Source organism: Pseudomonas fluorescens (assembly GCF_002022275.1).
In the GTDB taxonomy this organism is placed as follows: Bacteria; Pseudomonadota; Gammaproteobacteria; order Pseudomonadales; family Pseudomonadaceae; genus Aquipseudomonas; species Aquipseudomonas fluorescens_AJ.
Genome location: NZ_MSDF01000009.1, coordinates 55,728 through 111,259 on the forward strand (window position 1 = coordinate 55,728; position 55,532 = coordinate 111,259).

The following is a 55,532-nucleotide window of genomic DNA, read 5'->3' on the forward strand; positions in this document are numbered from 1 at the left end:
CTCACCGACAGGTCGTGGTTCTTGCGCACCACATCCACAATTTCCACCGTCGCCTGGCTGGTGCGTGCTGCAAGGCTGCGCACTTCATCCGCCACCACCGCGAACCCGCGCCCGTGTTCTCCGGCCCGCGCCGCTTCGATCGCCGCATTGAGCGCCAGCATGTTGGTTTGCTCGGCAATGCTGCGGATGGTCTGCACGATGGCGCCGATGATGTCCGACTGTTTGCTCACCGCGTCGATGCTCTGCGCCGCCTGGTTCAGGTCGTGAGAAATTTCTTCGATGATCTGCACGGTTTGCTGCACCACTTCCGAGCCCTTGCGCGCGCAGGCGTCGTTTTGGACCGACGTGGCGTGGGCCGAGTCGGCGGCTGTACGCAAGGTGGTGACCTGGTCGGTGATGTCACTGGCAAATTTCACGACTTTGTACAGGCGCCCGCTGGCGTCGAAAATCGGGTTGTAAGACGCTTCCAGAAACAGGGTTTTGCCGTATTTATTCTTGCGTTCAAACCGGTGCGAGTGATATTCGCCGCGATTCAGCGAGGCCCAGAACGCCTTGTACGCCGGCGATTCAACCTCGGCGCGATGGCAGAACATGCTGTGGTGCTGGCCGATGATTTCTTCACGCGAGTACTGCACGGTGCGCAGGAAATTGTCGTTGGCGTTAAGGATCTGGCCTTGAGGCGTGAACTCGATCACCGCCATCGAGCGGCTGATGGCGTCGATCAGGCTCTGGTTTTCGTGTTCGTGGTGGACCCGTGCGGAAATATCCGATGCCACTTTGATCACGCTCTGTACCTGATTGTCGCTGCCTAGCACCGGCATGTAGCTGGCCTCGAGCCACACTTCCTCGCCGCGCTTGTTCAGGCGCATAAACGTACCGCTCAAGGCTTCGCCCCGCGCCAGGTCACGCCACAACTTGGCGTAGGCCTCAGTGTGGCTGTAGGCCTCTTCGCAAAAAATCCGGTGATGTTTGCCGCGAATCTCCTCGACGCTGTACCCCATGGTTTTACAGAAGTTTTCATTGGCATCAAGGATCACACCATTGCGGTCGAACTCAATCATTGCCATGGAACGGCTGATGGCGGCGATTTTGGCGTTGGCTTCGGTGAGGGCACAGGAGAAACGTTCGATTTCTTGCAGGTCGGATTTGTGCTGGCGGTTAAACATGGTCAGATCACCCTTGATTCCCGGCGCCCGAAAGGCGCATTCCATTCATTTTTTGGATAGTGCTGGCAAACCTTCATGGGGAAATAACCATCCGAAACGCTTTATATGCTAAACGTCATCAACGGTTCTGGGTGAGCATAGACAGGGCTTGGCGCTATGCAAGGCCACTAGTCAGCCAGCATTTTTAACAATGCACTGACGGCAGCGGAAGGCGGCCGGGACGGTGAGCCGACCAAGGCAAATTCGCGGTGCAGCGGCTCGGTTAACGGCATCACACGCAGGCCGTTGCGCTGGGCCGGCAGGGCCATTTCGGGGACCAATGTGACGCCGACGCCTTCGCGCACCAGGCTGTAGGCACTGTTCCATTCGCGCACTTCCACACGAATATCACGCAGGGTCAGCCCCGCTGCCGTGCCAAGGCTGCGCGCGTTGGCGGTGCAGCCGCCCGTGGCCAGGACGAAAGGTTGTTCCAACAGTTCAGCCAGCGTCACCGTCGCCTCAAACGGGCGCTGGGCGATGGGGTGGCTGGTGGGCAGCACCGCCATCCAGAAGTCACGGCCCAACACCGTGGCATTGAGCTCGGGCTTGGGGTTGAGCACCACGCCCAAGTCGATCAGGTCGGCGTTGAGCAAGGTGTGCACCTCGCTGTCGGTGACGTCCAGGGTGGTGACGTCGATCCCCGGGTTCAATTGCCGGAAACGCTGCAACAACGGTGTCAGAAACGCCGCCAGCACCATGGGGAAGCTGGCGATGCGAATGCTCCCACGCAACAGGGGCCGCGCTTCGTCCACGGTGGTGCGAATGGTCTGCAGCGCCGTCATCATCACCCGTGCCTGCTCGATCACGCTCAACCCCAGCGCAGTGGGCAATGTCTTGCGCGGCTCGCGGGTAAACAGTTGCGCGCCCAGTGTGGTTTCCATGGACGCCATGGCCTGGCTGGCGGCGGACTGGGTCATGCCCACCTGCTCGGCGGCGGCGGTGATGCTGCCGTGATCGGCCACGGCTACCAGCAGGCGCCAGTGCATCAGGTTCATCATGGCAGTAGCTGTCCTTATGGGTGGGGTCTGAAGGTTTAATTTTACGCACGGTGCCACGCCCGCGAGACTGGCGCAAACCCTACCGAGTAGCCCTAGATGAAACTGTATTTCTTCCCACACGCCTGTTCACTCGCCCCGCATATCGTGCTGCGGGAATTGGCGCTGCCGTTTGAACTGGTGCAAGTCGATAACCAAGCGAAAACCACTGCCCATGGCGAGAATTTCCTGCAGATCAACCCCAAGGGTTACGTAGCGGCGCTGCAACTGGAGGATGGCCAGGTGCTGACCGAGGCGAGTGCAATTCTGCAATACCTGGCCGATTTGAAGCCCGATGCCGGTTTGGCGCCGGTAAATGGCAGTTGGGAGCGGGTGCGCTTGCAGGAATGGTTGAATTTTATCGCCAGTGAGATTCATGGCGGGTTGGCGATTTTCTTTAACAGTGCGATTCAGGGTGACGTGCGGGAAATGTTTAAAGCCAAGTTATTCAAGCGCTTTACGATTCTGGTGCAAACGCTGGAGAGGCAGGATTATTTGTTGGGTGAGCAGTATTCGGTGGCGGATGCGTATTTGTTCGTGGTGTTGAGTTGGGCGGCCTTCCACGCTATCGACTTGGCTGAATGGCCGGCGCTCGCGGCGTTTCAACAGCGAGTGGGGGAACGGGCAGCGGTAGTGGCCGCTTTGGCCGCCGAAGCTGCCTGACCTGAAATGCAATCAACTTGTGGGAGCTGGCTTGCCTGCGATGGCGGTATATCAGATAGACCGCTATCGCAGGCAAGCCAGCTCCCACAGTTGATCTCCATTGATTTAGAGAGAGGGGTTCAGGCGGCCATTGGTGATGATGGCGCTTAATGCCAACACATCCACCGAACCCGAACGGTCCTGATCAAGATGCGCCACCTGGCTACGCACGGCCGCATGAATCCGCCGAGTACCCTGCCCCAGTTGCAGCCCGCCACGCAGGTCCACCGCTTGCGCAGCAACAATCAATTCGATACTCACCAACCACAACACCCGCTCGGTCAATCGGCGGGTCTTGTCGACCACGGCCAAGGCTTGCCCGGCATAGTCTTCCACCCGATCCGCGACTGGCACGCTGATCGCCGGTAACGGGTTCGCCAAATGCCCAATCTCCGCAACCAGCGCCGAACTGGTGCGTTGCAACGCCGCCATCCCGACATGCCCCGGCCGGTTGATCAGAAAGCGCGGCAAATCGCTGGACGCGGGCGACAGCAGCTTGGCAATGCGCTCGGCGCTGCACGCGGCGACCCGGTTCAATGCCAGCCCCAACCCTTCAGCCGCCAGCGCCAGATGCGTGCTGTCGAAATTCGCCGTCGCCAACACCAGCGATTCTTCCGTGATCAACGCCGGGTTATCCGCGCCGCTGCGCAGTTCCAGTTCGATCAATTCACGTAATTGCTGCAACGCCTGTTGCGCCGCACCCTGAACCACTGTGGCGCAGCGAAAACTCAATGGGTCTTGCAGACGGCGTGGGCTGTCCGCCAACTCGCCACCGTCAAGCAACGCCAACAACGCTGCCGACTGCCCGGTTTGCCCTGGCGCCGGTCGCAAACGCGACGCCCACGGCTGAAAGGGGCTGAGGTTGGCCCGGTAGCCTTCGCAAGACAAGGCCAGCGCAGAGAGCAAGGCATCCAGCACCTGTTGCGCTTCGGCCACCAGCAAGGCGCCGAGGCCGACACTGGCCGCGTTGGCCGAGACCAGCGCGAGGCCGTCTTTGCCGGTCAACGGCACGGTCAACGCCAGGCTCAGATGCGCCAACGGGGCCAAGTCACTTTCGCCGAGCGAGCCGAGTAGCGGCACCTCGGGCTCGGCGCCGGAGTTGAGTAAAGCCAGCAGCGCATCCGCAGCCCTCAGCGATATACCTGAACGCCCCTGGGCCAACCCGGCCAAACGTGCGGCGGTAATGGCGCGTAATTCCTCTCGATTGGCCAGGCGCCCCACCCCCACCGCACGCCCCAGCGGAATACTCGCCTGTACAGGCGCCACCGCGGTATCCACCGCTGCACCGAGACCTGTGGTCACGCCATAAATCGGCATGCCGGCGGCGGCGAGTTTCAGCAGTAATTGGTGGCCGTCGTCAATGCGCTGGCGCGCCTGCGCGGTGAAATCTGCGGGCGTGTCTCGCCGGGCAATTGCCAGCAAATCCGCCAGCTTCAGGCCTTCAGGGTCAAGGTGAATCATGCCCAGCGCAGCCGCTGGCCAATCCCCAGGCGCTTGGCTTTTTCCAGCAACGCATGGCCCAGAGCGATGTCGCTGAGGCTCAGGCCACGGTGCCAGAACAGGATGGTTTCTGCGGGGTTTTCCCGGCCGCTTTTCAAGCCGGCCACGATCTGCCCAAGCTCGGCGTGCAAGGTTTCTGCGCTGAGTTTTCCTGCGTCGACGTGGGCGCGCAATGCGCCAAACATCCCGCCTTTGCACTGGCCCCAATCGTCCACCACGAGTTTGCTCATGATGTCGGTGAGTGAGAGCTCCACCGCGCTCATGGTGCCGTAGGGCACTACGAAGGCACCGGGCTTGATCCAGTCGGTGCGCAACAACGGCTCGGGCTGATCCAGGCGCGAGGCCTCAACCACGATGTCGGCACCGCGCACGGTGCTTTCCCAATCGTCGGTGACGATCACCGGTTTGCCCAAGTCGCGGCGCAGGCGTTCGGCGAAGGCTTCGCGGCTTTCGCTGCGGCGCGAGTGCACGCGGATTTCCTCGAAGTCGAACAGGTGGTCGAGCAGGCGCACGTTCCAGTACGCGGTGCCGCGCGCGCCGATGTGTGCAAGTACTTTGCTGTCGGGGTTGGCCAGGTATTTGGCGCCGATGGCGGTGACCGCGCCGGTGCGCATATCGGTGATCGCCGAGGCGTCGAGGATGGCTTTGGGAATGCCGGTGGCCGGGTCGAGCAGGTTGAGAATCGCCAGCTCGGAAGGCAAACCCTTGCGGTAGTTGTCGACGAAATCTCCGACCACCTTGACCCCGGCGTAGCCGATGTCGCCGCCCAGCACGCCGCGCAAGACGTTGAAGTGGCCGTTGATGTCGCCGCCGGGAATCAGGTGGGTACGCGGCTCGATCACTGCCTCGCCCCGACCCTGGATGGCGAGGCTGGCTTCGATGGCGTTGAGGATTTCGTCGTCTGTCAGGCCCAGCTCGTCGATGTCGAGGCCGTTGAGAAAGTCGATGTAGATCGGTTGCATGGTCTGCTCACTGATTGAAGGTTTTAGCGCTTTTTGTGGCGAGCCCGCTTCGTGTGGCGAGCGGGCTTGCTGTGGCGAGCGGGCTTGCCCCGCGTTGGGCTGCGAAGCGGCCCCAGAACTACCACCACGTTCCGTCTGATACTGCACGGCAGCCTTGGGGGGCTGCTGCGCAGCCCAACGCGGGGCAAGCCCGCTCGCCACAGAAGCCCGCTCGCCACAACAAGCCCGTTCGCCACAGAAGTGCAGTGTCACGGGGCCTTGAACACGGCCTGCTGCACATCGACCTTTTTCGGGATCAGGCCGTTGGCGAAGAACAGGTCGGCGGTGCGTTGCTGGTTGGCGATATCCACGGCTTCCAGCGGGCGGATCGGCGCGGGTGAGCGGTGTTCGAAGTAGCTTTTAACCACCGCCGGTTGCAGGCCGAGGGTCTTGGCCATCAAGGCGATGCTTTCTTCCGGCTGGTCGAGGGACAAACGCTGCGCCTTGGCCAAGACGTTGATAATCGTGGCGATGGCCTGCGGATGCTGTTTGGCAAACGGGCTGCTGACCACGAAGAAGCTGCCTGCCGGATTCAGGCCCTGGCCGTCGCCCAGCACGCGGGCGGAACCATCGACCACGGCGGCCGAGTAGTAAGGGTCCCACACCACCCACGCGTCGACCTTGCCTTGCTCAAACGCGGCACGGCCATCCGACGGCGACAGGTACACCACGTTCACATCCTTCCACTGCAAACCGGCGCGCAGCAGACTTTTGAGGAACAGGTTGTGGGCACTGGAGCCCTTGAGCAGCGCTACGCGTTTGCCCTTGAGTTCGGCCACGCTCTGAATCGTGCTGGCTTTAGGCACCAATACCGCCTCGGTTTTACCCTCGTTGGGCTCGACGGCGAAGTACTGCAAATCGATGCCGGCGGCCTGGGCGAAGATCGGCGGGATGTCGCCGATATTGCCGATGTCCAGGCTGCCGCCGTTCAGCGCCTCGATCAGCGGCGGGCCGCCGAGGAATTCGATCCACTGCACTTGGGTGCCGGGCAGCGCCGCTTCGAAGAGTTTGTGCTCACGGGCGAGCACCATGCTCACCGAGCTTTTCTGGTAGCCGATGCGCAAGGTGATGGGCTCGGCCGCTGATGCCACCCCGCTGAACACCAGTGAAGCCAGAATCGTGCTTAAAAACTTAACCATTTCTACCACCTCCGATCGTTCCCACGCTCTGCGTGGGAACGCATCCTGTGACGCTCCGCGTCACGTTGTTAAAGCGGGACGCAGAGCGTCCCTGGCGGCATTCCCACGCGGAGCGAGGGAACGATCGGTTACAAGCCTGCCTTGACCTTGGCCGCTACATCCGCCGGCACCCATTGCTGCCAGACTTGCGGTTGTTCTTTGAGGAACGCCAGCGCGACCTGACGCGGCTGCTCACGTTTCTCGGCCATTTGCGCGAGGGTGGTATTGAGCAGGTCGATCGGCAGGTCGACTTTTTCAAAGAAGCTCACCAGTTGCGGGTACTGCGCCTTGAACGGCGCCGACACGCCAATCGCCAGGTGCGCCGCCAGCGAACGAGTGCCGATGGGGTGCGGGTTGTTGGCATCGGCCAGGGTTTTCCAGGCGTCGGCGTTGAACGGCGGCTCTTCCAGCTTGACCAGTTTGAAGCGACCGAGCAGCGGGGTTGGCGACCAGTAGTAGAACAGCACCGGTTTGCCGCGTCGGATCGACGACGCCACTTCGGCGTCCAGCGCCGCGCCGGAGCCGGTGCGGAAGTTGACGAAGGTGTCGGTCAGGCCATAGGCCTTGAGTTTCTGGCTGTTGACGATTTCCGAGGTCCAGCCGGTAGGGCTGTTGAGGAAGCGGCCTTTGCTTGGGTCTTCAGGGTCGCGGAACACATCTTTGTAGCGCGCCAGATCAGCCACCGATTTCAGCTCCGGCGCCAACGGTTTGATGCCGCGCTCGGCATCGCCCTTGATCACGTATTCCGGCACCCACCAGCCTTCGGTCGCGCCTTTGACGGTGTCGCCCAAGCCGAAGACCTTGCCTTCGCTTTCGGCCTTGACCCACGCCGGACTGCGCCCGGCCCACTCCTCGCCGATGACCTGGATGTCGTCTTTGGCCAGGGCGGCTTCCAGGCTCACGGTGCTGCCGGGCAAGGTGTCGGTGGGCAGGCCGTAGCCTTTCTCGACGATCAGGCGCAGCACTTCAGTGATCAGGCTGCCGCTTTCCCAGGTGATGTCGCCGAAGTGGATCGGTTTGACCGCTTCGGCAGCATGGGTTTGTTGGGTCAGGGCGGCGAGTGCCAGCAGCGAACCACCGAGCAGGTTTTTTAGTGTTCTCATGAGTAGCCTCTTGGAGATTCGATTCACAACACATTCAAAGTGGGCACGGTCAATGTGGGAGCTGGCTTGCCTGCGATGGCGGCGGTGGCTTCAACATCGCTATCGCAGGCAAGCCAGCTCCCACACTGGATCGGTGTGCTCTTCAGGTTTTGTTAAAAGTCATAACTGAGCCGCGTGTAGTAGAACGCCCCTTCCGGCGCGGTCGGTGACAGGTAGCTGTATTGCTGCCCCGGCGTCTGGCGCAGGCGGCTGTTGAAGTCGTCGGGCTTGCTGTCGAACAGGTTGTTCACGCCCACCGACACGCGCAGTTGCTTGGTGAACGCGTAGTTCACGTCCAGGTCGGTGGTCCATTGCGCGCTGAAGGTCTGGTCGTACTCGGCGTTGGACTCGGCGGCCGCGTATTTGCGGTACTTGCCGTAGCGGGTTTCGTTGAGGGCGATGGTCCATTGGTTGAGCTTGTGCACCGCGCCGAACACCAGTTTGTCCTCGGGGTAGCCGTGTTCGATAAAGCCACGAGCTTCGCGGGTCAGCACTTCAAAACCGTTAGGGTTTTCGTGGATTTTCTCAATGGTGGTGCGCGCCTTGGTGTAGCCGGCCGACAGCGCCAGGTCACCGAACTGTGCGAGGTCCAGGTTGTACTTGCCGACGATGTCGACGCCACGGGTACGGGTGTCGGCGGCGTTGGTCATGAACTGCGCCCAGGAGTACTGCCCGTAGCCCGCGTTAGTGAGGATCTGTTCAGCCAAGGGCCCGGAAATACCACCGCTGAACAGCAGCCGATCGCGGATCGAGATCTGGTAGGCGTCGATGGTCAGCGAGGCGTTTTCAACCGGGCGCAGCACCAGGCCCAGCGAGTAGTTGGTGGATTTTTCCGGCTTGAGCGGTTGCGCGCCGAGGGCACGGGCCGCCGGGTTGTCGGCGGGCAGCATGCGCGTCAGCACCGGGTTGCCGTTGGCGTCGAGGTTGGTGGTGGTAGTCCACGAGGTGCCGATCTGGCCCAGGCTTGGGGCGTGGTAGGCGTTGTTGATGGTGCCGCGCAGGCCCACTTGTGGCGTGAAGTCATAACGCGCCGAGAGCTTGCCGGTGGTGGCCGAGCCGAAGTCCGAATAGTGCTCGGTGCGCCCGGCGACGCCGACTTGCAGTTTGTCGGTGACCTGGTTTTCCAGACCGAAGTACACGCCGCCCACGTCCCGCTTGAAGGTGCCGGCATCCTCCGGGGTCAGGCCGGAAGCCTGCACCGCACCGACTTGCACGCCATCGATCCCGCCGAAGGAATACGAGTCATAGTCGCCCGCTTCCAGGCGGTATTGCTCATGCCGGTAAGCCACGCCACCCGACACGGTCAGCGGGTGGCTGGACCAGTTCACGTCCAGGTCCTTGGCGTAATCGAGGGTGATGTTGGTCTGGTCGTTGACCAGCGTGGCGACGTTGAATTTGGTCGGGCTGTTGGCGCCGTAGCTCGGGTTGACGGTGTTGAAGGCCAACTCGTCGTGCTCGTCGCGGCCATAGGTGGCGCTGAGGTCGAAGCGGCCGATGGACTCGTCTTCATAGCGGGTGCCCACGGTGACGGCGCCGTCTTCGTAGCGGTAGCGGTATTTCGGAATGGTGCCGCCGGGGTAGATCGAGGCGACGTTGTTCGGGCTGCTCGCCAGCAACGGCGGCGTGTTGTTGACCGAGGTGTCTTGGCCAAACGTGGCGAAACTGTACAGGCGCCACTTGTCGTTGAGGCCGATCTCGGCGTTGGCGGCCAGGTTGTATTTGTCACGCCCGGCACCGCCCCAGCGCGGGTCTTGCACCTGGCCGTCGGCGACGTATTTGTCGCCAATGTCGTCAGGCTTGTTGTTCAGCGTGTTGAAGCTCAGGGTCAGGAAGCCATCGCCCGGCAGGCCGATGCCGTACCAGCCATCGGTGGTTTTGCTGAACCCATCGCCCTGGGCGTATTTGCCCAGTTGGGTGTTGATGCCGCCGCCGCTGTCACGCTCCTTGAGCACGATATTGACCACCCCGGCCACCGCGTCGGAACCGTACTGCGCCGAAGCACCGTCGCGCAGCACTTCGACGTGGTCGATGGCGCTGATGGGGATCATGTCCAGGTCCACCGGCTGGGCGCCAATGAACGGCACGCCACCGGAGATATTCACCACTGCGGAGGTGTGACGGCGCTTGCCGTTGATCAGCACCAGGGTCTGGTCAGGCGACAGTCCACGCAGCGACGCGCCTTTCGGGTCCTGGCCGCGGGTGGCGCTGTTGTTCTGCGGAAAGTTGAACGACGGCAGCAGCTGGAATAACGCCTGGTTGAGGCTCGTCGCGCCGGTTTGCTTGAGTTCGTCGGCGTTGATCACGTCCACCGGCGCGCTGCTGGTCAGGGCGGTGGCGTTGCTGCGACGGGTGCCGATGGCGACCACACGGTCAAGGGTCGGCGCCTGGGCGGCGCTGGTTTGAGCTTTTACGTCGCTGGTCGCGGTTTTGCTCGCGCCCTCCTTGATGATGAACGCGCCGTCCGGGCTCACCTGCACTTGCAGGCCGGTGCCCTTGAGCGCGGCGTCCACGGCCTGGTGCGCCGACAGCGAGCCATCCACCGTGGCCGACGAGTAATTGCCCAGTTGCGGCGTGAAGGAAATCACCTGGCCGCTCTGACGGCTGATGTTCAGCAGCACTTCATCCAGCGGGCCCGGTGCGATGTGATAGACCTGACGCGCGTCTTCGGCGCTGGCGGCAAACGAGAAAAACAGGCTGGCCAACGGCACCAGAGCAAAGGTTCGAAGCGGCACACGGTTGAACTGACTCACATTGGCTCCCCCCAAGGAAACGCCTGAACGCTGCTCCCCGCAGCGCTTACGGGAGTGATGTGGGATGGCCGGGGGAAAACTTGCAGAACGTTTGGTTATGTCCTTAGAACCCACGCTTGGACTGCTAGCCCAATCCCTGTGGGAGCTGGCTTGCCTGCGATGGCATCCCCGCGGTGTACCTGTTGCACCGAGTTGTCTGCATCGCAGGCAAGCCAGCTCCCACAGGGGCCAAGTCATCAGGTCAGGCGGCACTGACGGTCACCCACAGGCCGGTACGGCGCGTAATGTGGATCGGCAAGGTGCGCGCCAGGGTGTCGAGGATTTGTTCGGGGTTGTCGAGGCGGTACAGGCCACTGACACGCAGCCCGGCGACGCCCGGCTCCAGGCGCAGCACGCCATTGTGATAGGGCCGCAGCGCCTCGATGACTTCGGCCAGCGGGCGGTCGCGTACCTGCAGGAAACCGTCGATCCACGCGGTGGCACCGGAGGAGCTGGCCTCCACCTGGCCAAAGCCCGAGCGGTCGTAATGCACTTCGTGGCCGGCGGCGAGTTGCAGGCGTTCGCCACGCTGGTCGTCGATGTCCACCGCGCCATTGAGCGCCACGACCTGGCCCTGCCCTTCGCGCTCGCGCACCAGGAAGCGGTTGCCGTAGGCGCGCAGGCGCGCGTGGTCGGTCTGGATCAGAAACGGGCGGCTGCGGTCGCTCGCAACCTTTGCCAGCAACTCGCCTTCGCGCAGGCGCACCAGGCGCTGTTGCGGGCTGAACTGGATATCGGCCGCGCTTTGCGCGTTGAGCAGTAACTCGCTGCCATCCGCCAGCGTGACGGCGCGGCGCTCACCGGTGCCGGTGCGGATGTCCGCCGTCAGTTCAGACAACCCCATGGGTTTGGCCAGAAACGCTGCGCTGATGGCCACGCCTGCGCCCGCCAAAGCGATCTGCAACACACGGCGGCGGCTTGAAGGCGCCTCCAGCGCCTGCTGCAGCACCTTGCCGCTCACGCCCTGCGCCTGAGGAATCTGAAACACGCCAAGACGGGTTTCCAGTTGCTGGCACAGCGCATCGTGCCTTGGGTCGGACGCCCGCCATTGGTGGTAACGCTGCCAATCCGCCGCCGTGGCCTGGCCGGAGCGCAGCAACACGTACCAGCGCGTGGCGCTGTCGATCAAGTCGTCGTTCATTCCAGGCACAGCCGCAGGCAACGGTTGAGGGCACGGGCCATGTAGTCGCTGACCGAGCGCTGGGAGATGCCCAACTCGGCGGCGATTTCCGGGTAGGTCAGGCCATTGAGCTGGGAGAGTAAAAAGGTCGCCTTGACCTTGGCCGGCAAGCCGTCGAGCAGCGCGTCGATGGCGTGCAGGGCTTCGAGCATTTGCGCCAGGTCTTCGGGGGATGGCGCGGTGGACATCTCATCGCTGTCGAGGGCGTCGAGGTAGGCCCGCTCCAGGTCACGGCGGCGCCACAGCTGGTACATCAGGCGCTGGGCAATCGTGGTGAGCAAAGCGCGGGGCTGGCGGATCGGCGCCACACCGGGCGAACTCAGCAGCTGGACAAAGGTGTCGGCGGCGATGTCTTCGGCGTGCGCACGGGAATCGAGATGGCGGTGCAAACGGCTGCACAGCCAATCGTAATGACTGCGGAACAATCCGCCCACGTAATCGCTGTGAGAAGTGTCGGCGCCGGACATAGTGGCTCCATCTGAGTAGGTTGCGCGTTATGTCCGGTGTTCCGGTGGAGCGATCCTAGCAAGGCTGCTTATTCTTTAATAATATTTAAAAGGTATTTTTATATAACCTAAAGCGTGACACGGAGCGTCACGGGAGGCATTCCCACGCGGAGCGTGGGAACGATCAGTGGAGTTTCGAGTAGCCCAAGTCGGCGGCGTATCTCTGGTAGCTCAACAACACCTCGTAGTCATCTGCGCTGGCGGGCAGTACTTCCTGGATACCCAGCGTGTCGGCGACCTGCGGCAAGTCCTGCAATGCCAGGTTCATTGCCTCACGGATCCGTGCGGCGTGTTCATCACTCAAACTCAGCGGCCCGATGTAGGGCAACGTCGGGCTCGGCGCGCTGCGGGTAACCACACGCAGCCCCGCCACTTCCTGCGGGGCAAACCGCGCTAGGTAGTCGAAAGTGACGCTGTCGATGGCGGCGAGGTCGGCGCGGTCTTCGCGCAGCCAGCGCAGGCTTTCGCGGTGCGCACCGCTGATGCCGACACTGGTAAAAAATCGTCCGTCGCGCTGCAAGGGGGCAAGACGTTCGCGCAGCAGGTTCATGCCGCTGTTGGAGTCGTGACCATTGATAACGCCGCGGCTGTTGTAGAAATCCGCCAGGGCGCTCTGCGGGTTGTCATCGCGGGTCAGCAGCAGGCTGCAATGTTCGCCGCCGCTGCCGTGGGCCAATTCGTAGCGCGGGCGGCCGATGACACGGACCTGGCCGCGCAACTGGGTCATCAGCGGGTAGCCGCAGGTTTGCGTGACGAGCAATTCGGGGGCCAGCCACAGGCCGTGCAGATCAAGGTGGTCCGCGTTACGACGGCTGAGGTTCAGGCGCTCGAAGATGCGCGTGAGCCACAGCTGGTTGGCCTGCTGGATGGGCTCGGGCGCGACGTACATCAGCAGCTCGGCGTAGTGGTCACTCATGGTCGTCTCTCACGCAAAAGGGTGCCGGGGGCTGTCGATGGCTTTGAGGCCATGGCGGCTGATCAGCTCGCCATAGCCCTGCACCAGAAAACCACCGCTGCGCGCCACCCACTGTTCGCGGCGCGCGTGGTAAACCGCAGGCAGCAAGTACCAGGGCAATTTCGGCAAATCGTGGTGCACCAGGTGCAGGTTGTTGTTGAGGAACAGCCAGGTCCACGGCCAGGCCGCCTCGTTGAGTACCGTGCGCTGTTCCGGCTGCAGGTGCGGGCGGTGTTCATAGTAGGAACGGATGGACGCCAGGGACAAGGCCGGCACCGTGACCAGCAGCAAGTAATGCCACACCGGCAGCGCGCTGTAATGGGCGATAAAACTCAGCATCAGGATTGTCACGACACCGTGGGCCAGCCACATCGGCCATACCTGGGGCAGGCGTCGGCATTCATTGCGCGCCAGTCGGCCAATCGCCAGGGGGCCCGACAGCAGAAAACGGCCGAGCACGGTTTTGGTCAGCCAGTGCACGCCGCGTTCGAACAGCGAGCTGTTGTTCCACTGGCGCTGGGTCAGGTAACGGCTTTCCGGGTCGATGCCCGGCAGGGTGAGGTCTTCGTCGTTGTGGTGCAGCAAGTGGCTGTCGCGGTACAGGGTGTAGGGGTACCACACGGCAAACGGGGCGTAGCCGAGCAGCTTGTTGAGCAGCAGGGAGCGCGTGGGATGGCCGTGGAGCAATTCGTGCTGCACCGACAGCCACAGCGTCACCAGCGGGATCAGCAACAGCGTGCTGAACCACAGGCCCAGCCAGTGGCTGCCGAGGATCACGGCAAACCAGCCGCCATACACGCCGACCAACAGCAGCCAGGTCGGCCATTCGGTGCGGGCAATAAAGCTATGGGCCAGGGCTTCGATTTCCCGGCGTTGGGTCGGATCAAGGTAATTAGCCATCGGCCGCTCAGAGCAGGTGTTTCCTGCTCTGTGCAGTGAGGCCGGAAAATCTTGCAGATCATTTGGTTCTAAGCTTGTAACTCAGTGACCGAACAGGCCGCTCTCGGATTTTTTGGTTTTCTTGTCAGCGCGTTTTTCAACGGCGGTCTTTGCCGGTTTTTTCTTCGCGGCTTTCTTTGAATCCATACCTTTGGCCATGATGCATGCTCCACTCAACAGGGGATGTAGCACTGGGTATACCACCTATTGCGCGCCAGAAGGCGCTTATAATCCCGGGCCCTTGATTACGTTTGCTGAACACCATGCCCGAGCTGAACATTGATGTGCTGGCAGAGCCGCTGTGGCCGCTGCTGAACAAGTTTTATCGCAGCCATGATTCGTCGATGAAGGCGCTCAAGGGCGGACGTTTGTGGGTGGCGCGCGAGGGCGAAATTGTCGCCGGGCTGTGCCTGACGCCGGTGGTCGGCGGCCAGTGGCTGACCGGGGTGTTTGTGGCCCCGGCGTATCGCGGCCAGGGGTTGGCGGCGCGCTTGATTCTTCAGGCGGTGGCCGCGTGTGAGGGCACGGTGTGGTTGTTGTGTCATCCCGACCTGGAGGAGTTGTATCAGCGCATGGGGTTTACGCAAGACACGGTGCTGCCCCAGTCATTGAGTGAGCGGCTGGTGCGCTATAAACGCAACAAGCCGATGATCGCCATGGGCTTAGAACCATTGGTGAGGTCAACCTAAGATAATGTGTGGTCGAGCTCTGCAGGGCCCATGCTAGCCTCGACAGCACAGTGGCCCATTTTTCGGATGATCATGAAAGCGACCCTTGCAGCTCTGTCCTTGACCGCCCTCCTCGTCCCGGCCTTCAGCCAGGCAGCCGACGCCCCGATTACCGCCCAGCAATACGCCAGCGTGCTCGCCGGCAGTTGGCGCGACCCGGCCAACAGCGCACGTGACGGCTATCGTCACCCGCAGCAAACCCTGGAGTTCTTTGGCTTGAGCGCCAAACAGCGTGTAATCGAAATCACCCCCGGCGGCGGTTGGTACAGCGAAGTGCTGGCGCCGCTGCTCAAGGATCACGGGCACTACATTGCCGCCGTGCAGGCCGCCAGCAGCGGCGCTTATGCCGCGACGTCCGAACAGAACCTGAAAAAGAAATTCGCCGCTGACCCCGCACGCTATGGCAAGGCCGAAGTGGTCGAGTTTGACCCCAAGGCGCCGGTGTTCGGCAAACCGGCGTCGGCAGACACCGTGCTGACCTTCCGCAATGTGCATAACTGGGTGGACGCCGGCACCGCACCCGCCACGTTCAGTGCGTTTTACACGGTGTTGAAACCGGGTGGCGTGCTGGGTGTGGAGGATCACCGGGCCAGGGACGGCGCGGATCTGCAAGCGATCAAAGACAGCGGTTACCTGACCACCGCGCAGGTGGTGAAGCTGGCGACGGATGCCGGGTTCAAGCTGGCGGGGGAGAGTGAGGTGAATGCGAATCCGAAGGACACCAAGGATTATCCGGGCGGGGTATGGACGTTACCGCCGTCGTTGAGGCTGGGCGAGCAGGATAAGGCGAAGTATGTGGCAATTGGGGAGTCGGACCGGATGACGTTGCGGTTTATCAAACCTGCCAAATAACCAGACTCAACATAAAACCAATGTGGGAGCTGGCTTGCCTGCGATGGCGGTGAGCCAGTCAACATCACTGTGACTGTTACACCGCTATCGCAGGCAAGCCAGCTCCCACAGTTTGGTTTTTTGGTGTGTCAGGGGGGTCAGTCGTCAGCTGTTGGATCCATGTCCGGAAACATCACTTCGATAAACCCGAACTTGGTGAAGTCGGTAATCCGCGACGGGTACAACCGGCCGATCAAGTGATCGCATTCATGCTGCACCACGCGCGCATGAAACCCGTCGGCAATGCGCACGATAGGCTCGCCTTTCGGATCAAACCCTTCATAGCGAATCTGCTGATATCGGTTTACCGCGCCACGCAGGCCGGGCACGGACAGGCAGCCTTCATAGCCCTCTTCCAGCACGGGGCTGAGCGGTGTGATCAGCGGGTTGATCAGAATGGTCTGCGGCACCGGCGGCGCGTCCGGGTAACGCTCACTGGCCTCGAAACCAAAGATCACCAGTTGCAGGTCAACGCCAATCTGCGGTGCGGCCAGGCCCACGCCGCCTACGTGTTCCATGGTCTGGAACATGTCATCAATCAATTGCCACAGCTCGGGGCTGTCGAACATTTCCGGCGGAACCGGCGGTGCAATACGCAGCAGGCGCTCGTCGCCCATTTTCAGGATTTCACGGATCATCGATCAGACTTCGTCAGTGGTGGGCTTGGAGTGGTCCCGGCCAAGGCCTGAGACATGCTGTTTTTCATCCGTGTGAGTGTGCTCATCAAACTCCTTTTCACCCGGGTCTTTGCCTTCAGCCGACATATGCTCAATCACGGCGTTCATCTCCGCGCCCAACAGCAACACGGCGGCGGAAATATAGAAGTACAGGAGCAGGACGATGATCGCACCGATACTGCCATACATGGCGTTGTAATCGGCGAAGGTTTTGACGTAGTAACCAAAACCGAGGGAAGCAACAATCCACACCACCACGGCCAGTACCGAGCCCGGCGTGATGAAGCGAAACTTCTGCTCGACGTCGGGCATCACGTAGTACATCAAGGCCACGGCGAACATCAGCAAAATCACGATCAGAGGCCAACGCAGGATGGTCCACAAGGTGACCACGAATTCCTGCATGCCGATCTGCCCGGCGAGCCACTCCATCACCTGCGGGCCGAGCACCATCAGCGCAGCGGCAGCCAGCAGCATGCCGGCGATGCCGACGGTGTAGAAAATCGACAGCGGGAAACGCTTCCAGATCGGCCGGCCCTCAACCACGTCGTAAGCGGCGTTCATCGCGCTCATCATCAGGCGCACGCCAGCGGAGGCGGTCCACAGAGCGATCACGATACCCACAGAGAGCAAGCCACCCTTGGATTGCTGCAACTGGTCGATCACCGGGTTGACCTGCTCCAGCGCCTGGGGCGGCAACACCAGTTCAGACTGCATGCGCAGCCAGGTGAAGAAGTCCGGAAGGTGCAGAAAACCGATCAGGGCAATGAGGAACAGCAGGAAGGGAAACAACGAGAACAGCATCTGGTAAGCCAATGCCGAGGCATAGGTAGGCATTTCGTCATCGACGAATTCCTTGATGGTGCGTATCAGCACTTTGTGTAGCTTGAGGCCGTCTAGAACCGGAAAAATCATAGCGTCTCCTTTCGCCGCAAAGAGGATGAGGTCGTGGGCGACTCAGGGGGCGTTTTCTACATCAAAAGTAGCCTACTTGGCGACTTTGAAACAATTACAGGGTTTTAGTTGCAGCGTGCGACATAAAAACGGCCATCCGTGGATGGCCGTTTGGCTGCTGAAACCAGCCAGCGAACCCGGCTTACTTGGTGGCTTTCTTTACCGCATCTTTGGTATCGCCAACCGCTTTCTGCACTTCGCCTTTCTTTTCTTGAACCACGCCTTCTGCGCGCAGTTTGTCATTGCCAGTGACTTTGCCGACACCTTGCTTGATGTTGCCGACAGCTTCGTTTGCCAAGCCTTTTGCCTTGTCTGATGTGCTGCTCATGGTATTTCTCCGAAAGAACAATCAAAGGTTTTTGGTCATTACGTAGAGATTGACCCAGGGCATTTGCGCAGAGTTTCAATTATTTTCAGCGCGCATTTCATCGCCAGGCGCAGGTTTGGCTTTATGTTTTGTGGCCAACCCACGAGAATGCGCGGCACATTCAGGCTATAACGCTGAATAACAGATCCCGTAGGAAGGTTATGAAACTCAATAAAGCACAGGCCATCGCCCGCAGAAACCTGGAACTGGGCGGTGCCGTCCTCGGCATGAACAACTGCCATTTCACCGACCTGGACCGCAAACGCAACATTTGGTGGTTCGACCTGCCGGTGGGCCGTATTTCCGTGGGCCAGTACGAGTGGATTCACTTGTTGATGCACAACGCCGAAACCGACCAGCTGCTGCACCTGAAAGTGCCGACGGCGTACCTGCGTGAAAAGCTGGAAGGCTTGGTGGTGCGTAATGCAGGCAAGCGCAGCCCGGAGATCACCCTGGAGCTGAGTGCGGACAAGGATTCGTTCTTGAAGGATGTACGCCCGGCGGGTGCTGGCGTCAGCTTCGCGCAGTTTGCCCTGTAACAACTCGGTTAAACCTGTGGGAGCTGGCTCCCACACTGGATTGCATTCCAATCCAGCCCATAAAAAACCCCGCATCCGCGGGGTTTTTTATGGGGTTACTTTTTAAGACCGAGCTTCTTCAGCTCTTCATCCCGCAACTCACGCCGCAGGATCTTGCCCACGTTGGTGGTCGGCAAGGCATCGCGGAACTCCACGGCCTTGGGCACCTTGTAGCCGGTGACGTTGGCGCGCATGTGTTCCATCACCTGGTCCTTGGTCAGGGTAGCCCCTGGCTTGACCACGATGAAGATCTTGATGTGTTCCCCGGACTTATCGTCCGGCACGCCGATGGCCGCGCATTGCAGCACGCCCGGCAGGGTCGCCAGCACGTCTTCGAGCTCGTTGGGGTAGACGTTGAAACCGGAGACCAGAATCATGTCTTTCTTGCGGTCGACGATACGCATGTAGCCATCTTGCTGGATGATCGCGATGTCACCGGTCTTCAGCCAGCCTTCGCTGTCGAGGATCTCGGCGGTGGCGTCTTCGCGCTGCCAGTAGCCCTTCATCACTTGCGGGCCCTTGATGCACAGCTCGCCGATTTCGCCCAATGGCAGTTCAGTGCCGTCGTCGGCGATGACTTTGCACAGGGTCGAGGGCACCGGAATGCCGATGGTGCCGATCTGGGTGTACTGGATCGGGTTGACCGTGGCTACCGGGCTGGTTTCGGTCATGCCGTAGCCTTCGCAGATGCCACAGCCGGTCACGTCTTTCCAACGCTCGGCGGCCGCCAGTTGCAGGGCCATGCCGCCGGAGAGGGTGACTTTCAGCGCGGAGAAATCCAGCTTGCGGAAGCCTTCGTTGTTGCACAGCGCCACGAACAGGGTGTTCAGACCGACAAAACCGCTGAACTTCCACTTCGACAGTTCCTTGACCATCGCCGGCAAGTCGCGCGGGTTGCTGATCAGGATGTTGTGGTTGCCGATCAGCATCATCGCCATGCAATGAAAGGTGAACGCATAGATGTGATACAGCGGCAGGGGCGTGATCAGGATCTCGCAGCCTTCATTGAGGTTGGAGCCCATCAATGCCTTGCACTGCAGCATGTTGGCGACAAGGTTGCGGTGGGTGAGCATCGCGCCCTTGGCCACGCCCGTGGTACCGCCGGTGTATTGCAGCACGGCCACATCGCCGCTCGCAGGGCTGGCGTCGTTGACCGGTTGGCCGTGACCTTTGGCGAGCACGTCGTTGAACTTGATCGCCTTGGGCAAGTGGTACGCCGGGACCATTTTCTTTACGTACTTGATGACGCTGTTGATCAGCAGGCGCTTGAGCGGCGGCAACAGGTCGGCGACTTCGGTGACGATCACGTGCTTGACGGAGGTCTTGGGCACGACCTTTTCCGCCAGGTGCGCCATGTTGGCCAGGCAGACCAGGGCTTTGGCACCGGAGTCGTTGAATTGGTGTTCCATTTCCCGCGCGGTATACAGCGGGTTGGTGTTGACCACGATCAGGCCGGCGCGAATGGCGCCGAATACCGCGACCGGGTATTGCAGGACGTTGGGCAGTTGCACGGCGATTCGATCGCCAGGCTGCAAGTCGGTGTGCTGTTGCAGGTACGCGGCGAAGGCGCCGGACAATTCGTACAACTCACCGTAAGTGAGTGTCTTGCCCAGGTTGCTGAAAGCCGGTTTGTTGGCGAAGCGCTGGCAGGACTGCTTCAGTACCGCCTGAATATTTGGATACTCGTCTGGATTGATGTCTGCAGCAATCCCGGCGGGGTACTTATCCTTCCAAAAGTCTTCGTTCATGGAAGCCCACTCCTCAGCGACGTCAGCGACGCGAATTCATCATCGCATTTGATGCGATTATTATTGGTGTATGTTTTTTTAGGGTGAATCTGGCGCTTTAAAGCAGGCCGAGACGTCACAAAGCGCGCCGAGAGTAGCAGCTTTGCCAAGGGCCGACTAGAGCCAAAAGAAGGCCCTACAGTCATAAACATGACTGTCCTACAATATTTGGTCACACTTGAAATAGCGCTGAATTATCCAAGTAAAAGGCTCTGGAATAGGCTTTTCAGGACAACAGATAACAATGTGGGAGCTGGCTTGCCTGCGATAGCGGCCCCTCAGTCGATACATCCGGTGACTGAAAGATCGCTATCGCAGGCAAGCCAGCTCCCACATTTTTAACGGCGTTTCATGTCAGGCGATGTCGCGCAGCTCCCTGCGCAAAATCTTGCCCACCGGCGTCATCGGCAACGAGTCGCGCAACACAATATGCTTGGGCACCTTGTACCCGGTGAAGTTGGTCTTGCAGTACGTCTTCAACTCCTCAAGGCTCACGCCCTGGGCCCGCGCCACCACAAACAGCTTCACCGCCTCCCCGGTGCGATCATCCGGCACGCCGATCACGGCGCAGTTGGCCACGGCCGGATGCGCCATCACCACGTCTTCGATCTCGTTGGGGTACACGTTGAAACCCGAGACGATGATCAGGTCTTTCTTGCGGTCGACGATGCTCACGAAGCCATCGGTGTCGATCACCGCGATGTCGCCGGTCTTGAGCCAGCCCTCGGCGTCCAGGGCCTCGGCAGTGGCGACCGGCTGCTGCCAGTAGCCTTTCATGACTTGCGGGCCCTTGATGCACAGCTCACCGCGTTCACCCAAAGGCAACTCACGGCCCTCGTCGTCGATGACCTTCATCGCGGTGCCTGGCACCGGAATGCCCACCGTGCCCAGGCGCGATTTACTGCCGTAGGGGTTGGTACTCGCCACCGGTGAAGTCTCCGTCAGGCCGTAGCCTTCACCGATGGAACACCCGGTGAGCGCCTTCCAGCGTTCAGCGGTGGCCTTTACCAGCGCGGTGCCGCCGGAGTTGGTGATCTTGAGGTGGGAGAAATCCAGGGTCTTGAACTCTGGATGGTCCATCAGCGCCACAAACAGCGTGTTCAGCCCGAGCAGGCCGGAGAACCGCCACTTTTTCAGTTCCTTGATAAACCCGCCGATGTCCCGCGGGTTGGTGATCAGCACGTTGTGGTTGCCGGTCACCATCATGCACATGCAGTTCGCCGTGAATGCATAGATGTGGTACAGCGGCAGCGGCGCAATCATCACCTCCTGCCCTTCCTTCATCAGCGGCTGGCCGTCGTCGGCAACCTGGGACATGCACGCCCGCGCTTGCTGCATATTCGCCACGAGGTTGCCGTGGGTGAGCATCGCGCCTTTGGCCAGGCCGGTGGTGCCGCCGGTGTATTGCAGCACGGCAATGTCGTCCAGCGTCACCGGATGGCGGGTCACGCCCAGCCCTGCGCCCATGCGCAAGGCGCGTTTGAACGACAAGGCGCGTGGCAGGCTGTAGGCCGGGACCATTTTCTTGACCTTGTCGACCACCGTATTGATCAGCCAGCCTTTGGCGGCGGGCATGAAGTCGCCCATTTTGGCTTCGATCAGGTAGTCGATTTCGGTGTCGGCGCACACCTCCTGCACCCGCGAACCGAACAGGTTGAGGTAGACCAGCGCACGCACGCCGGCGTCCTTGAACTGGTGACGCATCTCGCGCGGGGTGTACAGCGGGTTGCTGTTGACCACAATCAGCCCGGCGCGCAGCGCGCCGAACACGGCAATCGGGTAATGCAGCACGTTGGGCAGCTGTACCGCGATACGCTCGCCCGGCTTGAGGTCCGTGTGGTTTTGCAGGTAACCGGCGAACGCCGCACTTTGGCGCTCAAGCTCGGCGTACGTCAGGGTGATGCCCATGTTGCTGAACGCCGGACGATCGGCAAAGGCCTTGCAGGAACGCTCGAAAACTTCGATCACCGACTTGTAGGTGCTCAGGTCGATGTCACTGGGAACGCCCGCCGCGCGTTTGTCATTCCAGAAATCAGGTTGCATTATTCTTGTCCTCTTACCTGAGTGTGTCCGGCCGCTTTTCTGAAGCGATTAAAAGCGGAGCTTTGGGGACGTTAGCAGCTATCACCAAACAGGCAAATACACCGAACTGTGTCATTTATTGTATGAATCTTGCTCCTAACGTGTAGGCAGATACCCCAGCCCCTGACGGATGAGCTATACACTGCATCGACCCCGAGCAAAGGAAGCGCCATGAACCACAGCACCTTCTGGCTGACCGCGAATGACCGAAGCCGCCTGTACGTCAATCAATGGCTGCCGGAAGGCCCGGCCAGGGCGATGATCATGCTGTCCCACGGCATGGCCGAGCACAGTGGCCGCTACGGGCGCCTGGCCGAAGCGCTGTGTGGCGCAGGTTTCGGCTTGTATGCGCTGGACCAGCGCGGTCATGGCCGCACCGCCGACGAAGGTACCTTGGGGCTGTATGCCGAAAAGGATGGCTGGAACAAAGTGGTGGGCGACCTGGCCAGCCTTAACCAGCACATTGCGCATCAAACGCCCGGGCTGCCGATCTTTCTCCTGGGCCACAGCATGGGCAGTTATATCGCCCAAGCGTATCTGCTGCACCACAGCGCCAGCTTGAACGGGGCGATTCTCAGCGGTTCGAATTTCCAGCCGGTCGCGCTGTACCGCGCCGCTCGGGTGATCGCCCACATCGAACGTTTGCGCCAGGGCTTGCGCGGGCGCAGTGCACTGATCGACTTTCTGTCGTTCGGATCATTCAACAAAGCCTTCAAGCCCAACCGCACCGCCTTCGACTGGCTCAGCCGCGACCCGGCTGAAGTCGACCGCTACATCAACGACCCGCTCTGTGGCTTTCGCTGCACCAACCAGCTGTGGATCGACCTGTTGGGCGGCTTGCAGCAAATCAGCAAAGCGTCCAATCTCGCCCAGATCGATCCGGGCCTGCCGATTCTGGTCATCGGTGGCGAATGTGATCCGGTGAGTGAGGGCAAGCGTCTCAAAAATCTGGCTCACGCCCTGCGCGACGCCGGCTGCCAGAACCTGCAACTGACTATTTACCCGCAGGCGCGTCATGAAGTGTTCAACGAAACCAACCGCGACGTTGTCACAGCGGATGTACTGACGTGGCTCGATCAGGCGCTGACATTGCGCAGGCCGGCCCGTTGTGAATAATTTATGTTTTAAATCAGATCATTACCGATTAGCCACAGGATGCACCTTTAGATGACTCAGGTTACCAACACCCCGTACGAAGCCCTCGAAGTCGGCCAGACTGCCAGTTTCAGCAAAACCGTCGAAGAGCGTGATATTCAGCTGTTCGCCGCCATGTCCGGCGACCACAACCCGGTGCATCTGGATGCCGAATACGCCAAGGCGACCATGTTCAAGGAGCGTATCGCCCACGGCATGTTCAGCGGCGCGCTGATCAGCGCCGCCGTTGCCTGCGAGCTGCCTGGGCCGGGCACTATCTACATTGGCCAACAGATGAGCTTTCAGAAGCCGGTAAAAATTGGCGATACCCTGACCGTGCGTCTGGAAATTCTGGAGAAGCTGCCGAAGTTTCGCGTGCGCATTGCCACCCGTGTGTTCAACCAGCGCGATGAGTTGGTGGTGGATGGCGAGGCGGAAATTCTGGCGCCGCGTAAGCAGCAAGTTGTGACTCTGACGGAATTGCCGCCAATCAGCATTGGCTGATATCAATCTCGAAATCCATGCAAAACAAATGTGGGAGCGGGCTTGCTCGCGAATGCGGTGGATCAGTCAACTTATAATTAACTGATCCACCGCTTTCGCGAGCAAGCCCGCTCCCACATTGGGCCTTGCTTACTGCGGGGCTTACGACTGAGCGCGAGCCTGGTTACGCAGGGCTTTCACCTGGTCGTGGTTGCGTTGCACGCCGTGGTACTGACGCTCAACCAGGTCACGAATACCCAGCAGGTTGTGCTTGTTGATCTTCTCGATCGCTTCCTTGTAAGCCTTCAGTGCGTGGTCTTCACCACGCTCGGCTTCGTTCAGTACAGCCTCTTCGTCTTTACCGGTGACCAGCGACTTCACGTCGACCCAACCACGGTGCAGCGCGGCGCTGACGCTGCCGGAATCTTCCGGATCACCGCCCAGGGCGCGCACGGCAGTCTGCAGTTCAGCAGCGGCGGTGGCGCAGTCGGTGGAGCGCTTCACGAACAGGGCTTTGAGCTCTGGGTGCTTGATGTCTTCAGCACAGGTTTTGAAGCCTTCCTGGCCGTCTTTGCTGGTTTCGATCAGGTCGTTGAGTACGGAGATCGATTCTTTGTTGATGTCAGTCATTTTTCAATTCCTTGTGCGGGTTAAGAAACTTGTATTGGTAGTTGCAGCGCCCGTGCCAGCTTTTGAAAAATAACTTATTACTTATATTTCAATAACTTATGAAATATTGAACCATCTGTATATACGTTATTTGCATGATCTGTCATTTGGCCTTCATGCAGAATGCCTGTATTTTCCAGGGTCTCGACTCAATCGCTTGAAGCCCATGAATCCCGAAAAACTCGAACTGCTGATCACCCGCCAAATGCCCTTCGGCAAGTACAAGGGTCGGATCATCGCCGACCTGCCGGGGCCTTACCTGAACTGGTTTGCCCGTGAAGGTTTCCCCCACGGCGAACTGGGCGGGTTGCTGGCACTGATGCAGGAAATCGACAGCAACGGCCTCGCCGAACTGCTGGAACCGCTGCGCGCCAAACACGGCAAACCCGCCCCGCGCCATTAAGAGCCTCGCCATGCCCCGCAATGCTGATAACGAACGCCACTGGCAAACCATCGCCCAACGCTACGAGCTGGAGCCCGGCCCGATCAATCTGGAAAACGGCTACTTCGGGCGCATGAGCCGTGTGGTACGGGCGCAATACCTGGAACACGTTGCGTTTATCAACCGCAGCAACTCGCTCTACGTACGCCAGCGCTTTGAACAGGGAGAGAACGTTGAGATACGCCGCCAACTGGCCGAGCTGATCGGCGTCAACCCTGAGTCAGTAGCCTTCACGCGCAATGCCACCGAGGCCTTGCAGTCGCTGATCCGCAACTACAACGGCCTGCGACCGGGCGACCAGGTGCTGATCAGCGACCTGGAGTACGACACGGTCAAAGGCGCCATGCGCTGGTTGGCCGGTGTGCGCGGCGTGGAGGTGGTCGAACTGTCCCACACACACCCGGCCAGTTTCGACAGCCTGGTGCAGACGTATCGCGATGCGTTCGTGCAATACCCGCGTTTAAAGCTGATGGCGCTGACCCACGTCACCCATCGCACCGGCCTGGTAATGCCGGTTGAGGCCATTGCCAACGCGGCGCGCGAGCACGGGATTGACGTCATCCTCGACGGCGCCCATGCCTTGGGCCAGATCGAGTTCAACCTTGTGGAGCTGGGCATCGCGTTCGCAGGCTTCAACCTGCACAAGTGGATCGGCGCGCCGCTGACCCTGGGCTTTCTGTACATCGCCCCGGAGCGCCTGGCCGATATCGACCCGGACATGGGTGAATTTCACTACCCCGCTACAGACGTGCGCGCGCGTACGTCCTACAGCACACCGAATTTTCCCGCATTGATGACCTTGCCACTGGTGTTTGAAGAACACCGGGCATTGGGTGGCGCAGCGGCCAAGGGCGCGCGGGTGAATTACCTGCGGGATTTGTGGGTGAGTCAGGTGCGGTCGTTGCCGGGGATTGAGGTGCTGACATCGGACGATCCACGGCTGTATTGCGGGATTACGGCGTTCAAGTTTGTCGGACGGGATCAGCAGGTGATGGCCGATTGTTTGCTCAAGGATTACAACCTGTTCACCACCACCCGGGTGGGTGCGGCGTTTGGTACCTGTATTCGGGTGACACCGGGGTTGGTCACCTCGGCGGCGGACATCGATGTGCTGATCAACGCAATTACCGAACTGAACACGGTTTAAAACTGTGGGAGCTGGCTCCCACATTTGAAGTTGTGTTGGCCTCCCAGCTTTTTGACAGGCAAAAAAAAGCGGCACACCGACCAAGTGCGCCGCAAAAATGCCGTCAAGCACAGCAACAACGATTCGATAAATCAGCTCAATCGAGCAGCGCCAGCGCCTGTGCGGTGACTTCCTGGATACGGGCCCAGTCGCCGTTCTTGACCCACTCAGGGTCCAGCATCCAGCTACCGCCCACGCACATCACGTTTTTCAACGCCATGTACTGTTTGATGTTGGCCGGGCCTACGCCGCCGGTTGGGCAGAATTTGACTTCGCCGAACGGGCCGCCCAGGGCCTTGATGGCCGCTACGCCGCCGCTGACTTCAGCCGGGAACAGCTTGAAGCGGCGATAACCCAAGCCATAGCCTTCCATGATGCCCGAGGCATTGCTGATGCCGGGCAGCAGCGGAATCGGGCTGTGCACCGAGGCTTCCAGCAGGTCGCGGGTGATGCCAGGGGTGACGATAAATTGCGAGCCGGCCACTTCGGCCGCTTCGAGCATATGGCGGTCGAGCACGGTGCCGGCACCGGTGCACAGTTCAGGGCGCTGCTCGCGCAGGACCTGAATGGCTTTGAGGCCGAACTCGGAACGCAGGGTCACTTCCAATGCGGTCAAACCGCCCGCTGCCAGGGCATCGGCCAGCGGCAGGATGTCCTGTTCGCGGGCGATGGTGATCACCGGCAGGATCCGCGCCTTGGCGCAGAGGCTGTCGATGAGGGCAACTTTGTCCGCCATGGACACGGTCGGTTGAGGGCTTTTCATAGCGGCTGATCCTTGGCTCATGGGCACCAGTAAATCTCTAAAGTAGGTTGCAAAAACGCGCGAATCGGCATGGCGGCGACGTCGTCACTCGCCAGCGCGGCGCTCAAGGTGGTCAATTTCGAACTGCCGGATATCGACAGCACGGTGTAGTGGGCCGTGGCCAGCAACGCGCGACTCATGGTCAGGCGCTGGTGCGGCACGGTTGGCGCCAACATCGGCCAGCAACGGCGTGTGCCATCGGGCTTCAGCGCCTCGCCCAGGTTGGGGCTGTTGGGGAACAGCGATGCGGTGTGGCCGTCATCGCCCATGCCGAGTACCAGCACATCAATGGCGGGCAACTCTGCCAACTGGCGATCGGCCAGTTCGGCGGCGTCTTCAAGGTTTGCGGCAACGTTGTAGAGGCTAAGGAACTTCGCCTCTGCCGCCAGGCCTTGCAGCAGGTATTTCTTCAACAAGCCGGCATTGCTGTCGGCATGCTCAACCGGCACCCAGCGCTCGTCGGCCAGGGTGATGGTGACTTTGGACCAGTCCAGGCCTTGTTTGGCCAGGTTCTGGAAGAACGCCACGGGGCTACGGCCACCGGACACCACCAGGATCGCTTCGCCACGGGCACTGATGGCCGTGCGCAATTGCTCAGCCACGTCATTGGCCAAACCGTCGGCCAACAGCACGGGCGTGCGGTACTCATGGGCCGTCACGCCCTGAGGCAGTTTCAATTCAGATATCGCCATACCACGACCTCCCATCCCGCGTGATCAGTGCAATCGAGCTCATCGGCCCCCAGGACCCGGCCGCATACGGCTTGGGCGCATCACCGGATTTTTTCCACCCGGCAATCAACTGGTCACACCACTTCCACGCGGCTTCGATTTCATCTTTGCGAACAAACAGGTTCTGATTGCCGCGCATCACTTCCAGCAACAACCGCTCGTAGGCATCGGGAATCCGCGCGCTGCGATAGGTGTCGGAAAAATTCAGTTGCAGCGGGCCGCTGCGCAGTTGCATACCCTTGTCCAAGCCCTGCTCTTTGGTCATCACACGCAAGGAAATACCTTCGTCCGGCTGCAGGCGGATGATCAGTTTGTTGCTGATCTGCAGGCGCTGCTCGGGGGCGAAGATGTAGTGGGACGGTTCCTTGAAATGGATAACGATCTGCGACAGCTTTTGCGGCATGCGCTTGCCGGTGCGCAGGTAGAACGGTACCCCGGCCCAACGCCAGTTGCGGATGTCGGCACGCAGGGCAACGAACGTCTCGGTGTCACTCTGGGTGTTGGAATTCTCTTCTTCCAGGTAACCCGGCACCGGCTTGCCAGCGCTGTAACCGGCAATGTACTGGCCGCGCACTACTTGAGTGGTCAGGCCTTCCGGGCTGATCGGCGCCAGCGCCTTGAGCACCTTGACCTTCTCGTCACGAATACTGTCGGCGGACAGGTCGGCCGGCGGGTCCATGGCGATCAGGCAAAGCAGTTGCAACAGGTGGTTCTGGATCATGTCGCGCAGCTGGCCGGCCTTGTCGAAATAGCCCCAACGGCCTTCGATCCCGACCTGCTCGGCCACGGTGATTTCCACGTGGGAAATGTAATGCTGGTTCCACTGGGTTTCGAACAGGCTGTTGGCGAAACGCAGGGCGATCAGGTTTTGGACGGTTTCTTTGCCCAGGTAGTGGTCGATGCGGTAAGTGCGGTTCTCCGGGAAGAACTGCGCCACGGCGTCGTTGACCTTGCGCGAAGATTCCAGGTCCGAGCCGATGGGTTTTTCCAGCACGACGCGGGTGTTTTCCGCCAAACCGACCTTGGCCAGGTTTTCGCAGATCGCGCCGTACACCGCCGCCGGGGTAGCGAAGTAGGCGATCAGGCGTTGTTCGCTGCCGGCTTTTTCAGCCAGGCCCACATAGTCGTCGGCTTTCATGAAGTCGACGTGCACGTAGGCCAGGCGTGCGAGGAAGCGCGCTGCCACGGCTTCGTCGAGTTCCTTGCCAACGTACTTACGCAATTCTTTTTCGATGTGGGCCAAGTGCTGCTGCTCGGAACCGGCTTCACGGGCCAGGGCCAGGATGCGCGTGTCGTCGTGCAGGAGCCCGGCGCCATCAAGTTGATAGAGGGCAGGAAATAACTTGCGCAGCGCCAGATCACCCAAGGCGCCAAACAGGGCAAAGGTGCAGGGTTCTACGGTTATCGAAGGCATGATGTTTGTTCTTTTATCAAGTTAAGCTACAAATACCTTTTTTTAAGGTATCACTCAAGGAAAAATGTAGTAATAACCACAACATTTTCCCGAAATACGCATTCCGAGTGGTGGTGTTCAGCTACCCTCAGTAGGATAGGCCACCGCGAAATGCCACTCGTCGATTGGCTACCGCCCTTAATTTGCATCGTCGCCCGAAGGAAAGACTGAATGGACCGCGTGCGAAATCTTCTGGAACAGATCCGGAACCGCCTCGAAGAATTGAACAAGGCCGAGAAAAAAGTCGCCGAGGTCATCCTGCTCAACCCACAGCAGGCGACCCGCTTCTCTATCGCCGCCCTCGCCCAAGCCGCCTCGGTCAGTGAACCGACGGTCAACCGTTTCTGCCGTTCGTTCGGCGTCAGCGGTTACCCTGAACTTAAATTGCAACTGGCGCAAAGTCTGGCCAGTGGCGCGGCGTATGTCAGCCGTGCCGTGGAGGCCGATGATAACCCTGAGGCCTACACGCAGAAGATCTTTGGCAGCGCGATTGCGTCCCTGGACAGTGCCTGCCAGGCCCTCGACCCGGCCCTGATCAGCAAGGCCGTGGATCTGTTGATCCAGGCACGGCAGATCCACTTCTTCGGCCTGGGCGCTTCGGCCCCGGTGGCCATGGATGCGCTGCACAAGTTCTTCCGCTTCAACCTGGCCGTGACCGCCCACGCCGACGTGCTGATGCAGCGCATGATCGCGTCGGTGGCGCATACCGGCGAGTTGTTCGTGATCATTTCCTACACCGGGCGTACCCGTGAGCTGGTGGAAGTGGCGCGTATCGCCCGAGAAAACGGCGCGTCAGTGTTGGGCGTGACCGCCGAGAACTCGCCGCTGGCCAAGGCCAGTACCGTGAGCCTGAACATTCCGTTGCCTGAAGACACCGACATCTACATGCCGATGACCTCGCGGATCATTCAGTTGACCGTGCTGGACGTGTTGGCGACGGGCATGACCTTGCGCCGGGGTGTGGATTTCCAGCCGCATTTGCGCAAGATCAAAGAGAGTTTGAATGACAGCCGGTATCCGGTGGGGGATGAGTTCAACTAGCAGCAATCTCCACCAGCAGTACCGACCCTATCGCAGGCAAGCCAGCTCCCACAGGGGAATGCATTCCAAATGTGGGAGCTGGCTTGCCTGCGATAGCGCCATAAGCACCACCGCTAAACCCCGGCCCGCGCCTGCAAACTGAGGTGCGCCCTCTCCCCCGGTGCCAAACTCGCCGCGGCCATCGCCGACTCCACACACACAAACCCAGACGCCTCGTTAAAACTCACACCCAATAACGGCCGGCTGCCCGGATGCCACACCACCGTGTCGGCGCTATCGCCCGTATCGATGCACAGCTCGCGCTGCCAGGCGTGGTCCTTGAGCTGCAATTCTCCGTCATGTTGAAACACCCGCTGACAGCCGCCATCCACACGCAACTCGCCTTCCTGCTGGCACACCTGGCGGTTGAGCTGATCGTAGCCTTGCGCCCCATCGAGCCCAGACAGCGCTATCTCGTCAACGTGACCAATACGCCAGTAGGCGTGCAAAGCATGGCTCAACTGGCACGGCAGTTCGTCCTGATGCTCGGTGCTCAGGCGCAGTTCCAGGGTTTCGCCCAAGTGCGCGTGCAGGTCCACCTGCCAATCGCACAGTTGCAGTTGCCAGTGCAGGCGCACGCCATCGTCGTCGGTGCTGCTGTCGAGCAGTTTCCAGTCGATCAGACGCGCCCAACCGTGGGACGGCCAGGCGTTTTCGCTCGGATGACGCCCATACCACGGCCAGCACACCGGCACGCCGCCACGAATGGCGCCGACCTGTGGCCACTTGGCCGCGCACCACAACCAGGGTTTTTGCCCGGCAGGCTGAAAGTGCAGCAGTTGCGCGCCCTGGCGACTGAACACCGCCTGGCACAGCGGGTGGTCGATCACCAACACGTCGCGCATCTGAAAGCGCTCCCAGGCAAACACCGGTTGTTCACGCAGGGATTTGAAAAAGCGTTGCAGCGGATGCTCATGCATGTGCCACGGTCCTGAATGTCTTTGTGGGAGCTGGCTTGCCTGCGATGGCATCAGCGCGGCTAGCCTGCTGTACCGAGTCGCCTGGATCGCAGCGGTGCGGCGATCCGACAAGCCAGCTCCCACAGGGAGATGTGCTCCCCTTCCTCAAAAAAAAGCGGGTAGCCATGGCTACCCGCAAAATGCGCACAGAGAGAAGGAGCTTATCGCAACAGCGTTAGAACGTAGACTGAATTTTAAGGCCCGCTACCAGCGCGTTGTCGACTTCTTTAACACCGCCTGGGTTGGCGACGTATTGCAGGTTGGGGCGCACGGTCAGCCAGTTGGTAACGTGGAAGCCGTAGTTGATTTCGACGTTGTATTCAGTGTTACGCAGTGGTGAGAATCCCGACTGGTCGTAGTCAGTGAAACCGCCAGCGGCATTGAGCAGCTCAGCGTTTTTCTTCACGTCACTGTTGGCGTGGATACGGGAAACACCGATACCGACGTCATCCTTGGTACGTGCGTCGAACGGACCTTTGTACACCAGCATCAACGACTGGTAGTTGTCGACCAGGTTGGTGTCTTTGTCGTGGAAGGTCACGTTGGCCGCGATGTTCAGACCACGGGAAGCGTCGCCATTGTGCGTGGTGAGTTGTTGTTGCAGAACACCCCAGTAACCGCTTTTGCTGCTGCGGACACGGAAGGCAGCGCCGGTGGTGCCAGCGTCGTTCCCGTTGACGTCTTCACGTACGTCGGTCGCGTCAGCCGTGCTCTTGTAGTAACCCACACGGTATTCGCCCGGCAGGCCATTGACCTTCGGCGACCAGACCAATTCCACCGGCAATACGGTGCCCTTGGTGCCGCTGCCGCTGAGTTTGAAGCCGTTGCCGTGCTCCAGCTGCGACGGGTTCTGGTTGTACGCACCGATCTGCGCATACAGCTCAGGCGTGATGTTGTACTTCACACGGATAGCCGCTTGGCTGACAGGCCAGTTGTACCAGGTGTTTACGTAGTTACCCACTTGCGAGCCGCAGAACGAGAGGTTCTGGAAGTCGCACGGGAAGGTGTTGAAGTCTTCGCCTTCACCGAAGTAACCGAGTTTCACGTCCAACTTGTTGTCGAACATCTGGTGCTGAATCCAGAACTGGGTCAGACGCACCATGTGGCCACGGCCATCAACTTCTTGAGACGAACTCAAGGTGCCGGCACGCGGGTCGCCAATACGGTCATTGGAGATGTTGGCGCCATTACGGTTGGTCAGTTGGATCTTGGCCTGGGTGTTATCCCAGCCCCACAGCTTTTGCAGATCCAGTGCTACGCCCAGACCAAACTGGTCGGCGTAACGGGCAGTTTTGTCGTTGTTGTAGCCACCGCTAAGGTTGCCACCGACTTCCCCGACGTAGTCAGCCTTGATGTCGATACCTTGCTCGATCAGCTTGGTACGCTCGCCGCCCCAATCGCCCGTCATCCACTTGGAGTCAGAGCTGAATGCATCGGCCGCCATCGCATTGGCGGACAATACCAGGGCTGCAGCTGCTGACAGTTGGCAGATCAGCCGGGTGTTGTTGTGTTGCTTTTTCATCCCTACATCCTCGTCTTTATTGTTATTAAACTGTTTTTATCTAACGCGGTTTACTTTTTTTAACTAAAACAACAACTTATCTTCTTCAGCGGCCTTTGAACTGGGCCACATTGTCGGCATGTCCCTGTGCAGGCAAAGAAGCTGCAGTGCCCAGGCGCTCGCCAGTCTTGGCATCGAACAGCAGCACCTTGGCTGGATCAAATTGCAGGGTCAGGGTCTCACCCACTTGCGGCGCCACATCCGGCGCCAGACGGCAGCAGACCTTGGTGTCATTCAACTGCACGAACACCAGGGTGTCCGGGCCGGTCGGTTCGGTAACCTGGACTTCGGCACGAATGCTCGAAGCGCCATTGCCCTCCCCCGTTGCCAGTACGATTTGCTCAGGGCGCAAGCCCAGAATCACGTCGCGGTCTTCAAGGCCAGCGTCGTTCATGCTCAGCGGCAATTCGCATCGCGCCTGGCCGCTGTCGAGAAGCGCTATCAACTGGCCATCTTTGCGTTGCAGGCGCAAAGGTACGAAGTTCATTGGAGGTGAACCGATAAAGCTTGCCACAAACAGGTTGGCCGGGTCGTTGTAAATTTCTTTCGGCGTACCAAATTGTTGGATGATGCCGTCCTTCATCACGGCCACTTTGTCGCCCAGGGTCATTGCTTCGATCTGATCGTGGGTGACATAGACGGTGGTGGTTTTCAGACGCTGGTGCATCAGCTTCATTTCGGTGCGCATCTCGACGCGCAGCTTGGCGTCGAGGTTGGACAGCGGTTCGTCGAACAGGTAGATCTTCGGACGACGCGCCAGCGCACGGCCCATGGCCACACGTTGCTGCTGACCACCGGAAAGCTGGCCTGGCTTGCGATTCAGCAGGTGCTCGATCTGCAGCAGCTTGGCCACGCGCGCCACTTCGGCGTCGATATCGGCCTGGGCCATCTTGCGGATCTTCAACCCGAATTCGATGTTCTCGCGCACGCTCATGGTCGGGTACAGCGCGTAGGACTGGAACACCATGGCGATGTCACGGTCCTTGGGGCTCATGCCGCTGACGTCTTGGTCACCGATCATGATCGCGCCGCCGGTGATGGTTTCCAGGCCGGCGATGCAGTTCATCAGCGTGGATTTACCGCACCCCGAAGGGCCGACCAGAATCAGGAATTCGCCTTCCTTGATCGACAGTTCGATGTTCTTCAAGGTGTCGGGCAGGCCGGCGCCATAGGTCTTGTTTACATTGCGAAGTTCAAGCGTAGCCATGATTACCCCTTGACCGCGCCGGCCGTGAGGCCGCGCACGAAATACTTGCCTGCGATCACATAGACCAGCAGGGTCGGCAGCCCGGCGATCATCGCCGCCGCCATATCCACGTTATATTCCTTGGCCCCGGTGCTGGTGTTGACCAGGTTGTTCAGCGCCACCGTGATGGGCTGCGAGTCGCCGCTGGAGAACACCACACCAAACAGGAAGTCGTTCCAGATCTGGGTGAATTGCCAGATCAGGCAAACCATGATGATCGGCGTCGACATCGGCAGAATGATCAGGCGGAAGATCGTGAAGAAACCTGCACCGTCCAGGCGTGCCGCCTTGATCAGCGCATCCGGAATGCTCACGTAGTAGTTACGGAAGAACAGCGTGGTGAACGCCAGGCCGTAGACCACATGGATAAACACCAGGCCGGTGGTGGTGCTGGCCAGGCCCATCTTGCCGAGGGTGAACGACGCCGGCAGCAGCACGGTCTGGAACGGCAGGAAGCAGCCAAACAACAGCAAACCGAAGAACAGCTGCGAGCCTTTGAAGCGCCAGAATGACAGCACGTAACCGTTCAGTGCGCCGATGGCGGTGGAGATCAGTACCGCCGGAACAGTGATCTTGATCGAGTTCCAGAAATAGCCATCCACAGTAGCCCAGGCTTTGACCCAGCCAATGCCGGTGACCACGGTCGGCCAGCTCAGCAGGTTGCCGGTGTTGATGTCTTCCGGGGTCTTGAAGCTGGTGAGCAGCATCACTACCAGCGGCACCAGGTACAACAGCACGGCGAGGATCAGCACCGCGTAGATCGCGATGCGACTCAGGCTGATGGAAGGTTTGGAGGCGAGACTAGTCATTACGCTTGGTCCTCAGCTCGGAGTACAGGTAAGGCACGATGATCGCGAGGATCGCGCCGAGCATCAGGATTGCACTGGCCGAGCCCATGCCCATCTGGCCACGACTGAAGGTGAACGAGTACATGAACATCGCAGGCAGGTCGGACGAGTAGCCCGGGCCGCCAGCGGTCATCGCCGCTACCAGGTCGAAGCTCTTGATGGCGATGTGCGCCAGGATCATCACTGCACTGAAGAACACCGGACGCAGGCTTGGCAGCACTACGCTCCAGTAAATGCGCGGCAGGCTGGCGCCGTCGATCTGGGCGGCACGGATGATCGACTGATCAACACCGCGCAGGCCAGCGAGGAACATCGCCATGATAAAGCCGGAGGCTTGCCACACGGCGGCAATCACCAGGCAGTAGACCACGCGGTCCGGGTCGATCAGCCAGTCGAGACGGAAGCCTTCCCAGCCCCAGTCCCGCAGAAGTTTGTCCAGGCCCATGCCCGGGTTGAGCAGCCATTTCCACGCGGTACCGGTCACGATCATCGAGAGCGCCATCGGGTACAGGTAAATGGTGCGGATAAAGCCTTCGCGTCGGATTTTCTGGTCGAGGAAAATCGCCAGGGTCACGCCGATCACCAAGGTGATGCCGATAAACATCCCGCCGAACACAGCCAGGTTCTTGCTCGCGACCCACCAGCGGTCGTTGTCGAACAGCCGCGCGTACTGCGCCAGGCCAGCCCATTTGTAGCTGGGCAGGAACGTGGAGGTGGTGAACGACAGCACGAACGTCCACAGGATGTAGCCGTAGAAGCCCACCAGCACGATGAACATGCTGGGCGCCAGCACCAGTTTAGGGAGCCAGCGCTGCAGTGCGTCGAACGGCGAGGCCTTGCTGAACACAGCAACAGAACTCATGGGAAAATCCAGTACAGGGAAAAAGGACTACAAAAGCATGCCTTGTGAGGGGTCAGGGGGTTTCCCCTCACAAGGACCAGCAGTGCTAACCGTTACTTGGCAGACTTGATCGCAGCGCCGAGTTTCTTGGCGGTGTCGGCTGGGTCGGCTTTCGGGTCGTTGATGAAGTTGGTCACGACATCAAAGAACGCACCTTGTACGGCCAGGGTGGTGGCCATGTTGTGCGCCATGCTTGGTTGCAGGCCGCCAGTCTTGGCGTCAGCCAGGAAGTCCTTGGCAGCGGTCTGGGCGCACGAGTCGAAACCGTACGAGTCCATTTTCTGCAGCATGTCGGTCCGAACAGGGATCGAGCCTTTGTTGATGCTGAAGACTTTCTGGAAGTTTTCACCCAGCACGATTTTGGCGATGTCCTGCTGACCGGCAGCAGTGCCTTTGTCTTTCTGCTTGAACACCGCCAGGGAGTCGATGTTGTAGGTGAAGGCTTTCTCGGTGCCCGGGAAGGCTACGCACTCGTAATCTTTCCCGGCGACTTTCTTGGCGGCAGTCCATTCGGACTTGGCCCAGTCACCCATGATTTGCATACCGGCTTTGCCGTTGATGACTTTGCCGGCTTCGAGGTTCCAGTCCTGGCCTTTGCCGTCAACGTCCATGTAGGTCGCGACTTTCTTCAGCTCGGTGAGCGACTTGACCATTTCCGGGCCAGTCAGCGCAGCGTTGTCGAGGTCAACCAGGGCTTTCTTGTAGCCATCTGCACCCATCACCGACAGGACGACGGCTTCGAATACAGTGCTGTCCTGCCAAGGCTGGCCACCGTGGGCGAGCGGAATGAAACCCGCGGCCTTGAGCTTGTCGCCCGCTGCGTAGAATTCTTCGAGGGTGGTAGGGTTCTTGGTGATACCGGCTTTCTTGAAGACTTCCGGGTTGATCCACAGCCAGTTGACGCGGTGGATGTTGACCGGTACGGCAACGTAGTTACCTTCGTACTTCACGGTGTCGGAGACTTTCTTGTCGAGCAGGGAATCCCACTTCTCTTCTTTGGCGACGTCCTTCAACACGTCAGTGTCGAGCAGGCCAGTCGACGCCCATTCCTGAATGTCCGGGCCTTTGATCTGGGCAACGCCTGGCGGGTTGCCAGCCACTGCACGGCTTTTCAGCACGGTCATTGCCGTGGCGCCACCGCCACCGGCTACGGCGCCGTCTTTCCAGACGAAGCCGTCTTTTTCAACTTGAGCCTTCAGTACGTCTACAGCCGCTTTTTCACCGCCTGAGGTCCACCAATGCACAACTTCAACCGTCCCTTTCGAGTCGGCGGCAAATGCACTGAGGGGAAACAACGAGGCAATGGAAATAGCAACGGCGAGGCGATTAATCGCGTTCATCTGAGTACCTTTTCTTGTTGTTATGCATGCAAGTCTAGAGCTTGCGCTGCACGGAGTTTAAACAGGGATATTTGAGCTGCAGGTAACAAAGGGACGTACAAATGTCACCATTTGGTGACATACAAACCCCGACCCAGAGCGCTGGTCATGCTGGGAGCCAAGGGTAGTGCAGGCAGCACCACCGCTTGCCAGGCATGGTACAGGTCGGGTTTGCCACCCCAGATCTTCGCGCTAGGCGTGTTGTGCGGGCTGAGTTCGTGGTGCCAGCTGCCGTTGATACGGTCGATAAAGCGGGTTTCACAGAACTCCCAGAACCGTCGATACCAGGTTTCGTAATGCAGCTCGCCGGTGCGTTTGAGCAAGGCTTGGGCGGCAGCGCCGGCTTCGGCGTGGGTCCAGTGCAGGCGCTCGCGCACCACCGGCTGGTGCTTCCAGTCCAGGGTGTAGACAATGCCGGGGGCTCCGTCCACGGCCCAGGCGTACTCGCAGGCACTGGCGAACAGGCCCTTGGCGTCGGTCACCAGCCACTCCGGCGTGGCGAGCCCGGCTTGCAGGCGCGCGGCTTCCAGGTGCAGCACCAGCCGTGCCCACTCGAAACCGTGGCCGGGGGTGATGCCATAGGGGCGAAAGCCATCGGCAGGGTTGTCTTCGTTGTAGCCGAGCAAGGGTTTCCAATGGGCGTCGAAATGCTCAATGACCATGAACTGGTTGCCGGCGGCATGGCTGTGGATAACGCGCTCGACGATACGCAGCGCGCGGTCCAGCCAGCGTGAGTCGCCGGTGACATCGGCCAGGGCGAGAAAAGCTTCGGTGGCGTGCATGTTGCTGTTGGCGCCGCGATAGGCCTCAACACCCGTCCAGTCTTGGGCAAAGGATTCGAGCATCACGCCCTCCTCCTCGCTCCAGAAGAACTGGTCGATGATATGGGTCGCGTCGTTCAGCAGGTTCTGTGCACCGGGTGCACCGGCGACCACCGCAGAGCTCGCGGCCAGGGCGACGAAGGCGTGCAGGTAGGCAGCCTTGCCCCGGTTGCCATCAAGGGCGTGCGGCGTGGCGAACCAGCCACCGTGCTCGCTATCGTGCAAAGGGCCACTGAGGGCGGCAACACCGTGTTCGACCAGCTCGGCGTAACCGGGCAGCCCCATGGCGTGGGCCATGGCAAAGCTGTGGGTCATGCGGGCGGTGTTCATGGTTTCGGCACGGGCATCCGCGGGCAGTTGGCCTGTGTCGTTCAGGTTGCCGAAACCGTCCGGCAGCCGGGAGGCCTTGGCGAAAGACAGCAGGCGCTGGCCTTCCGCGGCAAGCCAGGCGTGATGGGCAGGTGCGTTCAGCCAGCTGCTGGCAGGCAGTGGTTGCGTGGTCATGGGTGGCCCTTATTATTTTTTATGGGATGACCGGAGTCTAAACAAGGGGGCGGTGGGGGCAAGTAACGAAGCGGAGGGGAAATGTCACCGCCTTGTGACATTCACTAAAACGATCGTTCCCACGCTCTGCGTGGGAACGCAGCCTCGGACGCTCCGCGTCCAGCAGACGACGCATGGCTTAAGCTCCACGCAAGGGTGACGCAGAGCGTCACGGGATGCATTCCCACGCAGAGCGTGGGAACGATCAGGTCCGTGTACTACTGGGTCAGCGGGGTGATCTTCGCGGGCGCGTTAAGCTGCTGATTCAGGTTCTGCACCTGACTCTGCAATGTGGTGATGTTGCGCGTGGTCTGGATGCGGAACACGTCGAACTCTTTATTGGTCGGCGCATCGCTGTTGGCGGGCTGGTTGTCCTGGGCGCTTTTGAGGACGACAAGGTCCTGCTCAAGACGGGCGATCGCCGCGCTCGGGTTGCCCTGTTTTTTCAGGGCAGCGACGTCGGCGGACAACTCCTTGATATCGCCTTGCGCGGCCTTGAGGGTAGCCACCGCATCGGTCAATGCCTGCACCTGGCCTTGCAGTTTGGCGTTCGCGTTCGACAGGTCAGTGGTGCTGGCGCTCATTTGTGCCAGCCGTTGATCAAGCTCGGTGGCTTGGCCCGCCACCCCGACCTGCTGCTTGCCCTGCTCCAGCAACTGGGTCTCAAGCTGCTTGATCTGCAGTTTCAGCGCCTCGCTGCCATTGTTCACATTGGCTTCGCTGGCCACCACCTTGCCGGAAATATCCTGCAGGCGCCCCGCCGCTTCTTCGCTGATGCGCGCAAAGCTTTCCTGGGTCGCGACCAACTGCTGACCCATCAGGGAAATCTGCTGAAAGCTCCACCAGGCCAGGCCCGCAAAGGCGATCAGCAACGCGCCGACCAATGCCCACAGCGGGCCGGTACTGGCGCTCTTGACCTTCACCACTTTGGTGTTGCGCGAACGCACGGCGGTGGCGGGCGTCGGCTCGAAATCATCATCGTCCCCGACGTCGGCACGCAGGCCGGGAACGTTGTCGAAATCGTCTTTGTCATCGTTACGCATGAATCAATCCTGAATCAATGAGATGGCTACCTGAAACGCCGAGCGATCGGAGTATAAACCGCGTTCACGCCGCACTGATCGACCTGAAACCGTGAATTCGGTTCCCGATGTGTTGCAGCTTGTGAGCTTACTTCAAGCCCGGATCCTGGGCTTTCCACCAGCTGCAGAACTCGTCGAGGGCCGTCCACAGGCTGACCTTGGGCTCATAGTCGAGATAATGCCTCGCCCGGCTGATGTCGAGGGTGAAATCTTTGTTCATCACCTGCATGCCCAACCGCGACAGCGCCGGCTCTGGTCGGCCCGGCCACATCGCGCAGAATGCCTCGTTCAAGGCCGCTACGCTGTAGGACAAACCGTAAGACCGATACCGCGTGACCTGCGGCATGTCCATCTGGCGCATCACGTAGTTCACCACATCCCACACTGGCACCGGCGTGCCGTTGCTGATGTTGTAAGCCTTGCCCAGCGCCGAACCGGTGGCCAGCAAACTGCTGAGCAACGCCTCGTTGAGGTTGTGCACACTGGTGAAATCGACCTTGTTCAGGCCGTCGCCAACAATAGCCAGACGGTTCTTGCGCTGCATTTTCAACAGGCGCGGGAAGATGCTCATATCCCCCGCGCCGGTGACAAAACGCGGGCGCAGGGCCAGCACTTCCAGGCCGAACTCCTGGGCGCCGAAGACTTTCTGTTCCGACAGGTATTTGGTCGCGGCGTAAGGATGCTTGAAGCGCTTGGGCACTTGCTCTTCGGTCAGGCCCAGGTGATCGCGCCCGTCAAAGTAGATCGACGGCGACGACAGGTGCACCAGGCGCCCGACGCGCTGCTTGAGGCAGGCTTCGACGACGTTTTCAGTCACCAGCACATTGCCTTGGTGGAAGTCCTGGTACTTGCCCCACAGCCCGACGGAGCCGGCGCAATGCACCACGGCTTCGACGTCACGGCACAGCTCGCGCACCAGGTCGGCGTCGTTCAAATCACCCTGGATGAACTCGGCGCCGCGCCGTATCAGGTGCTCCACACCTTCGGCGCGCCGCCCGTTGACCCGCACGTCCAGGCCCTGCTCCAGGGCAAAACGCGCGAAGCGCCCGCCAATGAAGCCGCTTGCGCCGGTGACCAGAATTTTCATTTGTTACCCCATGTTCTTTCGTTTTTCATCGCTGTTGCCTTGACGCCCGCTGTTACTTCAACGGCACCAACCATTGGCCACAGGCCTGGGCCAGATGGTCGGTCAACAGGCCCAACAATTGCCCGCCACTGCGCCAATGATGCCAGTACAACGGCACATCGATGGGCTTATCTGGCAACAACTCGACCAATTCGCCCGTTTCCAGTTGGTCGCGCACTTGCAGTTCCGGCACCAGCCCCCAGCCCAAGCCGGCTTCCGTCAGGCGGATAAACCCTTCGGACGAAGGGCATAAATGGTGTTCGAAACCGCCGTCCACGCCGAGAGACGCCAGGTAACGGTGTTGCAGGAAATCGTCCGGGCCGAACACCAGCGCCGGCGTTTTCGCCAGTTGATCGGCGCGCACGCCCTCGGGGAAATGCCGGGCAATAAACGCCGGGCTGGCTAACGCCCGATAGCGCATGGCGCCGAGCAACAGGCTGCGCGCGCCAGCCACCGGGCGTTCGCTGGCGCAGATGCACGCCGCCACTTCACCGGCGCGCATGCGTTTGAGGCCCACGGTCTGGTCTTCCACCACCAAATCCAGCAATAGATGCTGGTCGGCACAAAAACCGCTGACGGCCTCGGCCCACCAGGTGGCGAGGCTGTCAGCATTCAGGGCGATGCGCAGGCGCTCGGGCATGCCCTCTTCGTCCAGCGCGGGCACCTGGCTTTGCAGGTCGCGCTCCAGTAACCGCACTTGCTGCACGTGATTGAGCAGGCGTCGGCCAATGTCAGTGGGCGTCGGCGGCGTGGCGCGCACCAGCACCGGCTGGCCAATGCGCGCCTCCAGCAGCTTGATGCGCTGGGAGATTGCCGATTGCGACAGCCCCAGCACCTGGGCGCCGCGTTCGAACCCGGCTTGTTCCACCACCGCCGCCAGGGCGGAAAGCAATTTATAGTCGAACATCAGTTTCTCTAATGAGCGATCAGCAATATTGGTTTTTCTTATACAGCTTAGCCCGAGAGAATGACCAGCATGGCTTCTCTCTTTAAGGAAATTTCACATGGCTGGCGAAACCGCCCTGGCAACCCTGCTGCGCAGCATGAGCCCGCAACTGAATGACGGCGATTACGTGTTCTGCACCCTGCCCGACAATCGCATCCCTGAAGGCTGCGACGTTATCGGCAGTTTTCGCGAGCATGAAGGTCTGACGCTGATTGTCGAGCGCCAGCAAGCGGAACAGGCGGGCCTGGCCTTCGACTATGTGGCCGCCTGGATCACCCTGACTGTGCATTCGGCGCTGGAGGCGGTAGGCCTGACCGCCGCCTTTGCCGGCGCACTGGGAGACGCCGGCATCAGTTGCAACGTGATCGCCGGTTATTACCACGACCACCTGTTTGTGGGTCGTGCTGATGCACAGCGCGCCCTGGATGTGTTGCGGCAACTGGCAGCAAACCCGGAGTAAACCCTATGTGGCAGAGCTATGTGAACGGGCTGCTGGTGGCCCTGGGCCTGATCATGGCGATCGGCACTCAGAACGCTTTTGTATTGGCGCAAAGCCTGCGTCGTGAACATCATTTGCCCGTGGCAGCATTGTGCGTGGTCTGCGATGCGCTGCTGGTAGCGGCGGGGGTATTCGGCCTGGCGACGGTGTTGGCGCAAAACCCGTTGCTGCTGGCGATTGCCCGTTGGGGCGGTGCGGCGTTTTTGTTGTGGTATGGCACGCTGGCGTTGCGCCGGGCGTTTTCCAGGCAGAGCCTGGCACACGGCGATCATCTCAAGGTGCGTTCACTGCGTGCGGTGTTGCTCAGCGCACTGGCGGTGACGTTGCTCAATCCGCACGTGTATCTGGACACGGTGCTGCTGATCGGCTCATTGGGTGCGCAACAAACCGAACCTGGCGCGTATGTCGCCGGGGCCGCCAGCGCCTCGTTTCTGTGGTTCGCGACACTGGCCCTCGGCGCGGCCTGGCTGGCACCGTGGCTCGCACGCCCGACGACCTGGCGCCTGCTCGATCTGTTGGTCGCGGTGATGATGTTCAGCGTGGCCTATCAATTGATCAGCGCCTGAGGAATATTCCAAAACGCTCTGGAACCTCTATCCCACACAGTTGTTGCGTGGTTATGCCGCAACCCCGGTGCTATGATCCGGTCCCTGCGCCGCAAAGAGTACAAACTCCCCGGCGCTTGTTTGGCCGCCCGTGATCGGCCTTGCGCTCACCGCAACTGACCTGATTAGGAGAATCATCATGGCTTTCGAATTGCCGCCGCTGCCCTACGCACACGATGCCCTGCAGCCGCATATTTCCAAGGAAACCCTGGAGTACCACCACGACAAGCACCACAACACCTACGTCGTGAACCTGAACAACCTGGTGCCAGGCACCGAGTTCGAAGGCAAAACCCTGGAAGAGATCGTTAAATCCTCTTCCGGCGGCATCTTCAACAACGCCGCTCAGGTCTGGAACCACACCTTCTACTGGAACTGCCTGGCGCCAAACGCTGGTGGTCAACCGACCGGCGCACTGGCTGAGGCGATCAACGCAGCCTTCGGTTCGTTCGACAAGTTCAAAGAAGAATTCACCAAGACGTCCGTCGGCACCTTCGGTTCCGGTTGGGGCTGGCTGGTGAAAAAAGCTGACGGCTCCCTGGCCCTGGCCAGCACCATCGGCGCCGGCAACCCGCTGACCAGCGGCGACACCCCGCTGCTGACCTGCGACGTCTGGGAGCACGCTTACTACATCGACTACCGCAACGTGCGTCCAAAGTATGTGGAAGCGTTCTGGAACCTGGTCAACTGGAAGTTCGTGGCTGAGCAGTTCGAAGGCAAAACCTTCACTGCCTAAGCGACACTTGCAGTAAAAAGAGCCCGGCCATGTGCCGGGCTTTTTTATGGGTCGGGAATTATGGCCAATTCGTTGGAACTCAGTACGCGGATGCCGCCACGTAGTCAGTGTGAGGAATTCACCTCTCTTACCTGTCGGAGAAATTACATGAGTATTGGAGCACTGGCCGGTCTCGCCGGCCCAGCTATGGGGCTTGTTGGCGAAGCATTAAAAATGGGCACCGAACTGGTGAAAATGGCCACTCAAGCGGCTCAATCGCAATCGGGCAATAAAGAAGGTGGCGGTGATAAAGACAAAATCGCTCACCAAGAGATGCACAACCAGAAACGCGTGGATTTCGGGGGCGAAGGTGGTGGTTCGACAAACCACATCAATATCAACGCCAACGTTAACTCCAACGCTGCTTAAAGATAGGTAGTGCCGGCCATGGGCGACGCCTGTGCGCCCAAGGCGCCGTCTCAGGCAGGCGGATACACATCCGCCTGCTTTCAGCCATCTCCCCGCTCAAGTTCGTTCCCAAACCCGCCGATGCCCTAATGTTCCTTTGACTGCCATCACCAGATTGCCAATACTCATGGCATATTGAGGCTACCCGCACGGAACAAGGAATGACCCTTTGAAGCTGGAACTCAAAAACAGCTTGTCGGTGAAGTTGTTACGGGTTGTGCTGCTGTCGGCATTGATCGTGGGCGTGGCGTTAAGCGCGGCGCAGATCGTCTTCGATGCCTACAAGACGCGACAAGCCGTGGCGGGCGATGCCCAGCGTATTCTCGACATGTTCCGCGACCCCTCGACCCAGGCCGTCTATAGCCTGGACCGCGAGATGGGGATGCAGGTGATCGAAGGCCTGTTCCAGGACGACGCCGTGCGCATGGCCTCCATCGGCCATCCCAACGAAACCATGCTGGCGGAAAAAAGCCGCGCACTGCAGCAATCCCCCAGCCGCTGGCTGACCGACATAATTCTTGGCCAGGAACGCACCTTCACCACGGCATTGGTCGGCAAAGGCCCCTACAGCGAATATTACGGCGACCTCAGCATCACGCTCGACACGGCCAACTACGGCAAGGGTTTTTTGGTCAGCTCGGTCATCATTTTCATTTCCGGGGTGCTGCGCGCCCTGGCCATGGGCCTGGTGCTGTACCTGGTGTATCACTGGCTGCTGACCAAACCGCTGTCGCGGATTATCGAGCACCTGACCTCGATCAACCCGGACCGGCCCAGCGAACACAAAATACCCCAGCTTAAAGGCCATGAACGCAACGAACTGGGGCTGTGGATCAACACCGCCAACCAGTTACTGGAATCTATCGAGCGCAATACCCACCTGCGCCACGAGGCTGAATCCAGCCTGCTGCGCATGGCGCAGTACGATTTTCTCACCGGCCTGCCCAACCGCCAGAAACTGCAGGAGCAACTGGACAAGATCCTGATCGACGCCGGCCGACGCCAGCGCCGTGTGGCGGTGTTGTGCGTGGGCCTGGATGACTTCAAAAGTGTCAACGAACAGTTCACCTACCAGGCTGGCGACAAATTATTGCTGGCCCTGGCCGACCGCCTGCGTGCCCACAGCGGCCGCCTCGGCGCCCTCGCCCGCTTGGGCGGCGACCAGTTTGCGCTGGTGCAGGCCGATATCGACCAGCCTTACGAAGCCGCCGAGCTGGCGCAAAGCATTCTGGATGACCTGGAAGGTGAGTTCGCCCTCGAACACGAGCAGATTCGCCTGCGCGCCACCATCGGCATCACCCTGTTTCCGGAAGACGGCGACAGCACCGAGAAGCTGCTGCAAAAAGCCGAACAGACCATGACCCTGGCCAAGAGCCGCTCACGCAACCGTTATCAGTTTTATATCGCCAGCGTCGACAGCGAAATGCGCCGGCGCCGCGAGCTGGAAAAAGACCTGCGCGATGCCCTCAGCCGTGAGCAATTCCACCTGGTTTACCAGCCGCAGATCAGCTACCGCGACCATCGCGTGGTGGGCGTGGAAGCGCTGATCCGCTGGCAACACCCGGAACACGGCCTGGTACCGCCGGACCTGTTCATCCCGCTGGCGGAACAGAACGGCACGATTATCCCGATTGGCGAATGGGTACTGGACCAGGCGTGCCGGCAATTGCGCGACTGGCATGACCTGGGGTTCACAGACCTGCGCATGGCGGTCAACCTGTCCACTGTGCAATTGCACCACACCGAGCTGCCAAGGGTGGTCAACAACCTGATGCAGATCTACCGCCTGCCGCCGCGCAGCCTCGAGCTGGAAGTCACCGAGACCGGCCTGATGGAAGACATCAGCACCGCCGCCCAGCATTTGCTCAGCCTGCGGCGTTCCGGAGCGTTGATTGCGATTGACGACTTCGGCACCGGCTATTCGTCCTTGAGCTACCTGAAAAGCCTGCCGCTGGACAAAATCAAAATCGACAAGAGTTTCGTGCAGGACCTGCTCGATGACGACGACGACGCGACAATCGTGCGCGCCATCATCCAGTTGGGCAAAAGCCTGGGCATGCAGGTAATTGCCGAAGGCGTGGAAACCGCCGAGCAAGAGGCCTACATCATTTCCGAGGGCTGCCACGAGGGCCAGGGTTATCACTACAGCAAACCGCTGCAAGCCCGCGAGTTGGCGGCTTATTTGAAACAGGCCGAGCGCAACAACGCGGCGATTCTCTGAACCGACAAATCGATACTAAATATTTCCCTCGTATAAACCTTTACACAAAATGCAAATCTTTCGCATTATGTCGCAGTTTTTGCGCTCCCCCGCGCGCCCCATCAACAACCGAAGCAGGATGTTCGCCATGATTCGTATGCCCCTGGCCACCGCCAGTCTGCTGGCCATTGCCATTTCTCTCGCCGGTTGCGGCGAAGGTAAAGACAAGGCCGCCGCGCCTCAAGCGCCGACCCCGGCTGCCAGCACCACCGCTCCAGCGGCTGCCACCCCGGCAGGCCAGGTCGACGAAGCGGCCGCCAAAGCCGTGGTCGCGCATTACGCTGACATGGTGTTCGCGGTGTACAGCGATGCCGAATCCACTGCAAAAACCCTGCAAACCGCGATCGACACGTTCCTCGCCAACCCGAGCGACGACACCCTGAAAGCGGCCCGCACTGCCTGGATCGCCGCACGCGTTCCGTACCTGCAGAGCGAAGTGTTCCGCTTCGGCAACACCATCATCGACGACTGGGAAGGTCAGGTGAACGCCTGGCCCCTGGACGAAGGCCTGATCGACTACACCGACAAATCCTACGAGCACGCCCTGGGTAACCCGGGCGCCAACGCAAACATCATCGCCAACACCGAGATCCAGGTCGGCGAAGACAAGGTCGACGTCAAGGAAATCACCCCGGAAAAACTCGCCAGCCTCAATGAGCTGGGCGGTTCCGAAGCCAACGTGGCTACCGGCTACCACGCCATCGAATTCCTGCTCTGGGGCCAGGACCTCAACGGTACCGGCCCAGGCGCGGGCAACCGCCCGGCTTCAGACTACATGACCGGCGACGGTGCCACCGGCGGCCACAACGAGCGCCGCCGCACGTACCTGCGTGCCGTGACCCAACTGCTGGTCAGCGACCTGGAAGAAATGGTCGGCAACTGGAAGCCCAACGTCGACGACAACTACCGCGCCACCCTGGAGGCAGAACCTGCCACCGACGGCCTGCGCAAAATGTTGTTCGGCATGGGCAGCCTGTCCCTCGGCGAACTGGCCGGTGAGCGCATGAAGGTGTCCCTGGAAGCCAACTCGCCGGAAGACGAGCAGGACTGCTTCAGCGACAACACCCACAACTCGCACTTCTACGATGCCAAAGGCATTCGTAACGTTTACCTGGGCGAGTACACCCGGGTTGATGGCAACAAAATGACGGGGCCGAGCTTGTCGTCGCTGGTGGCCAAGGCCGATCCGGCGGCTGATACCGCGTTGAAAGCTGATTTGGCGGCGACCGAAGCGAAGATTCAGGTCATGGTGGATCATGCCAACAAGGGTGAGCATTACGACCAGTTGATCGCGGCCGGTAACGACGCAGGCAACCAGATCGTGCGCGATGCCATCGCCGCGCTGGTCAAGCAGACCGGTTCGATCGAGGCAGCTGCAGGCAAGCTGGGCATCAGCGACCTGAACCCGGATAGCGCTGATCACGAATTCTGATCCGTGCCGCGTTGAAAAAGGCGACCTTCGGGTCGCCTTTTTTATGCCTGCCTTCGAGGTCAGATCAGACACTGGAGACCCCCTGTGGGAGCGGGCTTGCTCGCGAATGCCGTGGATCAGTCGAAGCATTTGGCGACTGACACTGCGCATTCGCGAGCAAGCCCGCTCCCACCTTTGATCGATGTCGCTCCCACCCCCTCGGTTTACATGCCCCGCACCGCAGGTAGAATGGCGCCTCTGCCCTATTACCCGAGCACATTTCATGGCGTTGCCGACCCTGCGCATCATCGGTTTCATCATCGGCATCTTCCTGATCACCCTGGCCATCGCCATGGTCGTGCCCATGGCCACCCTGGTGATCTTCGAACGCACCAGCGACCTGCCGTCGTTCCTGTGGGCCAGCATGATCACCTTTCTCGCCGGCCTGGCCCTGGTCATCCCCGGCCGCCCCGAACACGTGCACCTGCGCCCACGGGACATGTACCTTCTTACCGTCACCAGCTGGGTGGTGGTGTGCATCTTCGCCGCCCTGCCCTTTTTGCTGACCCAGCACATCAGCTACACCGACTCGTTTTTCGAAAGCATGTCCGGCATCACTGCCACCGGTTCCACGGTGTTGAGCGGCCTGGACAGCATGTCCCCGGGCATTCTGATGTGGCGCTCGCTGTTGCACTGGCTCGGCGGCATCGGCTTTATCGGCATGGCGGTGGCGATCCTGCCGCTGCTGCGCATCGGCGGCATGCGCCTGTTCCAGACCGAATCCTCGGACCGCTCGGAAAAGGTCATGCCCCGTTCGCACATGGTGGCGCGCCTGATTGTGGCGGCGTATGTGGGCATCACCATCCTCGGCAGCCTCGCGTTCTGGTGGGCCGGGATGGGCTTGTTCGATGCGATCAACCACGCGATGTCGGCAATTTCCACCGGTGGTTTTTCCACTTCCGATGAATCCCTGGCCCATTGGAAACAACCGGCGGTGCACTGGGTGGCGGTGGTGGTGATGATTCTCGGCAGCCTGCCGTTCACCCTGTACGTGGCCACGTTGCGCGGCAACCGTCGGGCGTTGATCAAGGATCAGCAGGTGCAAGGCTTGCTCGGTTTGTTGGTGGTGACCTGGCTGGTACTCGGCACCTGGTACTGGTGGACCACCAATCTGCATTGGCTGGATGCCCTGCGTCATGTGGCACTGAACGTCACCTCGGTGGTGACGACGACCGGTTTTGCACTGGGGGACTACAGTCTGTGGGGCAATTTCTCACTGATGCTGTTTTTCTACCTGGGCTTTATCGGCGGCTGTTCGGGTTCGACCGCCGGCGGAATCAAGATCTTCCGTTTCCAGGTTGCCTATATCCTGCTCAAGGCCAACTTGAACCAACTGATTCACCCGCGCGCGGTAATCAAGCAGAAGTACAACGGCCACCGCCTCGACGAAGAAATCGTACGCTCGATTCTGACCTTCTCGTTTTTCTTCGCCATCACCATCTGCGCCATCGCCCTGGCCTTGTCGTTGCTGGGGCTGGACTGGATGACCGCGTTGACCGGCGCCGCCAGCACCGTGTCCGGCGTGGGCCCGGGCCTGGGCGAAACCATCGGCCCGGCGGGCAACTTCGCCAGCCTGCCGGATGCCGCCAAGTGGATCTTGTCGTTTGGCATGCTGCTGGGCCGGCTCGAGATTATTACGGTGTTTGTGCTGTGCATTCCGGCGTTTTGGCGTCACTGATCGACGGCGCTTCCAGTAACCGCGTCCGGTACTCGCCGGGCGTGGCATCGAACCAGCGGCGGAACGCGCGGAAGAAGTTGCTCGGGTCTGCAAAACCCAACAGGTAGGCGATTTCCAGCAAGGTCATGCTTGGCTGCGCCAGGTATTGCTCGGCCAGCTCACGGCGGGTGTCGTCGAGCAACGTTTGAAAACTGGTGCCTTCCTCCTGTAAACGCCGCTGCAAGGTGCGCTGAGACAAGTGCAGGGTCTGTGCCACCACTTCGCGCTTGGGTTCGCCCTGGGGCAACAGACGACACAACACCTGGCGCGCCTTGTGCGTCACACGACTTTCGGAAAACCGCGCCAGGTATTCACCGGCAAACCGATCATGCAGCAGCGCCATGGCCTCGTTGGCGGTGGGCAGCGGCGCGTCCATGTCGGCCTGTTCGAAAATCAGCGCGTCATAGGGCGCGTTGAACTCCAGCGGTGCATGGAACGCCTGTTTATAGGGTGCAAGGTCCGCCGGCTGGTCGCCTTGCAGCACGACCTTGCGCGGCTGCAACGTGCGTCCGGTCAGCCAGCCACATAATGCCAAGGCACTCGCCAGCGAGGCTTCAGCGCTTTGCCGGGTGGGTGGCAGGTGGTCGCCATGCACCGTAAGAATCAGCGCATAGCCTTCGGGTAATAATCGGAAACTCAGGTCGGCGCTTTCGGCAATGATTCGCTGGTAGCGCACCAGCCGCATAAACCCCTCGGCCAGCGTGTTGCTGGACATCAATGCATAACCGGCCACATGAAAGGAGGCGGGGCGCACCACCTTGCCCATGTTCAGGCCGATCGCCGGGTTGCCCGACAGCTCGACCGCCCGCTGCCACAGCCGAGTCATGGAGTCTTGTGGAAAGCGTGCGTCAGGATCACTCAAAGCGGCGTAATCCAGGCCCAGTTGCTTGAACAGGGCACGGCAGTCCAGGCCGTCCATTTCCAACGCCTTGACGATGCCCATCGCCCAGCTTGCAGAAGTTGTTCGTTCGCTCATGGCGTCTTCTTAAAAAAGCAGGCTCACACGGCAGCCAGGAAGCCAAGGATACTAAAGTGGCATCTATTGTCACTGGCTGTTACCACTGATCACTCTAGACTCAAATAAGCTCCCCGCCGAACATCTGTTGGGCGGCACACTGATCAAAGGGTTGGCCACTGTGGAAAACGTCAAACAATTCAACAGCTTCGCCGAGTTTTACCCGTATTACCTGAGTGAACACGCCGACAGCACCTGCCGGCGCCTGCACTTTATTGGCACCACGCTGGTGATCGGCATTTTGGCGTATGCCATCGGCCGAGGCTCGTTGGCACTGCTGATTGCGGTGCCGATTGCCGGTTATGGCTTTGCCTGGGTTGGCCACTTCTTCTTCGAAAAGAACCGCCCAGCCACGTTTCAACACCCGTTCTACAGCTTGCTGGGAGATTTTGTGATGTACCGCGACATGATTTTGGGCAAGGTGCCGTTCTGAGGTGTGACCTCTTGTCACTTGCGTTCAATCGATGAAAGTTCGTACATCCGCTGACATTAAAATCTTTTTGTCATTTGCAGTGCTGTATCCTGCCAAGGCTTTTTGAGAGCGCGGAATCACCTGCGATTGAAAACAGACCTTGCGAGGAGCGACGACGATGCACGAGATACCTAATCTCCCCTTCCCAAGCCTGCACGAAGCTGAGCAGCAAACACCGCAGCAGGCCAGCCCACAGCAGCCTGAGGCCAAAGAAGCAAAACCAGTCGACGGCAACAGCCCGGACTGACGCCGTACCAGACCGTGTGGAAAGCGCAGCTTTAGAGCGCTTTCCACACTGCCTGAATCATGAGACCTCCGTTATGACCGATACCCTCCCCGATGCCCCGGACGCTGCCGTCCTCGACGCGGCCTTACAGATGATTGAAGTCTGGAACCGCCTCAGCCCCGACAAACAGGCCCTTCTGCTCAAGCGCTTTGGTACTCAGGAAAACGCCCTGGCCGCCCTCGTCACCACGCAAATGCTGGCCCCCTCCAAGCCCTGATCGCTGTTTGATCTGACGTTTTTGTGTTTTGCCGCCCTACAGAGGCCAAAGCACCGGTATCATTAGCAGCCTATCTTTACCTGCTGCGACAGTGGACCTCTCCCATGCCAGATACCCAGCGCCCCATGGCGGTCACGCTGCAAGTTGTTTCCATCGTGCTGTTTACCTTTATCGGCTACCTGAACATCGGCATTCCCCTCGCCGTATTGCCGGGCTATGTCCACAGTGAACTGGGGTATGGCGCCGTCATCGCCGGGCTGGTGATCAGCGTGCAATACCTGGCGACACTGCTGAGTCGCCCTTACGCCGGCCGCATGATCGACACGCTGGGCAGCAAGCGTGCGGTCCTGATTGGCCTGTTGGGCTGTGGCCTGAGCGGTGTGTTCATGCTGCTCGCAGCGGTGTTTTCGACCCTGCCGGCCGTCAGCCTGGCCAGCCTGTTTGTCGGCCGGCTGGTGCTCGGCAGCGCGGAGAGTCTGGTCGGTTCAGGCGCCATCGGCTGGGGCATCGGCCGGGTCGGTGGGGCGAACACTGCCAAGGTCATCTCCTGGAATGGCATCGCCAGCTACGGCGCACTGGCTGTCGGTGCGCCGCTCGGAGTGGTGTTGGTCAGCCATTTTGGCCTGTGGAGCATGGGTTTCAGCATCATTCTTCTGGCCGTGCTGGGTTTCGCCCTTGCCTGGCGCAAAGAAGCGGCGCCCATCGTGGCCGGCGTACGCCTGCCCTTCATGAACGTGCTGGGCCGCGTGCTGCCCCACGGCTGCGCGCTGGCGCTGGGCTCGATTGGCTTTGGCACCATCGCCACCTTTATCACCCTGTATTACACCACCCAGCATTGGGATAACGCGGTGTGGGCGTTGAGCCTGTTCGGTGCCAGCTTTATCGGCGCGCGGCTGCTGTTCGGCAATTTGATCAACCGGATTGGCGGCTTTCGCGTGGCGATTGCGTGCCTGTCGGTAGAGATTTTGGGCTTGTTGCTGCTGTGGCTCGCGCCGGATGCGCAGCTGGCGTTGGCCGGTGCGGCGTTGAGCGGTTTTGGCTTTTCACTGGTGTTTCCGGCGCTCGGCGTGGAGGCGGTCAACCTGGTGCCCGCGTCCAGCCGGGGTTCGGCTGTAGGGGCTTATTCACTGTTTATCGACTTGTCGCTGGGCATCACTGGCCCGCTCGCCGGGGCGGTAGCGGCTGGCTTCGGCTTTGCATCGATCTTCCTGTTCGCCGCCCTCGCCGCGTTCGGTGGCTTGCTGCTGAGCGTGTACCTGTACCGCGAGGCGCCCAAAGCCCGCGAGGCACGCGGCGCCTAGAAGTCGACCTTGCCGCGCCCGGCCTTGATGCTGCCGCGCTTGGTCTTGGATTCGAGACGACGCTTTTTCGAGCCTAATGTGGGCTTGGTCGGACGGCGCTTCTTTTCGACCTTGGTGGCACTGAGGATCAACTCCACCAAGCGCTCCAGCGCATCCGCGCGGTTCTGCTCCTGGGTCCGGTATTGCTGGGCCTTGAGCACCAGCACGCCTTCGCTGGTGATGCGGCTGTCGCGCAGCGCCAGCAGGCGCTCCTTGTAAAAGTCCGGCAGCGACGACCCCGGAATATCAAACCGCAGGTGCACCGCGCTCGACACCTTGTTGACGTTCTGCCCACCGGCGCCCTGGGCGCGGATGGCGGTCAGCTCGATCTCGGCATCAGGCAGGTGCACGTTGTTGGAAATAACCAGCATTACTCAGAAACCTTAGGCAACGGACAAGCCCAACTCGGACAACAACATCGACGCCTGGGCTTTGGAAATCACGGCGCCTTTGAACAGTTTGGCATCATTGAGACGAAACCCGCTCAAATCTGCACCGCGCAGGTCGGCGCCGGCGAAATTGGCGCCATTGAGGCGAGCATGGGCGAGGCTGCAGTCGATCAGTTCAGCCTTGCGAAAGTCGGCGTCCGACAAATCGCTGTCGGAAAAATCCAGGTTATTCAGCACGGTTCGGGCAAATGAAAGGCCGGACAAAAACGCGCTGTTGAGCCGGGTTTCACTGAAGCTCAGGCCCAGGGACGCGCAATGGGTGAAGTTGGCGCCGGTCAGCTTGCAGTGTTCAAAGCTGGCCTGGGGCAATTTGCTGCGCTGCCAGCGGGTGTTGTTCAAATCACAACTGTTGAATTGCGCTTCCAGCAGGTTCGCTGCCTCGAAAATGGCATGGCCTGCTCGGCAACTTTTCCACTGCGTGCCTTCCAGGCGCGAGCCTAGGAATGAGGTCTGGACCAGAATGCAGCGCTCGAACACCCAGTGGTCCAGCACCATTCGCGACAAATCAGCCCCGCTCAAGTCGACGCCAATCAGGCGCAACGGCCCGCTGTGCTGAGCGATCAGGTCTTCCAGCGCATCGCGCTGCAAGCTGCCGCCGTCGATATCGGTGTGCTGCATGAGGCCTCCCGCCAGATAACAGATTAAAACGAGGCGCGAGTCTAACCTGTCAGCGCCCACAAAAAACCCGGCAAGGCGCCGGGTTTTCAGTTGACGAGGGTCGCTTACTTCAACGCTGCACTCGTCGTAGCAGGCGCGGCTTCGACATTGCGCTTGTTCTTGATCCAGTAGCACAGCCCCATGAACGCCACCCACACCGGGATTGCGTACACCGACACCTGAATCCCCGGAATCATCAGCATGATCACGAGGATAAACACCACGAACGCCAGGCAGATGTAGTTGCCGTAGGGGTACCACAGCGCCTTGAACAGCGGCACCTGGCCGGTGCGGTTCATGTACTGGCGGAACTTGAAGTGCGAGAAGCTGATCATCGCCCAGTTGATCACCAGCGTGGCGACCACCAGTGACATCAGTAATTCCAGCGCATGTTGCGGGATCAGGTAGTTCATCAGTACCGCCACCAGCGTAACCGCCGCCGAGGCGAGAATCGAACGCACCGGCACGCCGCGTTTGTCGATCTTCGCCAACGCTTTGGGCGCATCACCCTGTTCGGCCATACCCAGCAGCATGCGGCTGTTGCAGTAGGTGCCGCTGTTGTACACCGACAACGCTGCGGTCAGCACCACGAAGTTGAGGATGTGCGCGGCGGTGTTGCTGCCCAGCATCGAGAACACTTGCACGAACGGGCTGCCGCTGTAGGCATCGCCGGACGCATTGAGGGTCGCCAGCAGGCTGTCCCACGGCGTCAGCGACAACAGCACGACCAGCGCGCCGATGTAGAAAATCAGGATGCGGTAGATCACCTGGTTGATCGCTTTCGGGATCACGGTGCGTGGCTGGTCGGCTTCGGCAGCCGTAAAGCCGAGCATTTCCAGACCGCCAAAGGAGAACATGATGATCGCCATGGCCATCACCAACCCGCCGACGCCATGGGGAAAGAAACCGCCGTGGTCCCACAGGTTGCTGACCGAGGCTTGGGGGCCGCCGCTGCCGCTGACCAGCATGTAACTGCCCAAGGCGATCATGCCGACGATGGCCACCACCTTGATGATCGCAAACCAGAACTCGGCTTCACCGAAGACTTTGACGTTGGCCAGGTTGATCAGGTTGATCAGCACGAAGAACGCTGCCGCCGAGACCCAGGTCGGGATCTCCGGCCACCAGTAGTGCACGTATTTGCCAACCGCTGTCAGCTCCGACATGCCCACCAGGATGTACAGAATCCAGCAGTTCCAGCCCGACAGGAAGCCGGCGAAACCGCCCCAGTACTTGTGGGCAAAGTGGCTGAAGGAGCCGGCGACCGGCTCTTCGACGATCATTTCGCCGAGCTGGCGCATGATCATGAAGGCGATGAAACCGCAGATGGCATAGCCCAGGATCATCGATGGGCCGGCGGATTTGAGCACGCCGGCCGAGCCCAGGAACAGGCCGGTGCCGATGGCGCCACCGAGGGCGATCAACTGGATATGCCGGTTTTTCAGGCCGCGTTTCAGCTCGCCTGAAGAGGAATGGGGTCCACTCATGAAAAGGGTCTCACGCAAGGTTTGAGGAGTTGAATGCAGGTTGCTGCCGTGAATCTCGACTCAAGCAGCGCGGCTCAAACCCCAGCGCAGGCACCAGGAATACAGCGTGTTTCTAACGGTCATGCGTCACCTGTTTGTTTTTATCTGTGACGAAATCGAACCCGTCTGGCTCGTGGCCAGGCGGAGTGATCAGGGCTGGGTACACCCTGGGTCTTGGCCTTTTGCGTGGATACGCAAGGGGGGGTCACAGTAAAACGCGGCGCATTGTACACCGCTCGACAGCTTCG

54 protein-coding genes and 1 pseudogene (1 of these 55 only partly in view) are annotated in these 55,532 nt (G+C 60.3%); 20 read left to right on the plus strand and 35 right to left on the minus strand.

Going from position 1 to position 55,532, the window contains the following annotated elements:
- The 3 genes and pseudogenes from BFW87_RS32545 to BFW87_RS04530 all read right to left on the minus strand — a co-directional run.
- Window positions 1-416, minus strand: the 5' portion of a protein-coding gene (locus BFW87_RS32545; protein WP_371319317.1) for a methyl-accepting chemotaxis protein. It extends 154 nt beyond the left edge of the window; 416 of the gene's 570 nt are visible here — the first part of the coding sequence; the start codon lies at window positions 414-416; its stop codon lies beyond the left edge, outside the window.
- Window positions 390-1,211, minus strand: a pseudogene (locus tag BFW87_RS32550) (PAS domain-containing protein); the annotation flags it as partial. The gene BFW87_RS32545 and the pseudogene BFW87_RS32550, both read right to left, overlap by 27 nt.
- A gap of 122 nt (window positions 1,212-1,333) precedes the next feature.
- The gene (locus tag BFW87_RS04530; protein WP_078738773.1) at window positions 1,334-2,203 is read right to left on the minus strand and encodes a LysR family transcriptional regulator; all 870 of its coding nucleotides are present in this window, start codon (window positions 2,201-2,203) and stop codon (window positions 1,334-1,336) included.
- A 96-nt stretch (window positions 2,204-2,299) separates the two neighbouring features.
- Here BFW87_RS04530 and gstA point away from each other — a divergent pair, with 96 nt between their 5' ends.
- Window positions 2,300-2,902, plus strand: coding sequence for a glutathione transferase GstA (gene gstA / locus BFW87_RS04535; protein WP_078738774.1), 603 nt, complete (start codon window positions 2,300-2,302; stop codon window positions 2,900-2,902).
- A 105-nt stretch (window positions 2,903-3,007) separates the two neighbouring features.
- Here gstA and BFW87_RS04540 read toward each other — a convergent pair whose 3' ends face one another.
- The 9 genes from BFW87_RS04540 to BFW87_RS04580 form a co-directional block, all read right to left on the minus strand.
- Entirely contained in the window at window positions 3,008-4,402 is a 1,395-nt protein-coding gene (locus tag BFW87_RS04540; RefSeq protein WP_078738775.1) for an aromatic amino acid lyase, read from the minus strand.
- Window positions 4,399-5,403 (minus strand): ornithine cyclodeaminase family protein, encoded by a 1,005-nt coding sequence (locus tag BFW87_RS04545; protein WP_078738776.1) that lies wholly within the window; start codon window positions 5,401-5,403, stop codon window positions 4,399-4,401. Before BFW87_RS04545 ends, BFW87_RS04540 begins: the two co-directional genes overlap by 4 nt.
- Before the next feature lie 248 nt (window positions 5,404-5,651).
- Window positions 5,652-6,581, minus strand: coding sequence for an aliphatic sulfonate ABC transporter substrate-binding protein (locus BFW87_RS04550; RefSeq protein WP_078738777.1), 930 nt, complete (start codon window positions 6,579-6,581; stop codon window positions 5,652-5,654).
- A gap of 128 nt (window positions 6,582-6,709) precedes the next feature.
- The gene (locus tag BFW87_RS04555; RefSeq protein WP_078738778.1) at window positions 6,710-7,723 is read right to left on the minus strand and encodes an ABC transporter substrate-binding protein; all 1,014 of its coding nucleotides are present in this window, start codon (window positions 7,721-7,723) and stop codon (window positions 6,710-6,712) included.
- A gap of 152 nt (window positions 7,724-7,875) precedes the next feature.
- Window positions 7,876-10,512: a TonB-dependent receptor plug domain-containing protein gene (locus BFW87_RS04560; protein ID WP_078738779.1), complete on the minus strand. Its 2,637-nt coding sequence runs from the start codon at window positions 10,510-10,512 to the stop codon at window positions 7,876-7,878.
- Between the two features lie 241 nt (window positions 10,513-10,753).
- Window positions 10,754-11,692 carry a FecR domain-containing protein gene (locus BFW87_RS04565; protein ID WP_078738780.1) on the minus strand — a complete coding sequence of 313 codons (939 nt, stop codon included), beginning with the start codon at window positions 11,690-11,692 and terminating at the stop codon, window positions 10,754-10,756.
- Entirely contained in the window at window positions 11,689-12,198 is a 510-nt protein-coding gene (locus tag BFW87_RS04570; RefSeq protein WP_078738781.1) for a sigma-70 family RNA polymerase sigma factor, read from the minus strand. The genes BFW87_RS04565 and BFW87_RS04570 overlap by 4 nt, the downstream gene beginning before the upstream one ends.
- A 163-nt stretch (window positions 12,199-12,361) precedes the next feature.
- Entirely contained in the window at window positions 12,362-13,153 is a 792-nt protein-coding gene (locus tag BFW87_RS04575) for a phosphate/phosphite/phosphonate ABC transporter substrate-binding protein (RefSeq protein WP_078738782.1), read from the minus strand.
- 9 nt (window positions 13,154-13,162) lie between these two features.
- The gene (locus BFW87_RS04580; RefSeq protein WP_078738783.1) at window positions 13,163-14,092 is read right to left on the minus strand and encodes a fatty acid desaturase; all 930 of its coding nucleotides are present in this window, start codon (window positions 14,090-14,092) and stop codon (window positions 13,163-13,165) included.
- A gap of 302 nt (window positions 14,093-14,394) precedes the next feature.
- On the opposite strand from BFW87_RS04580, the gene BFW87_RS04585 reads away from it, so the two are divergent.
- Together BFW87_RS04585 and BFW87_RS04590 are read left to right on the plus strand one after the other, a co-directional pair.
- A complete protein-coding gene (locus BFW87_RS04585; protein WP_078738829.1) occupies window positions 14,395-14,820 on the plus strand; it encodes a GNAT family N-acetyltransferase in 426 nt (141 codons plus the stop codon).
- A 72-nt stretch (window positions 14,821-14,892) separates the two neighbouring features.
- Window positions 14,893-15,711, plus strand: coding sequence for a class I SAM-dependent methyltransferase (locus BFW87_RS04590; RefSeq protein WP_078738830.1), 819 nt, complete (start codon window positions 14,893-14,895; stop codon window positions 15,709-15,711).
- Window positions 15,712-15,848: 137 nt separating this feature from the next.
- Here the strand turns inward: BFW87_RS04590 and def are convergent, their stop codons facing one another.
- The 3 genes from def to BFW87_RS04605 all read right to left on the minus strand — a co-directional run bounded on the left by def (window position 15,849) and on the right by BFW87_RS04605 (window position 17,709).
- On the minus strand, window positions 15,849-16,388 hold the full coding sequence (gene def / locus BFW87_RS04595; RefSeq protein ID WP_078738784.1) for a peptide deformylase: 540 nt from the start codon (window positions 16,386-16,388) through the stop codon (window positions 15,849-15,851).
- Window positions 16,389-16,391: 3 nt separating this feature from the next.
- Window positions 16,392-17,342, minus strand: a complete 951-nt coding sequence (locus BFW87_RS04600) for a YihY/virulence factor BrkB family protein (RefSeq protein ID WP_078738785.1) — start codon at window positions 17,340-17,342, stop codon at window positions 16,392-16,394.
- A 181-nt stretch (window positions 17,343-17,523) separates the two neighbouring features.
- A complete protein-coding gene (locus tag BFW87_RS04605) occupies window positions 17,524-17,709 on the minus strand; it encodes a CsbD family protein (RefSeq protein WP_058414423.1) in 186 nt (61 codons plus the stop codon).
- Between the two features lie 200 nt (window positions 17,710-17,909).
- Here BFW87_RS04605 and BFW87_RS04610 point away from each other — a divergent pair, with 200 nt between their 5' ends.
- A complete protein-coding gene (locus BFW87_RS04610) occupies window positions 17,910-18,287 on the plus strand; it encodes a hypothetical protein (RefSeq protein ID WP_078738786.1) in 378 nt (125 codons plus the stop codon).
- Window positions 18,288-18,382: 95 nt separating this feature from the next.
- On the opposite strand, the gene fadD1 is transcribed toward BFW87_RS04610, so the two are convergent.
- Together fadD1 and fadD2 are read right to left on the minus strand one after the other, a co-directional pair.
- Window positions 18,383-20,074 carry a long-chain-fatty-acid--CoA ligase FadD1 gene (fadD1, locus tag BFW87_RS04615; RefSeq protein WP_078738787.1) on the minus strand — a complete coding sequence of 564 codons (1,692 nt, stop codon included), beginning with the start codon at window positions 20,072-20,074 and terminating at the stop codon, window positions 18,383-18,385.
- A gap of 393 nt (window positions 20,075-20,467) precedes the next feature.
- The gene (gene fadD2, locus BFW87_RS04620; protein WP_078738788.1) at window positions 20,468-22,156 is read right to left on the minus strand and encodes a long-chain-fatty-acid--CoA ligase FadD2; all 1,689 of its coding nucleotides are present in this window, start codon (window positions 22,154-22,156) and stop codon (window positions 20,468-20,470) included.
- Window positions 22,157-22,366: 210 nt separating this feature from the next.
- On the opposite strand from fadD2, the gene BFW87_RS04625 reads away from it, so the two are divergent.
- Both BFW87_RS04625 and BFW87_RS04630 read left to right on the plus strand, forming a co-directional pair.
- Entirely contained in the window at window positions 22,367-23,311 is a 945-nt protein-coding gene (locus BFW87_RS04625) for an alpha/beta hydrolase (protein ID WP_078738789.1), read from the plus strand.
- Window positions 23,312-23,362: 51 nt separating this feature from the next.
- Window positions 23,363-23,833 (plus strand): MaoC family dehydratase, encoded by a 471-nt coding sequence (locus BFW87_RS04630; RefSeq protein ID WP_034115694.1) that lies wholly within the window; start codon window positions 23,363-23,365, stop codon window positions 23,831-23,833.
- A 141-nt stretch (window positions 23,834-23,974) separates the two neighbouring features.
- On the opposite strand, the gene BFW87_RS04635 is transcribed toward BFW87_RS04630, so the two are convergent.
- Window positions 23,975-24,442, minus strand: coding sequence for a PA2169 family four-helix-bundle protein (locus BFW87_RS04635; RefSeq protein WP_078738790.1), 468 nt, complete (start codon window positions 24,440-24,442; stop codon window positions 23,975-23,977).
- Window positions 24,443-24,647: 205 nt separating this feature from the next.
- Here BFW87_RS04635 and BFW87_RS04640 point away from each other — a divergent pair, with 205 nt between their 5' ends.
- Together BFW87_RS04640 and BFW87_RS04645 are read left to right on the plus strand one after the other, a co-directional pair.
- Window positions 24,648-24,884, plus strand: a complete 237-nt coding sequence (locus BFW87_RS04640) for a DUF3820 family protein (protein ID WP_017735664.1) — start codon at window positions 24,648-24,650, stop codon at window positions 24,882-24,884.
- 10 nt (window positions 24,885-24,894) lie between these two features.
- Entirely contained in the window at window positions 24,895-26,070 is a 1,176-nt protein-coding gene (locus tag BFW87_RS04645) for an aminotransferase class V-fold PLP-dependent enzyme (protein WP_078738791.1), read from the plus strand.
- A 136-nt stretch (window positions 26,071-26,206) separates the two neighbouring features.
- Here the strand turns inward: BFW87_RS04645 and BFW87_RS04650 are convergent, their stop codons facing one another.
- The 3 genes from BFW87_RS04650 to zwf are packed head-to-tail and all read right to left on the minus strand — an operon-like array spanning window position 26,207 to window position 29,056.
- The gene (locus tag BFW87_RS04650; protein WP_078738792.1) at window positions 26,207-26,872 is read right to left on the minus strand and encodes a bifunctional 4-hydroxy-2-oxoglutarate aldolase/2-dehydro-3-deoxy-phosphogluconate aldolase; all 666 of its coding nucleotides are present in this window, start codon (window positions 26,870-26,872) and stop codon (window positions 26,207-26,209) included.
- 17 nt (window positions 26,873-26,889) lie between these two features.
- Window positions 26,890-27,603: a 6-phosphogluconolactonase gene (gene pgl / locus BFW87_RS04655; protein WP_078738793.1), complete on the minus strand. Its 714-nt coding sequence runs from the start codon at window positions 27,601-27,603 to the stop codon at window positions 26,890-26,892.
- Entirely contained in the window at window positions 27,590-29,056 is a 1,467-nt protein-coding gene (gene zwf, locus BFW87_RS04660) for a glucose-6-phosphate dehydrogenase (RefSeq protein WP_078738794.1), read from the minus strand. The genes pgl and zwf overlap by 14 nt, the downstream gene beginning before the upstream one ends.
- 219 nt (window positions 29,057-29,275) lie before the next feature.
- On the opposite strand from zwf, the gene BFW87_RS04665 reads away from it, so the two are divergent.
- Window positions 29,276-30,136 carry a MurR/RpiR family transcriptional regulator gene (locus BFW87_RS04665; protein ID WP_170039859.1) on the plus strand — a complete coding sequence of 287 codons (861 nt, stop codon included), beginning with the start codon at window positions 29,276-29,278 and terminating at the stop codon, window positions 30,134-30,136.
- 113 nt (window positions 30,137-30,249) lie between these two features.
- Here BFW87_RS04665 and BFW87_RS04670 read toward each other — a convergent pair whose 3' ends face one another.
- From BFW87_RS04670 to BFW87_RS04715, 10 genes are all read right to left on the minus strand, one after another.
- On the minus strand, window positions 30,250-31,095 hold the full coding sequence (locus BFW87_RS04670; protein ID WP_078738795.1) for a D-hexose-6-phosphate mutarotase: 846 nt from the start codon (window positions 31,093-31,095) through the stop codon (window positions 30,250-30,252).
- A gap of 214 nt (window positions 31,096-31,309) precedes the next feature.
- Complete coding sequence (locus BFW87_RS04675; protein ID WP_078738796.1) at window positions 31,310-32,656, minus strand: carbohydrate porin; 1,347 nt, start codon at window positions 32,654-32,656, stop codon at window positions 31,310-31,312.
- Window positions 32,657-32,741: 85 nt separating this feature from the next.
- Window positions 32,742-33,902: an ABC transporter ATP-binding protein gene (locus BFW87_RS04680; protein WP_078738797.1), complete on the minus strand. Its 1,161-nt coding sequence runs from the start codon at window positions 33,900-33,902 to the stop codon at window positions 32,742-32,744.
- Window positions 33,903-33,904: 2 nt separating this feature from the next.
- Window positions 33,905-34,750, minus strand: coding sequence for a carbohydrate ABC transporter permease (locus tag BFW87_RS04685; RefSeq protein WP_078738798.1), 846 nt, complete (start codon window positions 34,748-34,750; stop codon window positions 33,905-33,907).
- The gene (locus tag BFW87_RS04690; protein WP_053257700.1) at window positions 34,743-35,651 is read right to left on the minus strand and encodes a carbohydrate ABC transporter permease; all 909 of its coding nucleotides are present in this window, start codon (window positions 35,649-35,651) and stop codon (window positions 34,743-34,745) included. The genes BFW87_RS04685 and BFW87_RS04690 overlap by 8 nt, the downstream gene beginning before the upstream one ends.
- 92 nt (window positions 35,652-35,743) lie before the next feature.
- Window positions 35,744-37,030: an ABC transporter substrate-binding protein gene (locus BFW87_RS04695; protein WP_078738799.1), complete on the minus strand. Its 1,287-nt coding sequence runs from the start codon at window positions 37,028-37,030 to the stop codon at window positions 35,744-35,746.
- Window positions 37,031-37,134: 104 nt separating this feature from the next.
- Window positions 37,135-38,394 carry a D-mannose isomerase gene (locus BFW87_RS04700; RefSeq protein WP_078738800.1) on the minus strand — a complete coding sequence of 420 codons (1,260 nt, stop codon included), beginning with the start codon at window positions 38,392-38,394 and terminating at the stop codon, window positions 37,135-37,137.
- A 257-nt stretch (window positions 38,395-38,651) separates the two neighbouring features.
- Entirely contained in the window at window positions 38,652-39,476 is an 825-nt protein-coding gene (locus tag BFW87_RS04705; protein ID WP_078738801.1) for an ATPase, read from the minus strand.
- Window positions 39,477-39,603: 127 nt separating this feature from the next.
- Window positions 39,604-40,602 (minus strand): NAD-dependent epimerase/dehydratase family protein, encoded by a 999-nt coding sequence (locus tag BFW87_RS04710; protein ID WP_078738802.1) that lies wholly within the window; start codon window positions 40,600-40,602, stop codon window positions 39,604-39,606.
- Window positions 40,603-40,654: 52 nt separating this feature from the next.
- Window positions 40,655-41,548: a LysR family transcriptional regulator ArgP gene (locus BFW87_RS04715; RefSeq protein ID WP_078738803.1), complete on the minus strand. Its 894-nt coding sequence runs from the start codon at window positions 41,546-41,548 to the stop codon at window positions 40,655-40,657.
- Between the two features lie 97 nt (window positions 41,549-41,645).
- On the opposite strand from BFW87_RS04715, the gene BFW87_RS04720 reads away from it, so the two are divergent.
- The 7 genes from BFW87_RS04720 (at window position 41,646) to BFW87_RS04750 (ending at window position 49,283) form a co-directional block, all read left to right on the plus strand.
- Window positions 41,646-42,047, plus strand: a complete 402-nt coding sequence (locus BFW87_RS04720; RefSeq protein WP_078738804.1) for an ACT domain-containing protein — start codon at window positions 41,646-41,648, stop codon at window positions 42,045-42,047.
- A 5-nt stretch (window positions 42,048-42,052) separates the two neighbouring features.
- The gene (locus tag BFW87_RS04725; protein WP_078738805.1) at window positions 42,053-42,652 is read left to right on the plus strand and encodes a LysE/ArgO family amino acid transporter; all 600 of its coding nucleotides are present in this window, start codon (window positions 42,053-42,055) and stop codon (window positions 42,650-42,652) included.
- Between the two features lie 178 nt (window positions 42,653-42,830).
- The gene (locus BFW87_RS04730; protein ID WP_003212997.1) at window positions 42,831-43,427 is read left to right on the plus strand and encodes a superoxide dismutase; all 597 of its coding nucleotides are present in this window, start codon (window positions 42,831-42,833) and stop codon (window positions 43,425-43,427) included.
- 147 nt (window positions 43,428-43,574) lie between these two features.
- Window positions 43,575-43,835 carry a hypothetical protein gene (locus tag BFW87_RS04735; protein WP_139372393.1) on the plus strand — a complete coding sequence of 87 codons (261 nt, stop codon included), beginning with the start codon at window positions 43,575-43,577 and terminating at the stop codon, window positions 43,833-43,835.
- A gap of 208 nt (window positions 43,836-44,043) precedes the next feature.
- Window positions 44,044-46,095: a putative bifunctional diguanylate cyclase/phosphodiesterase gene (locus BFW87_RS04740; protein ID WP_078738807.1), complete on the plus strand. Its 2,052-nt coding sequence runs from the start codon at window positions 44,044-44,046 to the stop codon at window positions 46,093-46,095.
- A gap of 127 nt (window positions 46,096-46,222) precedes the next feature.
- Window positions 46,223-47,566 carry an imelysin family protein gene (locus BFW87_RS04745; protein WP_078738808.1) on the plus strand — a complete coding sequence of 448 codons (1,344 nt, stop codon included), beginning with the start codon at window positions 46,223-46,225 and terminating at the stop codon, window positions 47,564-47,566.
- Between the two features lie 262 nt (window positions 47,567-47,828).
- The gene (locus BFW87_RS04750) at window positions 47,829-49,283 is read left to right on the plus strand and encodes a TrkH family potassium uptake protein (protein ID WP_078738809.1); all 1,455 of its coding nucleotides are present in this window, start codon (window positions 47,829-47,831) and stop codon (window positions 49,281-49,283) included.
- Here the strand turns inward: BFW87_RS04750 and BFW87_RS04755 are convergent.
- A complete protein-coding gene (locus BFW87_RS04755) occupies window positions 49,240-50,298 on the minus strand; it encodes an AraC family transcriptional regulator (RefSeq protein WP_078738810.1) in 1,059 nt (352 codons plus the stop codon). The two genes, BFW87_RS04750 and BFW87_RS04755, sit on opposite strands and share 44 nt — an antisense overlap.
- Before the next feature lie 160 nt (window positions 50,299-50,458).
- Here BFW87_RS04755 and BFW87_RS04760 point away from each other — a divergent pair, with 160 nt between their 5' ends.
- From BFW87_RS04760 to BFW87_RS04770, 4 genes are all read left to right on the plus strand, one after another.
- The gene (locus BFW87_RS04760; RefSeq protein WP_078738831.1) at window positions 50,459-50,770 is read left to right on the plus strand and encodes a DUF962 domain-containing protein; all 312 of its coding nucleotides are present in this window, start codon (window positions 50,459-50,461) and stop codon (window positions 50,768-50,770) included.
- A gap of 157 nt (window positions 50,771-50,927) precedes the next feature.
- The gene (locus tag BFW87_RS32440; RefSeq protein WP_303047300.1) at window positions 50,928-51,056 is read left to right on the plus strand and encodes a hypothetical protein; all 129 of its coding nucleotides are present in this window, start codon (window positions 50,928-50,930) and stop codon (window positions 51,054-51,056) included.
- Window positions 51,057-51,129: 73 nt separating this feature from the next.
- Window positions 51,130-51,312 (plus strand): hypothetical protein, encoded by a 183-nt coding sequence (locus BFW87_RS04765; protein WP_078738811.1) that lies wholly within the window; start codon window positions 51,130-51,132, stop codon window positions 51,310-51,312.
- A gap of 104 nt (window positions 51,313-51,416) precedes the next feature.
- Window positions 51,417-52,613, plus strand: a complete 1,197-nt coding sequence (locus BFW87_RS04770) for an MFS transporter (RefSeq protein WP_078738812.1) — start codon at window positions 51,417-51,419, stop codon at window positions 52,611-52,613.
- On the opposite strand, the gene arfB is transcribed toward BFW87_RS04770, so the two are convergent.
- The 3 genes from arfB to BFW87_RS04785 all read right to left on the minus strand — a co-directional run bounded on the left by arfB (window position 52,610) and on the right by BFW87_RS04785 (window position 55,245).
- Window positions 52,610-53,023, minus strand: coding sequence for an alternative ribosome rescue aminoacyl-tRNA hydrolase ArfB (gene arfB, locus BFW87_RS04775; protein WP_078738813.1), 414 nt, complete (start codon window positions 53,021-53,023; stop codon window positions 52,610-52,612). The genes BFW87_RS04770 and arfB overlap by 4 nt on opposite strands.
- A 12-nt stretch (window positions 53,024-53,035) precedes the next feature.
- On the minus strand, window positions 53,036-53,719 hold the full coding sequence (locus BFW87_RS04780) for a pentapeptide repeat-containing protein (protein ID WP_078738814.1): 684 nt from the start codon (window positions 53,717-53,719) through the stop codon (window positions 53,036-53,038).
- A gap of 104 nt (window positions 53,720-53,823) precedes the next feature.
- Entirely contained in the window at window positions 53,824-55,245 is a 1,422-nt protein-coding gene (locus tag BFW87_RS04785) for an amino acid permease (protein WP_078738815.1), read from the minus strand.
- Window positions 55,246-55,532: the final 287 nt, after the last annotated feature.

What these genes read in the sequence shown, in the direction of transcription:
- BFW87_RS04780 (WP_078738814.1), bottom strand. Translation starts at nt 53,719, where the DNA reads ATGCAGCACACCGATATCGACGGCGGCAGCTTGCAGCGCGATGCGCTG.
- zwf (WP_078738794.1), bottom strand. Translation starts at nt 29,056, where the DNA reads ATGCCTTCGATAACCGTAGAACCCTGCACCTTTGCCCTGTTTGGCGCC.
- BFW87_RS04575 (WP_078738782.1), bottom strand. Translation starts at nt 13,153, where the DNA reads ATGAGTGACCACTACGCCGAGCTGCTGATGTACGTCGCGCCCGAGCCC.
- BFW87_RS04680 (WP_078738797.1), bottom strand. Translation starts at nt 33,902, where the DNA reads ATGGCTACGCTTGAACTTCGCAATGTAAACAAGACCTATGGCGCCGGC.
- BFW87_RS04605 (WP_058414423.1), bottom strand. Translation starts at nt 17,709, where the DNA reads ATGAGCAGCACATCAGACAAGGCAAAAGGCTTGGCAAACGAAGCTGTC.
- BFW87_RS04635 (WP_078738790.1), bottom strand. Translation starts at nt 24,442, where the DNA reads ATGACTGACATCAACAAAGAATCGATCTCCGTACTCAACGACCTGATC.
- BFW87_RS04610 (WP_078738786.1), top strand. Translation starts at nt 17,910, where the DNA reads ATGAAACTCAATAAAGCACAGGCCATCGCCCGCAGAAACCTGGAACTG.
- BFW87_RS04540 (WP_078738775.1), bottom strand. Translation starts at nt 4,402, where the DNA reads ATGATTCACCTTGACCCTGAAGGCCTGAAGCTGGCGGATTTGCTGGCA.
- BFW87_RS04705 (WP_078738801.1), bottom strand. Translation starts at nt 39,476, where the DNA reads ATGCGTAACGATGACAAAGACGATTTCGACAACGTTCCCGGCCTGCGT.
- fadD1 (WP_078738787.1), bottom strand. Translation starts at nt 20,074, where the DNA reads ATGAACGAAGACTTTTGGAAGGATAAGTACCCCGCCGGGATTGCTGCA.
- BFW87_RS04555 (WP_078738778.1), bottom strand. Translation starts at nt 7,723, where the DNA reads ATGAGAACACTAAAAAACCTGCTCGGTGGTTCGCTGCTGGCACTCGCC.
- BFW87_RS04650 (WP_078738792.1), bottom strand. Translation starts at nt 26,872, where the DNA reads ATGAAAAGCCCTCAACCGACCGTGTCCATGGCGGACAAAGTTGCCCTC.
- gstA (WP_078738774.1), top strand. Translation starts at nt 2,300, where the DNA reads ATGAAACTGTATTTCTTCCCACACGCCTGTTCACTCGCCCCGCATATC.
- BFW87_RS04570 (WP_078738781.1), bottom strand. Translation starts at nt 12,198, where the DNA reads ATGTCCGGCGCCGACACTTCTCACAGCGATTACGTGGGCGGATTGTTC.
- def (WP_078738784.1), bottom strand. Translation starts at nt 16,388, where the DNA reads ATGATCCGTGAAATCCTGAAAATGGGCGACGAGCGCCTGCTGCGTATT.
- BFW87_RS04670 (WP_078738795.1), bottom strand. Translation starts at nt 31,095, where the DNA reads ATGCATGAGCATCCGCTGCAACGCTTTTTCAAATCCCTGCGTGAACAA.
- BFW87_RS04735 (WP_139372393.1), top strand. Translation starts at nt 43,575, where the DNA reads ATGAGTATTGGAGCACTGGCCGGTCTCGCCGGCCCAGCTATGGGGCTT.
- BFW87_RS32440 (WP_303047300.1), top strand. Translation starts at nt 50,928, where the DNA reads ATGCACGAGATACCTAATCTCCCCTTCCCAAGCCTGCACGAAGCTGAG.
- arfB (WP_078738813.1), bottom strand. Translation starts at nt 53,023, where the DNA reads ATGCTGGTTATTTCCAACAACGTGCACCTGCCTGATGCCGAGATCGAG.
- BFW87_RS04690 (WP_053257700.1), bottom strand. Translation starts at nt 35,651, where the DNA reads ATGAGTTCTGTTGCTGTGTTCAGCAAGGCCTCGCCGTTCGACGCACTG.
- BFW87_RS04695 (WP_078738799.1), bottom strand. Translation starts at nt 37,030, where the DNA reads ATGAACGCGATTAATCGCCTCGCCGTTGCTATTTCCATTGCCTCGTTG.
- BFW87_RS04710 (WP_078738802.1), bottom strand. Translation starts at nt 40,602, where the DNA reads ATGAAAATTCTGGTCACCGGCGCAAGCGGCTTCATTGGCGGGCGCTTC.
- BFW87_RS04580 (WP_078738783.1), bottom strand. Translation starts at nt 14,092, where the DNA reads ATGGCTAATTACCTTGATCCGACCCAACGCCGGGAAATCGAAGCCCTG.
- BFW87_RS04715 (WP_078738803.1), bottom strand. Translation starts at nt 41,548, where the DNA reads ATGTTCGACTATAAATTGCTTTCCGCCCTGGCGGCGGTGGTGGAACAA.
- BFW87_RS04590 (WP_078738830.1), top strand. Translation starts at nt 14,893, where the DNA reads ATGAAAGCGACCCTTGCAGCTCTGTCCTTGACCGCCCTCCTCGTCCCG.
- BFW87_RS04685 (WP_078738798.1), bottom strand. Translation starts at nt 34,750, where the DNA reads ATGACTAGTCTCGCCTCCAAACCTTCCATCAGCCTGAGTCGCATCGCG.
- BFW87_RS04645 (WP_078738791.1), top strand. Translation starts at nt 24,895, where the DNA reads ATGCCCCGCAATGCTGATAACGAACGCCACTGGCAAACCATCGCCCAA.
- BFW87_RS04765 (WP_078738811.1), top strand. Translation starts at nt 51,130, where the DNA reads ATGACCGATACCCTCCCCGATGCCCCGGACGCTGCCGTCCTCGACGCG.
- BFW87_RS04565 (WP_078738780.1), bottom strand. Translation starts at nt 11,692, where the DNA reads ATGAACGACGACTTGATCGACAGCGCCACGCGCTGGTACGTGTTGCTG.
- BFW87_RS04530 (WP_078738773.1), bottom strand. Translation starts at nt 2,203, where the DNA reads ATGATGAACCTGATGCACTGGCGCCTGCTGGTAGCCGTGGCCGATCAC.
- BFW87_RS04640 (WP_017735664.1), top strand. Translation starts at nt 24,648, where the DNA reads ATGAATCCCGAAAAACTCGAACTGCTGATCACCCGCCAAATGCCCTTC.
- BFW87_RS04550 (WP_078738777.1), bottom strand. Translation starts at nt 6,581, where the DNA reads ATGGTTAAGTTTTTAAGCACGATTCTGGCTTCACTGGTGTTCAGCGGG.
- BFW87_RS04770 (WP_078738812.1), top strand. Translation starts at nt 51,417, where the DNA reads ATGCCAGATACCCAGCGCCCCATGGCGGTCACGCTGCAAGTTGTTTCC.
- BFW87_RS04630 (WP_034115694.1), top strand. Translation starts at nt 23,363, where the DNA reads ATGACTCAGGTTACCAACACCCCGTACGAAGCCCTCGAAGTCGGCCAG.
- BFW87_RS04625 (WP_078738789.1), top strand. Translation starts at nt 22,367, where the DNA reads ATGAACCACAGCACCTTCTGGCTGACCGCGAATGACCGAAGCCGCCTG.
- pgl (WP_078738793.1), bottom strand. Translation starts at nt 27,603, where the DNA reads ATGGCGATATCTGAATTGAAACTGCCTCAGGGCGTGACGGCCCATGAG.
- BFW87_RS04750 (WP_078738809.1), top strand. Translation starts at nt 47,829, where the DNA reads ATGGCGTTGCCGACCCTGCGCATCATCGGTTTCATCATCGGCATCTTC.
- BFW87_RS04545 (WP_078738776.1), bottom strand. Translation starts at nt 5,403, where the DNA reads ATGCAACCGATCTACATCGACTTTCTCAACGGCCTCGACATCGACGAG.
- BFW87_RS04725 (WP_078738805.1), top strand. Translation starts at nt 42,053, where the DNA reads ATGTGGCAGAGCTATGTGAACGGGCTGCTGGTGGCCCTGGGCCTGATC.
- BFW87_RS04600 (WP_078738785.1), bottom strand. Translation starts at nt 17,342, where the DNA reads ATGATTTTTCCGGTTCTAGACGGCCTCAAGCTACACAAAGTGCTGATA.
- BFW87_RS04730 (WP_003212997.1), top strand. Translation starts at nt 42,831, where the DNA reads ATGGCTTTCGAATTGCCGCCGCTGCCCTACGCACACGATGCCCTGCAG.
- BFW87_RS04675 (WP_078738796.1), bottom strand. Translation starts at nt 32,656, where the DNA reads ATGAAAAAGCAACACAACAACACCCGGCTGATCTGCCAACTGTCAGCA.
- BFW87_RS04720 (WP_078738804.1), top strand. Translation starts at nt 41,646, where the DNA reads ATGGCTGGCGAAACCGCCCTGGCAACCCTGCTGCGCAGCATGAGCCCG.
- BFW87_RS04755 (WP_078738810.1), bottom strand. Translation starts at nt 50,298, where the DNA reads ATGAGCGAACGAACAACTTCTGCAAGCTGGGCGATGGGCATCGTCAAG.
- BFW87_RS04785 (WP_078738815.1), bottom strand. Translation starts at nt 55,245, where the DNA reads ATGAGTGGACCCCATTCCTCTTCAGGCGAGCTGAAACGCGGCCTGAAA.
- fadD2 (WP_078738788.1), bottom strand. Translation starts at nt 22,156, where the DNA reads ATGCAACCTGATTTCTGGAATGACAAACGCGCGGCGGGCGTTCCCAGT.
- BFW87_RS04745 (WP_078738808.1), top strand. Translation starts at nt 46,223, where the DNA reads ATGATTCGTATGCCCCTGGCCACCGCCAGTCTGCTGGCCATTGCCATT.
- BFW87_RS04700 (WP_078738800.1), bottom strand. Translation starts at nt 38,394, where the DNA reads ATGACCACGCAACCACTGCCTGCCAGCAGCTGGCTGAACGCACCTGCC.
- BFW87_RS04585 (WP_078738829.1), top strand. Translation starts at nt 14,395, where the DNA reads ATGCCCGAGCTGAACATTGATGTGCTGGCAGAGCCGCTGTGGCCGCTG.